We start from the raw sequence: 55,609 nt of genomic DNA on the forward strand, positions 1-55,609 counted from the left end.
GGGCCGAATGGGTGTTGGAGTTCACGGTGTTCACTCCAACCTACTTGCTACTTGCTACTTGCTGAGGCGACTGACAAGAGACGGCCGCCCCTGGTAAGGATCCGGGCATGTCTTGCCTGTCGGCCATTGCCGCCGTTCACGCCTCTCGCCTGTTCGTTCGTCAAATAGATTTCGACAGCGCCGCTGGCCTCGCTTATCGTGGCGGGCATTACAAAAACCGGTGCAAGTCCATGTCAAGCAGACCCAGAAGCCCCCGCAGTCAAAGGCCCCGAGATCATCTCTTCATGGGCCTGTGCCTGATCGTGATCGGCACGGTCGCCCTGCTGGAGCAGCGGGGCTTTCGCGTCATCGACTGGCTCTGGACCCATTGGCCCCTGGCACTCAGTGCGGTGGGCCTGGTGCGTTTGGTGACGGCGCGCGATTTGAATCAGGTGGGCAGCGGCGTTTTCATCCTCTTGCTCTCGGCCTGGCTTTATGCCTGTGAGATGGCCTATCTGGGCATGAGCTACTACAACAGCTGGCCCGTCCTGCTGGTGGGCTTGGGCCTTTGGAAGCTGGTCTTGGGGGCCTTGAGTCTGCGCCAGGACGCCGCCGAGGTGGACGAGGTGATCGAGTTGCCGGAGAACAAGCAGCCATGAAGCGACAACAAGATTCCAAACAGCAGTTGTTGTTCGGCCTGGTGCTGACCCTCTTGGGGGTGGTGTTCCTGCTGGATAACTTCCACGTCTTTGACGCGCGCCGCATCCTGCCTTTCTGGCCCCTGATCCTGATCGCCCTGGGCGCCCTAAAGCTCAGCCAGGACGCCGACGCGCGTGGCCGCGGCATCGGCTTTGCCCTGATCGCCGTGGGCAGTTTGTTGACGCTGCGCCATCTGGGCATCTTCGACTTCCGCTGGCGCGACTTTTGGCCGCTGATCCTGATCGGCGCCGGCGTCTTGGTGATGTTCCGCGGCCGCCTGGCCTTGGAAAGGAATGGCGGCGCTGCGACGGTGGACCTGCTGGATGAAGACCGGGTGCAGATCAGCACCGTCTTGAGCGGCAATCAGTCCAAGCTCAGCAGCCCGCGCTTCACCGGCGGCGAGATCAAGGTGGTGATGGGCGAGACCCAGCTGGATCTGCGCCAGGCCTCCATCGAGGCCCCGGCTCAGCTGAAGATTCTGGTGGTGATGGGCTCGGTCAAGCTGCAGCTGCCGCCGGACTGGAGCGTCAGCGTCAAGGGCAAGCCCCTGCTATCCGAGATTGACGACAAGACCACGCCGCCGCTGATGAGCAGCAAGCAGTTGGTGATTCATGCTGAGCTGGTGTTGGGCGGGCTGGAGCTGCGGAACTGAACTTCAGGCCTTGGCCGCCTCGCCAGGGCCTCCTATCAACCGTCGCAGCGTCGGGATCAAGAGCACCAGCAGCACGCCCACCGCCACGCTGCCCAGGCCCAGTTGCATGAACAAGGTGGCGTAGATCGGGTTGCTGCTCAGTGCCGTGCTGCCCTCGGGCTGGGCCACCATGCCGGAGAAGTCGGCGGCGAAGAGCGAGGCCAGGCCGGTCACCAACATCCAGCTGCCCATCATCACGCCCTGATACTGGCGCGGCGCCAGACGGCCGATCATGGCGTAGCCCACCGGCGAGATCAGCAGCTCGCCCAAGCTCTGCAAGACATAGCTGCTGAACAGCCAAACGAAGGCGACCTTGCCTTCGCCATCGGCCAGGGCAATGCCCATGGGCAGGGCCAGAAAGCCCAGCCCCATCAGCACCAGAGAGGCCGCGAACTGCTGGGGCACATCCACCGGCCAGCCGCTCCCGCGCAGACGAGCGAACCAGGCCGCCAGCAACGGGCCGCCCAGCACGATGACCAGGGTGTTGATGTTCTGAATCCACTGTGGCGCGATGGTGATGCCGGCTAACTGCAGGTTCACATTGCCCACGGCAAACAGCTGCAATCCGCTGGGCGCCATCTGGTAGAGCGACCAGAACATCAGCGAGCCCAGGGTCAAGATCAGATAAGCCCACATGCGCTTCTTCTCGGGCACATTGGAGTGGCGCACCGTCAGCACGATCAGGGCCAGGGCCACGCCGGCCGAGATCACCTTGACCAAGGATTCCGTGCCATCCGGGTGCTGCAGCAGGAACCAGAGCAGGGGCACCAGGCCCAGCAGAATGGCCAGGCCGGCCGCGAAGCGCAGGCGCCAAGCTTGGCGGTCGAGCTTGAGCAAGGGCGTATCAATATCGGCCAGCACCCGCCAGAAGGCCAGGGCCAGCACGATGGCCGCCACATTGCCGAGGGTGGCGAAGAGAAAGAGGTCGGTGTAGTTCTTGCTCAGCTGGTAATGGCCGGCCACCGTGAAGCCGATGAAGAAGCCGACATTCATGCCGGCGTAGTTCCACAGAAAGGCACCTTCGCGTCGGCTGTCCTCGGGCGCGAAGCGCTGGGTCAGCATCATGTTCAGGCAGGTGACGTTGAGGCCGCTGCCGGTCAGGAAGAGGGCCAGGCCCCAGTAGAGTAAATCAGCCGTGCCGCCGGCAATCGAGGCGCAGCCCAGCACTTGCAGCACCATGCCGCCGACGAAGAGATTGCGGTTGCTCAAGAAGCGCCCGCCCAGATAGCCGCCGAACAGATGCAGACCGTAATTGAAGGCACCGAACACGCCCATGATCAGCGCGGCCTTTTCTCCTGAAAACTTCAGGTGCTCGGTGGCGTAGAGCACCAGGCTGGAATACAGCACAGCGAAGCCCAGGGTGGAGAACATCTGGACGAAGAACAGCACGCCCGCGCCGGGCGGGATGGCGGAAAACCGGGCGCTCAGGCGCGAGGAAAGGGGCAGATTCATGAGAAGGCGTTGGCAGCGAAGCTGCTTTGAAGAGGCCGCGGGATCTTACGACCGGGTAGGGTGTAGAACGCCAAGGCGTGCTCGGTGTTAACCCCTTGAACTGGCCGGCGCTTGCGGCACGCTGGCGCAGTTGGCCACGCCCTGGCGGTCAATCAGCAGCCGGAACTTCAGGCCTTGGGGCAGGGCGCGCCACTGCGTCAAGGGCTGGCGGCAGGTCCAGACCTGGCCGTTGGCGGCGACCAGTTCCAGCTCATAAAACTCGTGGTGTTTTCCCAAGCGCTGTGGGCTCAGTTCTTCTTTGCCTTGGGTCAGCTCAGGTCTGGGCCAGCGCGGCGGCTCTGGATCCACCCCGGTCTGCTGCGCCTGCCAAAGCGTGCGCCAGGTGGGCAGGGTGTAGCGGCAATGCTCGCTGGGCTCGGGCCGAACGCCGGCCGGATCGGCCATCAGCCGGCGGCTTTGCAGCTGCGCGCCGGCGGGCAACTCATCGCACCAGGCCGAGCCCAGCTCAGCGATTTGGCGCTCGACTTCAATCTCCAGGCGCCAGGTCTTGCGCTGCAACTCCACCTCGACCCCCGGTGGGCCGAACAGGCGCCAGCCCATGGGCAGCAGGACGGCCAAGAAAACCAGGCCTAGCAGCAGGCGGGGCCAATGAGCGATGAGGCGCTGGAACATGGCCGCCATTGTCGGCGGAGCGGCCGCTGTTTGTGCATTCACCGGTTCTTGTCAGCACCCGTATTTGATAGAGACCGCCAAAGACGCTTTGCTGACTCAGGGTCTGAGCCAGGGCTGGCGTCTCAGGTGGCAGGAACTCATCCAGCTCGTGATGCCATAGATCGATCGCAAAAGGCTCCAGCTTCTCGAAGATCAGGCGCATCAGTGGGCGCAGCGGATGACAGGCCACGGGGCGGTGGTAGTCCACGATCACCAGCTTGCCGCCGGGCTTGAGCACACGCAGCGCTTCGGCCAGGGTGGCGCGGCGCACGGACTCGGGCTGCTCGTGCAGCAAGAAGAACATCAGCACCTGCTCATAACTCGCGTCTTCGGCGGCAATAGCCGAGGAGTTCCCCTGCAGCAGATGCACCCGCGGGTCCGCCTTGGGCAGCTTCTTGGCCAGATTGCTGAGCTGCACCGGCAGGATGTCCAGCACATCGAGGCGGGCCTCGGGTGCTAAGCGCTGCAGCAGGCGCGGGGTCAGATTGCCGTAGACGCAGGCCACTTGCAGCGTGCGGCCGCTGACGGGTTCGCCCAGTTCGGCCAAGGCCAGATCGCGCAGGCGAGCGTAGTTGCCGAACAAGATGGTATTGACCAGCCACTCGCGCTCAAAGGTCTCCACCGCGCGTGGGTGGACGTAGGCCCACCAATAGACTTGTTCTAGATAGCGAGGGATGGCGAGCCGGCGCGTGGCATGGTGGCCAGGCAGTGCGGGCAGGCTGAGATCGGTCGTGCTGGGCTTGTCTGCGGCGTCGTCCATCGTGCTCCTCGCTCCGTGGGGGGTAAAGCGACTATGCCCCGCGTGAGAGCGCGGCTCTTGACCTGGCTCAGTGGGCCGCCGATTCAGCGGGCGATCGCTGGGAGGCGTTCAGGTCCCTTGCACATAGGGATTGCTGCGCCGTTCGCGGCCAAAGGTGCTTTCAGGGCCGTGGCCGGGGATGAACACCGTTTCATCTCCCATGGGCCAGAGCCGCTCGGTGATGGACTTGATCAAGGTGGCATGGTCGCCACCGGGAAAGTCGGTGCGGCCAATGCTGCCCGCGAACAGTACATCACCCACAAAAGCCCGCTGGACCGCGGCGGAGTGAAACACCACATGGCCCGGTGTGTGGCCGGGGCAGTGGCGCACGACCAAAGTCTGATTGCCAATCTGCACGGTGTCGCCATCCGCCAGCCAACGGGTGGGTGTGAAGCTCTCCGCCGGTGGGAAGCCAAACATCTGGCTCTGCTTGGCCAGGCCATCGATCCAGAACTGGTCGCCCGGATGCGGGCCGATGATGGGCAGATTCAGCTCCCGCGCCAACTGCCCCGTGCCGCCCGCATGGTCGATATGGGCATGGGTCAGCCACAGCGCCTTGAGGGTCAGGTCTTGCGCCTTCACGGCGGCCAGCAGCTTGGGCAGATCACCGCCCGGGTCGATCAGCGCCGCATCGCGCGTCTCATCGCACCAGACCAAGGAGCAGTTTTGTTGAAAGGGCGTGACGGGGAGGGTGAGGTAGCGCAGGGGCATGGGGGGATGGGCAACTCGGGATTGGCTTGTTTTGGAAACATCGGAGCGAAGGTCGCTTGGGATCAAAGCCGAGCACTTTGTCTCTCGGCTGCGCAGGCAAGTGCGCTCAGTTCGACACCTTGGCTTCAGCCATTGCCTCTTTGATGGCTGCCATCATTTTTGGCAAGAACGATTGCATCAGCGATTGCGACAGCGCGACCGACTTTTGCATCACGACGGGCATCTTGTTCACAAAAGCTTGTCCAGTAGGGCTCGCGTAGAACGCAAGCAATCCGTCGATCTCTTCTTGGTCAAAGGTTTCTTGGTAAAGCTGTACATAAAGCGGTTTCATTTTTTGCCAATTCATGTCCTCTCGCACGATTGCTACAAACTTGGGAGGCACTGCATCGAGAACGCGTTGTTGTTCCGAGCTGAGTTGCTTGCCAATGACGGCCTGTCTCATTGTCTGGCGCATCGACTGTTCAATGCCGCCGTACATGGAGTCCAACAAGGACTCGGACTTCGTTGCCACCAGGAGTTTCTCAATGGACTCTTGACTGGCTGGCGCGGCATTTGCGTTCAGCGCTGCAAAGAGAATGGCAAGGGCAAAGAGAATTCGCATAAGGTTTCTTCCTGATCCGGGAGAGGTGAAAGGCAGTGCAAACGGTCACGGGGCTGATTGTTAAACATCTCTAGCCGCCTCTAGGGCATGCACATAGGTGCTTCACGCTCTTGGCCTCCCTTTTGTAGCCTGCTCAAGCTTCAATCGTCGACACAGCCAACTTGATCCCCAGCGCGCCCATGATGGCCCCGGCCGATCGGTCCACCCATGCCTTGTAGCGCAGATAGCGGCCTCTTGGGCCCTGGGCCGACAAAGCGGTCGCCACCACGGCGTACCAGCCAGCCTCGATGAAAAACACCAGGGTGATGAGCGCGAGGTTGTATTGAATGCTGGGTGAACTTGGCAAGAAGGCCGCGAAAACGCTGGCATACACGATGGCGGTTTTGGGATTGCTGATTTGTGTTGCAAGGCCAAGCAGCAGGTAGCGACGGCTGGGTATGGCGCTTTCCGATGGCCCATCGGCGCCGACCTCAAGCGCTTGCCGCGCTCCTTGCCAAATGCGAAAGCCCAGGTAGGCGAGATACAGGCCGCCTACGACTTTCAGCGCGAGATAGAGCAGCGGAACGGCCAAGAAGACAAGGTTCAAACCGAGCAGAGAGGCGATCGCAAACAGCATGGCGCCGAGGCCCATGCCGAGCGCCGCATTCAAACCCTTGGCGCGCCCCGCCGAGGCCGCCGTTCTTGCGACCATGATGAAACTCGGCCCTGGGCTTGCCGCACCGATGCATAGTGCGGCTGCGATACCCAGGAATGAGGTGACTTCGTTCATGCTTGCTTGCTCCGTCGTTTGTGTTGGGCGCTACTTCTTGTGCTGGCTAGGGGGCCGGCCAGCCAGGTGCTCCAAGTTGTAGAGGACGAGCTTTCGGATGAGCGCAAGCGGTGGGTCTTGGCTCAGCGGGACTTGAATGGTGCCCTTGGAGGTCTTGTAGCCCTCGAGCTCTGCGGCGAAGGCTTCCATGGCCGCGGCTCCGGGGTAGAGGCCGATATGTGTCTTGAAGGCGGCGTAGTGAAAGATGTTTTTGCGCATTGAAAAAGTGGGAATGCCATAACTGATCTTCTCCACGGCCTGCGGGGCAAGAGCCCTCACTTCGCGCCTGATGATCGTGAGCTTGGTCTGTACATCTGCGGAAAACGCCGCGATGTATTCGTCAACGGCCGAGGCGGAGGATTGGGCTGTGCTCATGAAAAAACGAAGTCGCTGGGAAGTATGGGTGGGCGCTTGGCGAATCCTGTCCAAATGATTGAGCGAATGGCTCAGGCTCAGCGGGCCGCTGCCGCTGGATCCATCCACAAGGCCGCCCACATATGCCCATCGGGATCGGCCAGATCGCGGGTGTACATAAAGCCGTGGTCTTCCATGGGGTTCACATCGGCTTGCCCGCCATGGGCGGCAGCGGCCTCGTTCATCGCGTCGACGGCGGCGCGGCTCTCCAGAGCCAGAGAGAGCATCAGCGCGCAGGAACCTGCGGGCGGGAAGGGGCGTTGGGTGAAGCTGCGCCATTTGGCATGGGTGACCAGCATGACTTGAACCGCTTCATTCCAGATCAGGGCGGCGCCCTCTTCACCGCTGAGCTGCGGGTTCAGGCTGAAGCCCAGGGCTTGGTAGAAGGCGCTTGAGACGCTGAGATTGGCGACTGGGAGGCTGATGAAGAGAACTTTGGTGCTCATGGCTTGCTCCTGAAGCGCAGTGCGTCTGGCGTACTGCAATTTGCAGGATAGCGCTTCCGTGTGGAATCGCACCAGTCGGGGTCAGGTCTTGCCCTAGCTCAACAACTGGCGCTGTTTGAGCAATTGAGATTTTTCACTATTGCCTTTTCCAGACAAATCGACTGTGCGGGCAGACTATGATCCGCCGCTTTCACAAAAAAGATAACGATGAATTTAAACGGAGTGCTGGGCGGCCTCTTGCGTTCTTTCGTGCCGCGGTGTTTTGTCTTTGTGTCATTGGTGGGGGTCGCGTCAGCGACCTCAGCGCAGAGCAAGGAGGTTGCGCTTTCAGGGTTTGCCTACTCGGGGGATGCCACCTCGGTTGCGCAGAGGTTTCCGTACACCAAGAAGTACGAAGCGCAGTTGAAGGCCATCGGTGAATCGCCGGCCAAGCGCATCCATCAAGCGGTCAAGTTGGCACCTGCGCAATACTTGCAAGTTGTGCCTCAAATCGCCGAGCTGAAGGGGGCCGATCAAGCGCTTGCCGTGGCCTTGGTCGTGAATGCTGAGACAGTTTCTGTCGAGCAATTTGGCGACTTGCGCAAGTTGCTGGTGCTGGTCAAGGGACAGGTCTTGTTCTTTGACTTCAAGGCCATGAACGTCGCGCGTGCCTACCCCATCAGCTTCGCTTCCATCGATACCTTTCCCTATGACCCCAGCGAAGAAGAAGTTCTTGCGCGCTTGACGCAGGTCTATGAAGGGGCGGGAGGCAAGCCGGGCTTGTTCGCACGCTTTGCCAATGCTTTGGCCAAGGCGACGGTGCCTGATACCGCTGCACAGCAGTTGCAGGTGACCAAGGTCAGCATCAAGCCCGAGGCCCTGGAGTTCATCCCGGCGGCGGTCAAGAGTGCGCCCGGCAGTGTGGAGACTTGGGCCGCTGACATGCTGGCCGAGGCGCTGTCTACCCGCGCCGGCGTGCCCATCATTCCTTTCTCCAAGGGCTATGCCATTGGCAATGTGATGTCGATGAGTGTTGCAGATGGGGATGTTTTCAATCTGAAGCTCCCCAAGCCAGATCACGAGATCAGTCTGGAGTTGAACGGCTTCAAGAAGATCAAGTTCGGTGAGGCGGCGGCAGGTGTGAGCTACATCTACGGCGCCTACGCCAAGCTCACCATCGAAGAGCCCTTGATGAGCCGCAAGCCCTTCGACACCGCGCTCAAGAACGGCGAGGTCAAGTTGGTGCCGGCCACCCAGGTCTATGTGGACGACTTCCCCGCTTTTTACGACTCTCTCAATCTGATGTTCGTGAAGCTTGCTCAGGCGCTGGACGGGCAGGGCAATGCCTGGATCAAGTCGGCCGCTGCTGCGCCGGACATTGAACGTCAGATCGAACAAACCAAGGAATTGATCAAGAAATGCAAGTAATCCGAAAGCTCTTTATCGCCTTGATGGCGATCAGTTTCAGCGTCGCCGCCATCGCGCAGGTGCAGGCAGCTCGTGGCAAGGCCAGCGTGGCCTACAAAGGCAAGGCCGCGCCCGCTGACGTGAAGGCGCAAGCCTTGTCCAAGGCTCAGCTCAAGGCCGTTGAGATGTATTACGCCGAAGCCGGTGAGGCCGAGGCCGCCAATTACGACGCGGTGCGCGACAAGATCGTGGCCGACCCGGATCGCTTCATCCTCGAAACCACGGTGCTGGGCGAGGAAGACAATGTGGCCAATCAGCAGTACACCGTCGCGGTCAAGGTGTCCTTGAACATCGCGAATCTGCGCAATGCCGTCAAGGCCAACTCGGCGGTCGCCAAGGCGGGTCGTAGCGAGCGTTCGCCCATGGCCTTCCTGGTGATTTCGCGCCAGGTGGATTCGGTCAAGTCCTTTGATGACCGGGTCTATAAAAAGGTGGAAGCCAAGCGCAGCTTTGAAGGTTCGGACAAGGTGTCTGAGAGCAGCACCGAAGGCGAGAAGATCAAGAAGGGGCAGGTCAGCACCAATGCCTCCGCCTCGTCTGAACAAAAGTCCAGCGCTACGGCCACCCGTTCGATTGAGACGGGCGGCAGCACGACCAAGAAGTCGGCCGAGTCAACCTGGCGCCTGATCCCCAGCGCCAACCTCAACCAGATCTTCACCGCCAGCTTCACCAAGGCCGGCTACAAGGTCAGCGAGGCGGCCATGATTGAGCCTTACACCAACGGTCAGTTCAAACTGGCCACGGTGGAAGACGACTATCGTTCCGGCAACGACCTGAAGCCCGCCACGCTGGCCTCCATCGTTCAGGGCATGCGCACGGCGCAGATTCCCTACGTGACCCTGGGCACGTTGGACGTCAATATGGCCGACGAAGATCCCAACACGGGCCTGCGCCGCGTTGCCGTGACGGTCAATGCCAAGGTGCTGGACATCAGCGCAGCAATTCCCGACACCATCGCATCGGTGGGTCCCGTGCAGTACGCAGGCGTAGGCGCTTCGGATGATGAAGCCCGTACCAACGCCCTGAAGCTGGCCGCGAACAATGCCGCCCGCGAACTGGGCAGCCAGCTCACCAATCTGGGCGTTCGCTGATCGGCTCCGCTCACTGAACCCGAGCCCTGGATGCCAGCGCATCGGTGCATGCGCTGGCATTTTCTTTCCTCCCCTGGCTTTTTGCTTTTATTGCCCTCGTTTTAAAGGATAGACCCCATGAAGAAGACTCTCCTGGCTGGCCTGGCTGTGGCCGCTTTGACCCTGCCCAGCGTCGGAACCGCCCAGTTCGGTTCCCTGCCCAGCTTGGGCGGCAACAAGGCTGCCGCCGGCTCCACCAACCTGGTGGGCTCGCAAGAGCAGCTGGTGCGCTCTTACGTCGCCGCCAACAAGGACGTGCTGGCCGCCAATGCGCAAATGGCTGAAGCCCTGGGCTTGAAGGATGCCGCCGCCACCGCTCGCGCGACCGCAGGTGCGCTGACCGAAGGTTCGACCCAAGGCAATCTGGCCGACGCAGACAAGGTGGTCAGCGACTCCACCAATGCGGTGGCTGCCGAACTGGCCAAGTCTCCCAAGCTCGATGCCGAAGCCAAGAAGAAGTTCTCCAATGGTTTGGGCGAGTTGGGCAAGGGCATGCTGAAGTACGTGGGCATGCGCACGCCGGTGCAGAACTTCTCCAGCAGCCTGTCCTCGGCTTCGCCCATGGACCTGCCCAAGCTGCAGGCCGGCACCTATCTGGTGAAGAACTTCCCCTCGGGTGTGAAGGCCCTGTCGGGCGCGCTGAGCAGCGCGGTGAGCTTTGCCAAGAGCAATGACATTCCCGTGCCTGCCGATGCGAACTCGGCCACCGCTGCGCTGTAACTTTTTTGTTCTCTCTCTTGTTCTGAAAGGGTGCCTCTGATGTGGCGTCATTCTGTTTTGACTCTCTGCGCATGTGCTGCTTTGGTGGCCTGCGGCAAGAAGGATGAGGCCGCATCGACGGCAGCCGCTGGCGCTTCGGCGCCGGCCAATGTCAGTGCGCCCATGCTGGACGTGGGTAAGCTTCAAACCGTCAAGGTGACGGCTGCGGGCTTTGGCGCTTCCGCCTCAGAGGCGGTGGCCGAGGCGATGAAGTTGGCCATTCTGCAGGTCAATGGTGCGTCCATCGATATGTCCAGCCTCAGCGCCAAGTACGGGCTGGATGTGACGCTGGGCAAGGACTCGGCCTCTTTGCGTGCGCAAGAGTTCGCCGAGGTCGTTCGGCAGAAGTCCGGCGGTGTGATCCAAGGCTTCAAGGTCTTGGAACTGGTGGAGCCCGGCCTGCTGGACAAGCGCTACAAGGCCAATATCGAGGCCAGTATCGCGAGCTTTAGCGCGCCAGAGTCCTTGAAGAAGATCAAGCTGGTGGTCGCGCCCTTGAAGTTCCCCAGTGCCACCCTCACGATCGGCGGCACGAGCGTGCCTTCGGCCGAGGTTGCCGCCAATGTGCGTCAACGCGTGGTGGACGCCCTGGTGAACAGCGGCCGCTTTGCCGTGTTGGACCGCGAGTTCAATGCGGAGCTGGAGCAGGAGCTGGACATGATTGCCGGCGGCCAAGCGCCGGCGGCGGAACAGGCCAAGCTCGCGCAGGCCGCGAGCGCCGATGTCATCTGGACGGGTAAGGTCAGCTCCATGGCCTACAACCGTCATGCGCAGCAACTGCGCGCCAGCAACCGTGAGTTGGTGAGTTACTCGGGTGGTTGGGCCTTGAGCCAGAAGCTGGTCAATGTGGCGACTCGCCAAGTGATGGTGGCCGACTCCCTGCAAGGCAAGGCGCCGTCGATCGAGGCCACCACCATGGACCAGGGCGTCGACGGCCGCAAGGTGTTGGAGGACATGACTAACGATCTGGTCAAGCAGGTCGTGGCCTCCATCATGCGGCGCAGTTTCCCCATCACCGTGGTGCAGCGCGAAGGCGACAAGGTGGTGCTCAGCCAGGGTGGCAGCGCAGTGCGGCAAGGGGCCCGCTATGCCATGGTGCAAATCGGCGGCGAGCTGAAGGATCCACAGACCGGCCAGTCCTTGGGGCGCACCGAACTGCCTTGTTGCGAGCTGGTGGTGGAGCGCGTGACACCGAATCTGAGCTACGGCCGTCTGGAAGGTGTCACCGGCTCGCTGGATGCCTTGCCTTTGGGCGCGTTGCAGCTGCGCGAAGAATTGGCGGGATCGGCGCTCAAGCCCGCGGCCTCGGTCGCAGCTGAGGCCGCTGCCGTGCCCGCTGCCAAGGCCCAGAAGGTCAACAAGCCTGCGGCCACCGAAGCCAAGCCCGAGGCCACCGCCGCCCCCAAGACCGACGACAAATGGTGAGCCGTCTCAAGTCCTGGCTTTTGGCTGGCCTGGCCGTGTTCTTGCTGGCCGCCTGTGCGGGTAGCCAGCCCAATGAGCCCTTGCGCGTCTCCGTGGCGCAGTTCCAGCCCTTGTCGCAAACCGGGGCGGAAAACCGCTATCGCCTCGATCTGCGGGTCCATAACCCCAGCCGTTGGGTGCTCCATCTGATCGGCGCCGACGTCAAGCTGCTTTTGCAAGGCAAGCCGATTGGCAGCGGGGTGGCGGCGCTAGACCTGAACGTAGCCGCCTTCGGCGAGGGGACGGTCAGCATCGAAGTCGGCGTTCACGAGCTGCAGACGCTGCGCCAAGCCATCGGGCTCTACGGGGCCGCCGACCGGCCGCTTTCTATCGTGCTGACGGGGAATCTGACTCGCCCGGGATTGCTGGCCTTGCCTTATCGCAGCGAGGCGGACTTGCGTTTCTCGGCGGCAAACGGCCGCTGAGCCGGGTCCCCTCGCTTTAGGGAAGCTCTGCACAAATCAGGCCGGTCCGGAATAGCGCGGCCTCGGGCGGTCTGCGGCCTTGCAGCTCTCGCCAATAGCTAGGGCTATTGGCTTCAAACTGCGCCTTGCATCCCATCCCGATCCGCACTTTCCGGCCTCGCCCTGATTTATGCAGAGCTTCCTTAGGTTTAGACTGCCCGCCAAAGATTTGCCTTGTCGGCTTTGGGGCTGCTGGGGCGAACAACAATCATCATCCCGAGGAGGCAGGCCAGCCCCATGCTGACCGATGAATCGATTTGTGCCTTGGCGCCCGACCCGGCCTCGGTCAAGGCGGCGCGTGGCTTGATGGCGCCGGCCAAATGGCCGCTGCTGGGCGAGGATTCGCAAGCGGTCTGGGGCGAGTGCCAGGGCAGTGGGGCCAAGCCCTATCAAACCCAGGTGGATCTGAGCGGGCCGGCTTTCCGTTGCAGCTGCCCCAGCCGCAAATTCCCCTGCAAACATGGCCTGGCCCTGCTGCTGATGCGTGCGCAGGATGCCTCGCGTTTCAGCGCGAATGGCCAAGCACCGGCCTGGGTCAGCGAATGGCTGGCCACGCGCAGCGAGAAGGCGCAGAAGAAGGAAGAGCAAAAAAAGCTGGCGGAGAAGTCCGCCACGCCGCTGGACCCGCAGGCCGCGGCCAAGCGCGAAGCCCAGCGCTGGCAGCGCATCAGCGCCGCCGCGGCCGAGTTGCAGCGCTGGCTGGCCGATCAGATCGGCCAGGGCCTGGGCAGCTTGAACGCGGAAGTCATCAAGACCTGGCACACCATGGCCGCCCGCATGGTGGATGCCCAAGCCCCCGGCCTGGGCCAGCGCGTGCGCGAGGCCGCCCTGGGCCTGCACGCGGGCGAGGACTGGCCGGAGCGCAGCCTGCATCGCCTGGGGCTGCTGCATTTGGCTTGTGAAGCCCTGGCCCGGCGCGAGCAACTTGAGCCTGCGTTGCAGGCCGATCTGCGAACCCTGGTGGGCTGGCCGCAGGACAAGGCCGAGGTGCAGGAGACGGGTGAGAACTTGGCCGATCAATGGACGGTGCTGGGCCAGATCACCGAGGAGCGCGATGACAAGCTCAGCGAGCGGCGTGTCTGGCTGCAAGGCGCGGCCAGTGGCCGACGCGCCTGGCTGCTGGATCACGCCTTTGGCGGCAAGGGTTTCGAGCAGGCCTGGGTCACGGGTTCGATGGTGCAGGCCACGCTGGCCTTCTTCCCCGGGGCAACCGGCCTGCGTGCGCTGGCCTTGGATGCTCAAGCGCTCGCCAGCCCGCCTATTTGGCCGGTTAGCGATTTGGCGTGTGAATGGCTGCAGCTGGCCCAGCGCAGCGCTCGCAGCCCCTGGCTGAGCTTGCATCCCCTGCTGCTGTGCGATGCTGTTGTGTTGCACCGTGGCGCGGCTACTCTGGCCGTGGCGGCGGGGCAATGCCTGGCGCTGAATTTGAGCGAAGCCGATCGTTGGCGCTTGCTGGCCGCGACCGGTGGCATGCCCGTCAATTTGATGGGGGAGTGGGACGGCCAGCAGCTGCGCCCCTTAAGCGCTTGGCTGGCGCAGGCCCAGGCACCGGTCTGGCAAAGGAGCGTGGCATGAGCGCCGCCAGCAATGTTTGGGCGCCCCTGCTGCCCGTGGCCATGGTGGGCAGCGAGCGCCATGCTGCCGCCTTGCCCACGTGGCCTGGCGAGGTGGGCGCCGTGCTGGTTCAGGCCATTTCCGCCGCCCCTGAGCCCGCCACGGCCGTGCTGCGCGCTTGCGCTGTGCTGGCCGCCTGCGCCCAGGCCGGGGCCAGGGGCGCGGATTGGGATGCGGAGCTGCCCCCAGCGTGCCCGCCCGAGCCCTTGCCCGAGCCACAGAACGCGAGCCTTTGCGCCCAGATGGCCTGGGCCTGGCAAGAAGGGCCGGCGCGTTTGCAGCATGAGCTGTGTGCGCTGCTGGCTAGCCAAGGCCAGCGCCTGCCGGTCCAGCACTTGCCCGATGCGCTGGAGCAGGGCCGCCGCTCAATTGCCCTGCGCGGCCCCTTGCTGCCGGTATTGGGCACGCGCGGTCTGTGGCTGGCGGCCCTGCGTGAAGACTGGCGCTATGCCGCCGGTGTGCAGGCCGAGGCCGCCGACGCCGAAGCCCGCTGGACCGAGGGCACGGCCGAGCAGCGCCTGGCCTTCCTCGCGCGCGAGCGGGCGCAAGACCCGGCCGCCGCCCGTGAACGCCTGCGCCTGGCCCTGCCCGAGTTGGGCGCCAAGGAGCGAGCCGAGCTGTTGGGCGTCTTGGCCCTCAAGATCAGCGAGGCCGATGCCAACATGCTCGACCGCATGCGCACCGACCGCAGCCGCGAGGTGCGCCAAGTCGCCCTGAGCCTGCTGCTGCGTCTGCCCGGCGCCGCCCACCCCAGCCGGGCGGCCGAGCGCATGGCCTTGCTCGTTCGCCATGAGCGCGCGCTGCTGCTCAAGCGCTGGGTCCAGCATGCGCCCGAGGCGGTGGCCGAAGACTGGAAGGCCGACAATATCGAGGCCGCGCGGCCCCAGCATGAATCGCTGGGCGAGCGGGCTTGGTGGCTGTATCAGCTGGTGCGCCAGCTGCGCTTGAGTTGGTGGCAGCAGCACACCGGCATGAAGCCCCAGGACTTGCTGCAATGGGCCGCAGGCACAGACTGGGCCGAGGCCTTGTTGCGCGGCTGGCGCGATGTCTTGTTCGCCGCGCCCGATAGCCCCGAGGCCTTGGACTGGTGCCGCGCCTTGCTTAATGCCTGGCCCGAGAAACACTTGCGCGACGAGCGCAGCGCCGTGCTGGCCCTGCTGCCCCTGGCCGAGCGAGAGCAGCATTGGCAGCGTCAGCTGGCCAGCACGAATCTGGGCCTGTCCACGCTGTTAAGCCATGTGCTGGCCGCCTTGCCTGCAGGCGCCCAGCTCTCGCCCGAGTTTTCTCAAGCCCTGGCCAGCAAGCTGCTGCAGCGCCCACAGCAAACACCGGACGCGGCCTTACGCGACGACTATCTGCTGCGCAGCCTTTTGCCCGATCTGTGCTGCGTCCTGCATCCAAGCGCCTTGGACGCGCTGGCGCAGCGTCTGCAGCTGGCCGGCGCAGGGGCCGAAACGGCCAGCCTTGCCAACACCTTGCACAGCGCCATGCAGGTCATCAACACCCGGCGCGCCCTGCATAAGCATTTATCTCAAGAGACTCACGCATGAACACCAGCCCCGCTACCCCCGTGATGCGCCAGCATGCCGAAGTGCAGTACGCCGAGGAACTGGCCGAGCTGCGCCGCCTCGACAGCCGCCAGCGGCCCGAGAACTGGCAGCTCTCACCCTGGGCCGTGGTGCGCTATCTGATGGGCGGTACGCTAGACAACGGCTATGAAGTCAGCCCTAAATACATTGGCAGCCCGCGCCTGATGGAGATCGCCGTCGCCACCCTGGCCACCGACCGGGCGCTGCTGCTCTACGGCGTGCCGGGCACGGCCAAGTCCTGGGTGTCCGAGCATCTGGCGGCGGCCATCAGCGGCAACTCCACCTTGCTGATTCAAGGCACGGCCGGCACCAGCGAGGAGCAGCTGCGCTATGGCTGGAACTACGCCCAGTTATTGGCCCATGGCCCTTCAGAGAACGCCCTGGTGCCCAGCCCCTTGATGCAGGCCATGCGCAGCGGCCGCATCGCCCGGGTCGAAGAGCTGACCCGCATCCCCGCCGATGTGCAGGACAGCCTGATCACCGTGCTCTCGGAAAAGACCCTGCCCATCCCCGAGCTGGGCAGCGAGGTGCAGGCGCTGCGCGGCTTCAGCGTGATTGCCACGGCCAATAACCGCGACAAGGGCGTGAACGAGCTGTCGGCCGCGCTCAAGCGCCGCTTCAACACCGTGGTGCTGCCGGTGCCCGCCAGCGAGGCCGACGAGGTGGCCATCGTCGTCAAGCGGGTGGCCGAAATGGGCCAGGCCCTGCAGCTGCCCGCCGAGCCGCCGGCGCTCAAGGAGGTGCGGCGCATCGTGCAGATCTTCCGCGAGCTGCGCAATGGCAAAACCGAGGACGGCAAGACCCAGCTCAAATCGCCGACCTCCACCCTCTCCACCGCCGAGGCCATCTCGGTGATCAATAGCGGCATGGCCCTGGCGGGTCATTTCGGCGATGGCGTGCTGCGCCCTCAGGACATGGCCGCCGGCCTGATCGGCGCGGTGGTCAAGGACCCGGTGCAAGATCAGCTGGTCTGGAGCGAGTACCTGGAGACCGTGGTGAAGGAACGCGCCGAATGGAAGGATCTGTACCGCGCGTTTCGTGAGCTGGACTGAGTGCCAATAGCATGACGGTTCGTTACTACGGCATCCGCCACCACGGCCCAGGTTGCGCGCGCAGCCTGCTGCGGGCCCTGCAAGACTTTGCGCCCGAGCTGCTGCTGGTGGAAGGGCCGCCCGAGGGCGAGGCCCTGCTGCCTTATGTGCTGGCGCCGGAGATGCGGCCGCCGGTGGCCTTGCTCAGCCACTGCCCGGACGAGACGCGCCTGGCCGTCTACCACCCCTTCGCCAGCTTTTCGCCCGAATGGCAGGCGCTCAGCTGGGCGGCGAAACAAGCCGTGCCGCTGCGCTTTATCGACCTGCCCCTGGTGCATTCGCTGGCGCTGGAGAAGGCGAGGCGGGAGGCTGAAGCGGAGACTGACGCTGAATCAGAACCGGAAGCAGAAGTCGCGGAGGCAGACAGCGGCGAAGCCTCGCCCAGCCAGGACCCGCTGGACTGGCTGGCCCACGCCGCCGGTTATGCCGATGGCGAGGCCTGGTGGAACCATATGGTGGAGGAGCGCGGCGATGGTGAGGACCTGTTCGCTGCCATCAACGAGGCCATGACGACGCTGCGTGCCGAAGCGCCTGCGCGTCAGCGCAGCGAGTTCGAGGAGGGCCGCGAAGCCCTGCGCGAGGCCTATATGCGCCAATGCGTGCGTGCCGCTGAAAAAGAGGGTCATGCCCGTATCGCCGTGATCTGTGGCGCCTGGCATCTGGGCGGCTTGCAAGGCAAATCCACCGCCAAGGCCGATGCCGCCCTGCTCAAAGGCCTGCCCAAGCTCAAGGTGCAAAGCACCTGGGTGCCCTGGACCTATCGCCACCTGGCCGCCGCCAGCGGCTATGGCGCGGGCGTGCAATCGCCCGGCTGGTATGAACACCTGTGGCAATGCAGCGAGAGCGGCGCGCCGCGCGCGGTGGGCTGGCTGAGTCGCGTGGCACGGTTGATGCGGGAGCGCGAGCTCGATTGCTCCAGCGCCCATCTGATCGAGGCCGCGCGCCTGGCCGACACCTTGGCCGCCCTGCGTGAGCGCCCGGCTCCCGGCCTGGAGGAATTGCACGAGGCTTGCCGCACGGTGCTGACCCTGGGCGATGAGACCGTGCTGCGCTTCATCGATGCCGAGTTGGTGGTGGGCGATCGGCTCGGTGGCGTGCCGCCCGATGTGCCCACCGTGCCCTTGCAGCGCGATCTGGAGCAGGCCCAGAAGAGCCTGCGCCTCAAGCCCGAGGCCACCCAAAAAACCCTGGACCTGGACCTGCGCAAGGCCAATGATCTGGCCCGCAGCCAGCTGCTGCATCGCCTGAATCTGCTGGGCGTGGACTGGGGCACGCTGGCCAAGCTGGGCCGCAGCAGCCGGGGCACCTTCCATGAGTTGTGGACCCTGCAGTGGCAGCCCGAGTACGCGCTGGCGCTGATCGAGGCCAGCCAATGGGGCCAGACCGTGGCCCAGGCCGCTAGCGCCCGGGTGCTGGACCGCTGCGCCCGGGTCGAGCGTTTGGAGGAACTCTCGGCCCTGGTCGATCAGGTCTTGCTGGCCCAGCTGCCCGAAGCCACCGCCGCCGCTGCGGCCGCGCTGGAAGCCCGCGCCGCCTTGACCGGCGACACCCAGCAGCTGCTGGCCGCCCTGGCGCCCCTGGCCAATGTCTACCGCTACGGCAATGTGCGCCAGACCGACGCGGCCCTGGTCAGCCATGTGCTGGACGGCCTGATTCTGCGCGCCGCCCTCAGCCTGCCCCTGGCCTGCAGCGCCGTGGACGATGCGGCCGCTGAAGGTTTGCGCAACAAGCTGCTGGGCGCCCATGCCGCCGTGGGCCTGCGCGACGGCGAGGCCCAGACCCGCAGCTGGCAGCAGGCCCTGGCCCAGCTGGCCCGCAGCGCGGGCGCCCATCATCTGCTGCAAGGTGTGGCCACGCGCTTGCTGCTGGACGCCGCTGTGTGGAGCGGCGAGGAGGCGGCGCAGGCCATCTCTTTGCATCTCTCCAGCGGCGCCGAACCGGCCCAGGCCGCCGCCTGGTTGGATGGCTTCTTGAATCGCAATGCGGTGGTGCTGCTGCACGATGCCAGTGTCTGGCGGCTGGTGGACGACTGGCTGGCCGGCCTGAGTGAGGAACATTTTGTGCGCGTGCTGCCTTTGGTGCGGCGCAGCTTTGCGGCCTTTGAGCCCGGCGAGCGCCGCGACCTGGCCCAGCGTGCCGCCCAGGGCGCGGCCCAGCCGCAAGCCGTGGCTGCTGGCGCGCCTGCCTGGGACGCGGCCCGCGCCGAGCTGGCCCTGCCGCTGCTGCGCCAATTGCTGGGAGTGAGTGCATGAGCGATGCGATGAATGAAGCCGAGCGCCTGCGCCGCTGGCGCTTGGTCTTAGGCAGTGAGGCCGAACCGGCCTGCGGCGCACTGACTGGTGCCAACGCCGAGATGGACCAGGCCCTGACCGCGCTCTACGAGGCGGATGGCCCGGGCGGGCTTAATTCCAGCAAACGCGGCGGGCGCGGGGGCTCGGCGCCCAGCGTGGCGCGCTGGCTGGGCGATATCCGCAAATACTTCCCCAGCTCGGTGGTGCAGGTGATGCAGCACGACGCGCTGCAGCGCCTGAATATGCGCGACATGTTGCTGCAGCCCGAGATGCTGAACGCGGTGCAGCCCGATGTGCATCTGGTGGCCAATCTGATGGCTTTGTCGCACGTGATCCCGGCCGGCACCAAGGCCACCGCTCGCCTGGTGGTGCGCAAGGTGGTGGACGAGCTGATGAAGCGCCTGGACGAGCCCCTGCGCTCGGCCATCAGCGGCGCCCTGGACCGCAGCCAGCGCAATCGTCGCCCCCGCCATGCCGAGATCGACTGGCACCGCACCATCCGCGCCAATCTGCGTCACTGGCAGCCCGAGTACCGCACGGTGGTGCCGCAGACCTTGCTGGGTTATGGCCGCAAGGCCCGCCGGCCGCAGCGCGAGGTGGTGTTGTGCATAGACCAGAGCGGCTCCATGGCCAACTCGGTGGTTTATGCCAGCATCTTCGGCGCGGTGATGGCCAGCCTGCCGGCGGTGGCCACCAAGCTGGTGGTGTTTGACACCGCGGTGGTGGACATGACGGAGCAGCTGGACGACCCGGTGGAGCTGCTCTTCGGCGTGCAGCTGGGTGGCGGCACCGATATCAATGGTGCCGTGGGCTATTGCCAAAGCATCATCCGCGAGCCCCGCAACACCATCTTTGTGCTGATCTCCGATCTGTACGAGGGTGGCGTTGAGGAAAACCTGCTGCGCCGCGCCGCCGAGCTGGTGGAGGCCGGCGTGCAGTTCATCACCTTGCTGGCGCTCAGCGACGAGGGCGCCCCGGCCTATGACCACGCCCTGGCCAGCAAGCTGGCCGCCCTGGGCGTGCCCTCATTCGCCTGCACGCCCAATGCCTTCCCCGGCCTGATGGCGGCCGCCATCCGCCGCGACGATGTGTCGGCCTGGGCGGCTTCGCAGTCACTGGTGACTAGCCGCTGAAGGCTTGTGTCTACTAAATTGGAGTTAGGGCTATGACGATCGACTTCTCTGCGCCGCATCAGCGGCTGCGCTTTAACACACCGCTGTCTGAAGCCAGAGCACAGCAGCTCTTGGCCTTTGTGGCGCAGCGAGCGACGGGCACGGTGGTCGATGTGGGCTGCGGCTGGGCAGGCTTGTTGCTTCGCTTGATCGAACTGAAGCCGACGCTGCGAGGGCTGGGCATCGATCTTTCGGCCGAGGCCATCGCTCACGCCAAGACCCTCGTCGCGGCTTCTTCGGCAGGGGCTCAAATTGATTTGCTGTGTGGTGATGTGAAGGCTAATTTGCCCGCCGAGGTGCAGGGCGCCATTTGCATAGGCGCGAGTCAAATCTGGGGCTCGCCGGTGGAAGAGCGCCAGCCCTTGGCCTATGCGGCAGCGCTCGCTGCCTTACGAGAACGGGTCAAGCCTGGCGCGCCGGTGCTGTACGGTGAAGCGATTTGGAGCCGGCCGCCCACCGCAGCGGCGGTGGCGCCACTTTCGGGGCGCTTGGACGAGTTTGTGTCTTTGCCGGACCTGGTCGACCTGGCCTGGCAGCAAGGCTTTGCCCTCGTGCAAGCCCATGAGGCCAATCAGGATGAGTGGGACGAGTTCGAGTCCGGCCATCAGGCCAAGTACGCCGACTGGTTGGCCGAGCATGGCGTCGATCACCCGGATGCAGCGCAGGTGCTGAGCCGGGCGCAAGGCCAGCGCGCTGCGTATTTTCGGGGTTATCGGGGAATTCTGGGCATGGCTTATCTCTGCCTGGTGGCGGTCTAAGGAAGCTGTGCCAAGCTAGTGAGTCGCAAGGCAATGGCTTAGCAATTCATGGACCCTGGGTGCGTCAGCGACAGGCGTGCCGGCCGCCCCGAGAGCCCTATGGCGAGCAAGCCCGCGCAAGCGCCACAATTGAACCGTGTTGGACTCAACGGTACTGCCGCAGATAGTTCCACTCGAAGCCGCGCTTGGCCCAATGGAGGAGGCGCGTGGACGGAAACAGCCAGTTGCGCTCGGGCGTGCGCCAGATCAGCGTGCCTTGGGCTAGGGCGTCGACGATGCAGATCAGCTCGACCTTGAAGGTCTCCTTGCTCGCCCGGCCTTGCAGGTCACCGAGCAGGTTGGCGGCCGCGGCTGCGGCCTGCAGGTCGGCCATATGGGCTTGCTTGGGCATCCAGTCGGGGCCAGGGAAGCTGCCCGAGTCGCCCGCCACATAGACCCGCTGCAGCCCCGGCACGCGGCATTGCGCGTCGGCTTGCAGCAGGCCACCGGGCGAGCGTGGCAATGTGGTGGCGTCGAACCAGGCGTTGCCGGTCATGCCGGGCATGAACAGGATCAGGTCGGCGGCGAATTCGCCACCTTCGGTCACGACCTTGTTGGCCTCGAAGCGGCTGAGCTTGTGACCCAGGTGGGTACGAATGCCCCGTCGTGCCATCTCGTCGAGCAGGTGCTTTACCGCTTTGGGCCCCAAACGGTTGCCGGGCTCGGTGGAGGGATTGAAGAACACGATCTCGAAACGCTCGCGTCGGCCCTCGCGCCGGAGCTGCTCGTCGATGCCGAACAGAAACTCGAACATCGGGCCGCCGCGCACGGCCGTGGGCTCCTTGGGATTGCCCGCGAAGCCGACGGCGAGGGTCCCGCCGCTCATCTCGCTCAGCCGGTCGCGGATGCGCTCGGCCGCTGTAATGCCTTCGCAAGGCGTGATGGCGTGTTCGATGCCTGGCAGCTTCTTGATGAAGCGTCCGCCTGTGGCGATGACGAGTGCGTCGTTGACGATGTCGCCACCGGCGGTGTGTACGACGCGGCCGTCATCGCTCAAGCCTGTGACCTCCGAAGCCACGAAGTGCACCCGCTGGCGCCGCAGAAAATTGTCCAAGGGGATGACCAGGTCCTCGCGCTTTCTGAGGCCGCTGGGGATCCAGATGATGCCGGGCAGGTAATGCAGTTCGGCGCGCGGAGCGACCAGCGTGATCTCGACGCTTGGGTCGCGACGGCGCAGTTCACGGACCGTCGACAGCCCGGCGAACCCTGCGCCGAGCACGGTGACGCGCGGTGCGCTCGTCATCGCTGACTCTTGGTGAGCAAAGAGACCTCCAGGGCAGCAGCCAGGGGCTGCGCTAGTTCTTGGGTGAACAAGTGGCGGTACACAAAGTCTCCTCAATGTTGAAGCTTCAATACTAGGGCCAAAGAGAGCGCTGCCGCACAGGACCAAGCCGAGAACAGCCAACGCCAGCCTCCTGCGCGCGGCACAAAGCCCACGCCTCGAACAAAGCCTGCGCTCATGGCCCAGAACAAACTCGTCGCCAAAGCGTGATCGGCGCGGCCGGCGGCGTCGGCCATCAGCGGCGGGTACACCGTGCCGCCCACCATGATCATCAGGGCAAGTGCGAGGCAGGGCAGATGGACACGCGAGGGCGCTGAAGGCATCGGGGCTGTCATTGCCTGGCCCCGTCGTCGCCATCCCTGGCAGCTTGGATGCGGGCATCCTCGTTCTCGCCCCACATCGCGTTCATGATGGCCAGCAATACGGCAAGGCCGACTCCTAACATCCAGGCGAAATACCACATGGTCTGGCTCCTTCAGCTTGCGGCGTCTTCGCCGATGAGGAGGCGCGCGTCGCCTGCATAGCGATGCGGCGGGATCTCGAGGTTGGTCGGCGCCGGTTTGTTCTTGAACACGCGGCCCGCGCCGTCGAAGGTCGAGCCGTGGCAGGGGCAGAAAAAGCCCCCCGGCCAATCCGCCGGCAGGCTCGGGTTGTTGCCGTCCTTGGGTGCCTTGCTTGGCGAGCAGCCGAGGTGGGTGCAGATGCCGATGGCGACGAACACCTCCGGCTTGATGGCGCGCGCCGGGTTCTTCGCGTAGGCGGGCTGCTGGTCTTTCAGCGACTGCGGGTCGACGAGTTGATCGTCGTGGCCTTGCAGCGAAGCCAGCATCTCCGCTGTGCGGCGCAGCACCCAGACGGGCTTGCCACGCCACTCGACCGTCTTCATGCCGCCGGGCGGGAGGTCGGAAATGTCCACCTCGACCGGGCCGCCGGCCGCCTTGGCGCGCTCGCTAGGCGCGAAGGTCGATACGAAGGGGATGGCTGTGGCGACGGCGGCCACGCCGCTGGCAGCGGCCGTCGTCATCAGCCAAAAGCGGCGCTCGGGATCGCCTGGCTGGGCCGGGCAGTTGGGGTTCGGGAGGGTGTGGTCCATGGTCGGCTCCTTGCAGTTGTAGGTCGATGCGGGTCAATAGGCCGTGTGTTCGTTGGCGCGGATGTGCGCCAGAGTGACCTTGCCGCGCATCACCCGATACGCCCAGGCGGTGTAGAAAATGATCAGCGGCATGAAGATCACGGTCGCCCAGAACATCAGGCCCAGCGTCAGGTGGCTGGAGGCGCTGTCCCACACCGTCAGGCTGGCGTTCAACATCGTTGACGACGGCATCACAAAGGGGAACATCGCCGCCCCCGCCGTGCCGATGACGCCGACGATCGCCAGCGACGAGGCCACAAATGCCGTGAGGGTTCGGCGAACGATCGCTAAGCCAGCGGCCAGCAGCGCGCCTGCAACGCCCAGCACAGGCAGCAGCCACAGCAGGGGTTGCTTGGCGTAGTTCATCCACCAGGCCTCGGCGCTGCGCGCCACGCTCTTGCTCAGCGGGTCGGGCAGCGCGGCGGGGTCGATCGATGAGGTGATCACATAGCCCTCGATGCCGCCCAGCCGCAGCCAGACCCCCGCGCCAAGGAAGGCAAGCACCATCAGCAAGGCCGCACTCACCGCGCCACGCACCGCGCGCTGCTGGATCGCGCCCTCGGTCCGGTGGGCCAGGTACATGCCGCCTTGCATCGTGATCATTGCGCTGCTCACCACGCCGACCAGCAGCGCGAAGGGGTTGAGCAACTGCCAGAAGGTGCCGGTGTAGGTGGACACCATATAGTCATCGAAGCCGAAGGGCACTCCTTGAAACAGATTGCCAAAGGCCACACCAAAGATCAGCGGCGGCAGCGCGCCACCGATGAACAGACCCCAGTCCCAGATGCTGCGCCAAGTGGCGTTGTGGATCTTGCTGCGATAGTCGAAGCCCACCGGTCGAAAGAACAAGGCCCAAAGCACCGCGAGCATGGCCCAGTAGAAGCCGCTGAAGGCGGTGGCATAGACCAGCGGCCAGGCCGCGAAGATGGCGCCGCCGCCGGTGATGAACCAGACCTGGTTGCCGTCCCAATGCGGGCCGACGGTGTTGATGACCACGCGGCGCTCCTCATCGCCCTTGCCAACGAAGGGCAATAGCGTGCCCACGCCCATGTCATGGCCGTCCATGATGGCGAAGCCCACGAGCAGCACGCCCACGAGTAGCCACCAGATCACTTTGAGGCTTGGGTAATCGATCATGGCGAATTCCTTAGGCGTGGGCCGGTGTGGCGGGGTGGGCAGCTTCTTGCTGGTAGCGCCCGGTGCCCAGGCTGCCAGGTCCTTGCTTGGCGAACTTCTGCATCAGGTAGATCTCCACGATCAGCAGAACGGTGTAGAAGCCGATGAAGCCTGCCAGCGAGCCGTACAGGCTGCTCACCGTGAGCGTCGAGACGCTCAGGTGAGTGGGAAGAACGCCGTAGATGGTCCAGGGCTGGCGGCCGTATTCGGCGACCACCCAGCCCAACTCGCAGGCAATCCAGGGTGCTGGCAGCATCCACAAGGCCCACTTCAAAAGCCAGGGCTTGGGTGTGCAGCCTCTCTTGAGCGTGCCCCAGAACGCCAGGGCGAACAGCAGCAGCATCGCGAAGCCGAGGCCAACCATGATGCGGAAGCTCCAGAACATGGGCGTCACGCGGGGCACGGTGTCGTTCACCGCTTTGCTGATGATCGCGGGCGTGGCCTGGCGCACATCGACCACGTATTTCTTGAGCAGCAGGCCGAAGCCGAGGTCGGCCTTGTAGCGCTCAAAAGCCTCTTTGGCCACGGGGTCATCGCGGTGCTTGCGCAGTACCTCCAGCGCTGTCACAGCGAGGATGCCGCGTGCTATGCGTTGCCGGTTCTTGGCCTTGATCTCGCGGATGCCGGGGATTTCCTTGCTGACCGAGCGCGTGCCGATCAAACCCATCAGCCAGGGCAGCTCGATTTCCCAGTCGTTCTTGGCTTCGGCTTCGTTGATACCGGCGATCAGCTTCAAGCCCGCAGGCGCAGGTTCGGTCTCCCACATCGCCTCCAGGGCGGCCATCTTGGTCTGCTGGGCTTCGCCCACCATATAGCCAGACTCGTCGCCGAGCACGATCACGCTCAGCGTCGACGCGAGGCCAAATGCCGCCGCCACGCGAAAGCTGCGTTTGGCGAACTCCACGTCCCGACCCTTGAGCAAGTACCAACTCGAGATCGACAACACAAACATCGCACCGGTCACGTAGCCGGCAGAGACGGTATGCACGAACTTGGCTTGTGCGTCGGGGTTGAAGACCACGGCCCAGAAGTCGGTCATCTCCATGCGCATGGTTTGGTAGCTGAACTCGGCCCCGACCGGGTTTTGCATCCAGCCATTGGCGATGAGGATCCACAAGGCACTGAGATTGGTGCCGATGGCCATCAGCAGGGTCACCATCAGGTGCTGGGTCTTGCTCAGCCGATCCCAGCCGAAGAAGAACAGGCCGATGAAGGTGGATTCGAGGAAGAAGGCCATCAGCCCTTCGATGGCCAATGGTGCGCCGAAGATGTCGCCTACGTAATGAGAGTAGTAGGCCCAGTTGGTGCCGAACTGAAACTCGAGCGTGATGCCGGTCGTGACACCCAACGCGAAGTTGATGCCGAACAATTTGCCCCAGAAACGCGTCATGTCCTTCCAGACCACCTTGCCGGTCATGACGTAGACGCTTTCCATGATCACCAGCAGCCAGACCATGCCGAGGGTCAGTGGCACGAACAGGAAGTGGTACATCGCGGTGGCGGCGAACTGCAGTCGCGAGAGGTCGACAAGCTGTTCCGAAATCACTGCGGGTCTCCTTGGTGGGACATTTCGACGCCGATGTGTTCGGCCGTCTGTTCGGCATTGGTGCTCACGCGGGCATCGCGTACAAAAAACCACCACAGCGCACACAACACTGCGAGCTTCAGAGCAATAGCAATGGCGAGGTGGCGCACGAGGCGGCGATCATCTGACTTCATGGGTTGATAGCTATCAAGATCCGTGCCATGCCTTGTCTCCTCTGAAAGTCTTTTGTGAACAATGACTTAGAGTGTTGGGCGTGGCATTGCTGCGCTTGAAGTTTCTTGAAACTGCCATTTGTGGCAGTCGGCTGCCTTCGTTGGCATGCGGTCCGCCATGCCCTGCCGCGTTGTTCTGCGCGGCTGTCGAGAGATTCTGGACATGGCATGTTTGTGCTTGCTGGTCGACGGGACGGCCATCGAATGCATCAGTCCAGACTCAGGGGAACTTTCATATACCTCTGCCCATCACTCAGCGGCTCCGGCAGCCGACCGGCGAAGAGATTGAGTTGCAGGGCGGCCTGCATTTGCCGGGGCGGGGCCAAGGTGGCGTCGCGTTGCTGGCGCAGGGCCACATAGGCGTCTTCGCTGATGCCGTCGCGCACCTGCAGATTGCATTGCCTTTGCTCTTCCACCGTCGTCATCCAGGCGGCATCTCGCTCCTGCGGCGGGTAGTCGTGGCAGAAGTAGAGGGGCGTTTGCGGCGGCAGGCTGAGCAGGCGGTTGATGCTGCGGTAGAGCTGGCGCGCATCGCCGCCAGGGAAGTCGCAGCGACCGGTGCCGAGGTCGGGGGCGAGCAAGGTGTCGCCCACAAAGGCGGCGCTGTGTCTGCCCTCCTGCAGCACGAGCCAGCTGAGGCAGGCCGGCGTGTGGCCGGGGGTGTGCCAGGCTTGGACTTGCAGCTCACCGAAGTTCAGCTGTTCACCGTCGGCCATCAGAAGGTCAAAGGGCTGCATGCTGAGGGGCGGCAGTTTGTAGAGCCTGCGCAAACTTTTTTGCACCGCCGGGACGGCGGCTGACACGGCGATGCGGGCGCCGGTCAGGCTTCGGAGGTAGTCGGCCGCGCTGATGTGGTCCGCATGCAAATGCGTTTCCAGAATGGCGCTGAGCCGCAGCTCGCGGGCCTGCAGGCGCTGCAGGATGCGATCGGCCTGCTGGGTGTCGATGCGACCGGTGCTGGCTTCGAGCGCCAGTACCGGGTCGATGAGCATGGCTTGGCGGCTGGGTGAGTCAATCAATAAATGGCTGAAGGTGGCGCTCGCGGGGTCGAAGTAGCTCTCGACTTCGAGTCCACCCACATGGCTGAGAAAGGGGGCGGGCATGGCAGTTCTCCGTGCTGGATGCCACCCCGTACTCAAGTTCAGTGCCACGCTCTGACCCTGGGTCGCCTGCATCAGCCGGCCTTGTTCAAGCGCTGCCAGCGCTGACAGATATGGCAGTTCAGGCAGACAATGTCTGCCAAAGTCTACGCCGTCCGCCATGAACTCTTCTCAAGCCCTGTCTGTCGAAGCTCTTGTGTCCTTCCTGGAGCATGAGCCTCATCCCACCATCGTGCTGGACCCTCTGTACACCATCCTGGCGGCCAACACGGCCTATCGGCGTCAGTTTGGCGCGGTGGACAAGCCCTACCTCGGACGCAAATGCTTCCAGATCTCGCATGGCTACGAGGTCCCCTGCGATCAGGCGGGCGAACATTGCCCAATGAAGAAGGCCGGCGAGGCCAAGAGCCCGAACCGGGTGCTGCACATCCATCACACGCCGCGTGGGCCCGAGCATGTGGATGTGGAGCTGCGGCCCATCCTCGACACCAGGCATCAGGTGATCGCCTTCGTGGAGCGAATCGCCACCGTGCGCAGCGCTTCGGCCCGGCCCAGCGCCGAGGGTCTGGTGGGCCAGGGTCCGGCCTTCACTGCGGCTTTGGCAGCCTTGCAACGAGTGTCGCCTTCGATGCTGCCGGTGCTGCTGTTGGGGGAGTCGGGCACGGGCAAGGAGTTGTTTGCCCGCGCTTTGCATGAGTCCAGCCCGCGCAGCCGTGGGCCTTTTGTGGTGGTGGACTGCTCGGGTCTGCCCGAGACCTTGTTTGAGAGCGAGCTCTTTGGTCACGAGAAGGGCGCTTTCACCGGCGCCACCCATCGCAAGCCGGGCCTGGTCGAGACGGCGCGGGGCGGCACCTTGTTTCTGGACGAGATTGGCGATGTGCCGCTGTCCATGCAGGTGAAGCTGCTGCGCTTGATCGAGTCGGCCACCTTCCGCCGTGTCGGCGGTGTGGAGACCTTGCAGGCCGACTTCCGCCTGGTCGCCGCCACTCACAAGCCCCTGGCCACGCTGGTGGAGCGGGAGCAGTTTCGGGCCGATCTGTACTATCGCATCAATGCCTTCCCGATCGAGTTGCCGGCCCTGCGAGAGCGCCAGGAGGACATCCCGCTCTTGGTCGAGAGCATTCTGCAGCGCAGCTCATTTGGCAGCGACCATCGCTGGCAGATTCAGGACCAGGCCCTGGCCTTGCTGCAAGCCCATGCCTGGCCGGGCAATATCCGCGAGCTGCGCAATGTGCTGGAGCGAGCCAAACTGTTCTCGGACGATGGCCTGATCCGCCCTGCCGCCTTGCCACCGGCCTTGCTGCAGCCAGGCGGTTTGAAAGCGATCGGGACGCTACAACCGACGCTGGCGGATGAAGCGCCAGACTGGCGTTGGCCGGACGAGCGCTTCCTCGCCTGGGCCCAGGCCTTCACGGGGTCACGGGCGGAGATGGCGCGGCTGCTGCAGGTCAGCGAGCGCAGCCTGTACCGCAGGCTCAAGGCCCTGCAGCCCCAATCCTGAGCCCATGAACTCTTGAGCCTGTTTGGCAGTCGCTGACTGCCAGCGTACTGCCAATTTGGCGGTATTGACCGCCAAGCTGGGTTTGGAAGCTGCTGAAACCGCGCGGGCAGGGCCTCGGGGCCCTGGCACGAAACTTGATTCAGTCGAGTCATCAGTAGGCCTTCAGGCCTGCGCCAAACCAATCGCTTTGCCAAAGACCCTCATGGAAAACTCAGCCACCGCGCCCCAGGCCCCAAAGCCTTCTGACGACTCCGCCGAGTACAAAAAGATCTGGCTCTACCAAGCGCAGTCCAAGCTCTACCCGCGCTCGGTCAGCGGCCTGTTCAGCCGCTGGCGCTGGGGCATGGTGGCCCTGACCCAGCTGCTGTTCTACGGCCTGCCCTGGCTGGACTGGGGCAGCCGCCAGGCGGTGCTGTTTGAGCTGAGTTCGCGGCGTTTTTACATCTTTGGCCTGGTGCTCTACCCGCAGGACTTCATCTACCTGACGGCGATGCTGATGCTGTCAGCCTATGCGCTCTTTTTGTTCACCGCTGTGGCCGGGCGGCTGTGGTGCGGCTATACCTGCCCGCAGACGGTGTATTCCGAAATCTTTATGTGGATAGAGCGCAAGTTCGAGGGCGACCGCGCCGCCCGCATGAAGCGGGACCAGGGCCCCTGGACGCTGGAGAAGCTCGGGCGCAAGGCCGGCAAGCAAGCCGCCTGGATCGCCGTGGGCTTGTGGACCGGCTTTAGCTTTGTGGGCTACTTCACGCCCATACGCCAGCTGGCCGGCTCGGTGCTGAGCCTGGGCACCGGCCCCTGGGAAACATTCTGGGTGCTGTTCTACGGCTTCGCCACCTACGGCAATGCGGGCTATATGCGGGAGCAGGTCTGCAAATACATGTGCCCCTATGCGCGCTTCCAGAGCGCCATGTTTGACAAAGACACCTTGATCATCAGCTACGACACCGAGCGCGGTGAGCCGCGTGGCGCGCGCGGCAAGAAGGTCGATGCCAAGGCCGCTGGCTTGGGCTCTTGCATCGACTGCGGGCTGTGCGTGCAGGTCTGCCCCACGGGCATCGACATCCGCAAAGGCTTGCAGTACGAGTGCATAGGTTGTGCCGCTTGCGTGGATGTCTGCGACGGGGTGATGGACAAGATGGGCTATGCCAAGGGTCTGGTGCGTTATGACACGCAGCACGGTCTACAAAACCACTGGAGCCGCAGCCAGGTCTTGCGCCGCATGTTCAGGCCCCGGGTGTTGGTCTACACCGCCATCCTGTTCATCATCAGCGGCGCCTTGCTGGGCAGCTTGTTGACCCGCACGCCCTTCCGGGTCGATGTGGTGCGAGACCGCGCCTCGCTGGCGCGCCAGGTGGAAGACGGCTTTATCGAGAACGTCTACCGCCTGCAAGTCATGAACGGAACCGAGCAGCCGCAGAGTTATGTGCTCAGCGCCGAAGGCCTGGACGGCCTGCGCTGGACCGGCCCGGACCGCATGACTTTGGGCCCGGCCGAGGCGCGCTGGATGACGGTGTCCCTGCGCATCCCGCCCGAGTCCGCCCTGGCGGCCGGTACCGGCGCCAAGCCCATCTTGATCAAGGCCCAGATGGAGAAGTCGGACAAGCAGCGGGTGGAGAAGTCGACCTTTGTGGTGATCAAGCCTTGACCGGGCTGTGGTTTGCAGGGTCGAGGGCGGGCTGAATCACCCTACACTGCGGCTCGCGAGAAGGCATCAGCCTTTTCAATCTATGCCCCAGACAACATGACCGTAGATTTCAATCCCGCAAGCTTCGCCCAACGCCAGCTCGATGCCTACAACGCCCGCGATATCGAGGCCTTTGTGCGTGAGTACACCGATGATGTCGTGGCCTATCGCCTGCCCGGCACCGAGCCGGTCTTGCAAGGCAAGCCAGCCTTTGCCGCGCATTACGTCAGCAAGCGTTTCAATCTGCCGGGTCTGCATGCGGAGCTGGTGAACCGCATGGTGATTGGCAACAAGGTCATCGACCATGAACGCGTCACCGGCGTGGAAGGCGAGCCGATGGAAGTGGCCGCGATCTATGAGGTGACGCCGGCGGGCGTCTCCAAGGTCTGGTTTCTGAGCGGCAAGTAGTTCAGCAGAGAGCTTCCTTGATCCGGGCGCTCAGCTCAGGCGTAATTTGGAGGGACGAAGAGAGTGCAAACGATCAAACATCGCATCGCGGCAGGCGTCATCGTCGAGCATGAGGGCCGGATCCTTTTGGTGCGGCATCAAAAGCCGGGCGCCTACGATTTTTGGGTGGCGCCGGGTGGCGGGGCCGAAGACGGTGAGGACCTGCTGGCGACCGTGAGGCGCGAAGCCTTGGAGGAGACCGGGCTGCAGATTGAGCCCACTCAGCTGGTCTATGTGGAGGAGTTCTGCCAGCCCCAGCAGCGCGAATGCAAGATGTGGTTTCTGGGTCGCTATGTGGGCGGTCAGATTTCTACCCAGCAGGTCGAGGCGACGCGGGAACACATCGTCGAGGCCGCCTGGCTGCATCGCGATGAGTTGGCCGGTAAGACGGTCTTCCCACCCGTCCTGCATACGCAGTACTGGGAAGACAAGAAGCGAGGCTTTGATTCCTCGCCCCGCTATCTAGGCCTGCGAGTGATGGAATTTTTCTGAGTGGACGGAGCGTCAGGGCTTGCTTGCAAGCCCTGGGCTCAACACTCACAAACCATGCGTCACCAACTTGAAATCCCGGTCTTCCTCAAATGGCTTGACGGTGAAGCCCAGGCTGCCCATCAGCTTGAGCATGCTGGGGTTGTTGGCCAAGACCAGGCCTTGGATTTCGGCCAGGCCTTTCTCGCGCGCCACATCCATGATGCTTTCCATCAACCTTGAGCCCAGGCCGCGGCCCTTGAAGTCATCGGCCACCAGCAGTGAGAACTCGCAGCTGGATTGATCCGGGTTGGTGATGTAGCGGGAGACGCCGACGATGCGCTCGGTCTCGCTGATCTCGCCGTCCGCCCCGGCCACGCGCTCCTTGGTCACGGCCACCAGGGCCATCTCGCGGTCGTAGTCGATCAGGGTGAAGCGGGCCAGCATCGAGGGCGGCAACTCCACCATGCTGGAAACAAAGCGGAAGTAGCGGCTCTCGGGGCTGAGGTGCTGCACCAGGTCCTGCAACATCTGCGCGTCATCGGGGTGGATGGGGCGCACGATGTACTCACCCCCCCCGCGCAGCGGCCACACCTGTTCGTAGCGCGCCGGGTAGGGCAGGATGGCCAGGTGGTTGTAGTGGTTGGAGCGGCCGCTGAGGGCTTGCGGCGCGTTGTCGATCAGGATGCGGGCATCCACCGCCACCGCGCCGTTCTCGTCGATGATGATGGGGTTGATGTCCATCTCGCGCAGCTGGGGCAGCTCGCAAACCATCTCCGAGACGCGCAGCAGCAGCTGCTCCAGCGCGTCCATGTCAACGGCGCTGGCCCCGCGCCACTCGCCCAGGGTCTCGGCCACGCGTGAGCGTTCGATCAGGCGGCGGGCCAGGAACTGGTTCAGTGGGGGCAACTCCATGGCGCGGTCATTGATCAGCTCGATCATGGTGCCACCAGCGCCGAACACGATCACCGGGCCAAAGGGCTCGTCGGTCACCAAGCCGATATAGATCTCGCGCCCACGCTTGGCGCCGGCCATCTTCTGCACGGTGATGCCGTTGATGCGGGCTTGCGGTTGCAGGCGGGCCACCCGCTCCATCATGTCGTTATAGGCATCACGCACCGAGGCGCCATTGGGCAGATTCAGCACCACGCCCTGCACATCGGACTTGTGGCTGATGTCGGGCGAGGCAATCTTGAGCGCCACCGGGAAGCCCAGCTGGGTGGCGATCATCATGGCCTCGTTGGCGCTGCGTGCCAGGATGGTGTTGGTGACCGGGATGTGGAAGGCCGAGAGCAGGGTCTTGGACTCCATCTCGGTCAGCACCTTGCGGCGCTCGGCCAAGACGCTTTCTATCACCAGGCGGGCGCCTTCGATATCGGGCTTGGCCAGGGTGGAGAGCGGCGGCGGCGTCTGCTGCAGCAGCAACTGGTTTTGATAGAAGGAGGCGATATTGCCGAAGGCGCCCACCGCCGCCTCAGGCGTGCGGAAGCTGGGGATGGAGGCCTCGTTGAGCAGGCCACGCGCGGCCTGCACCGAGGTGTCACCCATCCAGCAACACAGCAGGGGCTTGCCGATGCTGCGCTTGATATCGGCCAGGGCGCGGGCCACGGCCGAGGCGTCGCCGCCCACCTTGGGCGAGTAGATGGCCAGCACCCCGTCGATGGCCGCGTCGCGGCAGGCGGCCTCGATGGCGGCCTTGTAATGCTCGGCCCCGGCCTCTTCCGACAAATCGATCAGGTCATGCAGCGAGGCCTGCGGGGGCAGCAGGGGCTGCAGGGCCTTGATGGACTCGGCCGAGAGCTTGCCCAGGCGCAGCGAGATCTCGTTGATCCAGTCGGCCGCCAGCACGCCGGGCCCGCCGCCATTGGTGACGATGGCCAGGCGTTTGCCCACCGGGCGATAGCGCGAGGCCAGGCATTTGGCGGCGGAGAATAATTCGACGAATGAGCGCACCCGCACCGCACCGGCGCGGCGCAGGGCGGAGTCAAACACATCATCGCTGCCCACGATGGTGCCGCAGTGCGTCTGTGCCGCCTCGTTGCCCGCCGGCTTGCGCCCGGCCTTGAGCACCACCACCGGCTTGGCATTGGCCGCCATGCGCAGGGCGCTCATGAAGCGGCGGGCGTTGGGGATGCCTTCGACGTAGACGATGATGCTGTGCGTCTGCGCGTCATTGGCCAGGAAGTCCAGCACCTGAGCGATGTCGACCGAGGTATTGGGGCCTAGCGAGACGACGGAGGAGAAACCCACCGCGTTATTGCTGGCCCAGTCCAGCATGGAGGTGGTCAAGGCACCAGACTGCGAGACCAGGGCCAGCGGGCCATCGGCCGCCAGCGGGCCGGCCGCGCTGGCATTGAGTTGCAGACGCGGGCGCTGCAGGCCCAGGCAGTTAGGGCCGAGCAAGAACATGCCCTCACGGCGGGCAATGCGTTTGAACTCGGCGGCCTGCTCCGCGCCAATGCCGCTGGAGATCACCAGGGCGGCGCGGCAGGTCATGCGGCCGGCAATCTCCAGCGCGGCGGCCACATCTTGCGGCGGCAGGGCGATGATGGCCAGATCGGCCTGGGCTTGCGCCAGCTCGGCCAGGGTGCCGGTGGTGTGAATGTCCAGGAACTGCAGGCTGCCGGTGTAGCGCTGGGCGCGCAGCGCGGCATGCAGGGCCTGGGCATGGGGGGTGAGCTTGGCCGTATCGGCATCTGCATCGGCTGAGCCGGCAAACACGACGACGGATTCGGGTTGGAACAGCTGGGTCAGATAGTGTTTGTCCATGGATTCCATTGTGACCCGCTGGGCTTTTTGAGCCTGCAGTCAAAGATTGGAACTTATCCGCAAATAGCCGGGGTCGGCTGGCGGACGCTTTGAACGCAGGACTGCGTTACAAATCCTCGCGATACCTCAGGGTATCGCTGTGGTTTGTGCCTTGCCCTGCATCCAAATCGTCTCGTCATCCTCAGCCCTACTATTTACGGACAAGTTCTTAGTCGGCGCCTATCAGCACCTTGACATGGGCCGCCACGCTGCGTGCCAATGGGCTCAAAACATAACCGCCTTCGAGGCAGGAGATCACGCGGCCTTGGGCATGGCGATTCGCCACCTCCATCAACTGCCTCGTGACCCACTCGAAATCGGCCTCGACCAGGCCAAGATTGCCTCCGTCATCTTCGCGGTGTGCATCGAAGCCGGCCGAGATATAGATCAATTGCGGCTTGAATTTTTCCAGCGCCGGCAGCCAGTGCTCGGTCACCGCCTCGCGGAACTGCTGGCTGCCCGAGCGGGTGGGCAGGGCCACATTGATCATGTTCTTGGCCTGCGTGTCTTCGCCCGAGAAGGGGTAGAGGCCGCGCTCGAAGATGGAGCACATCAGCACCCGTGGGTCATTGCGCAAGATGTCTTCGCTGCCATTGCCATGGTGCACATCGAAGTCGATCAGGGCCACCCTTTCGACGCCATGCACATCCAGGGCATGGCGCAGCCCCACGACCACATTGTTGAAAAAGCAAAAGCCCATGGCCGCCGCGTGCTCGGCATGGTGGCCGGGCGGGCGCACGCAGCAAAAGGCGGTCGGCGCTTCGCCCGAGACCACCAGGTCGGTGGCCAGCACGGCCGCACCGGCCGCCCGCATGGCGGCGGTGAGGGTGTGGGGGTTCATACTGGTGTCGGGGTCGACCTGGTGGTGGCCCTCGCGGGGCGAGGCATCCATCAGCTCGCGCACATAAAGCGAGGAGTGGGCATGGCCCAGCTGGTCCAGGGTGACCAGGGGCGCCTCGTGGGGCTGCATATAGTCCAGCAGACCCTTGATCAGCAGATGGTCCTTGATGGCGCCCAGGCGCTCCGGGCATTCGGGGTGCTGGGCGCCCATTTCGTGGCGGGCGCAGTCGGCATGGCTGATGTAGGCGGCAAGCAAGGCGGTCTCCGGTTCACCCTGGGTGACGGCTCACCACTTTTGGCCCCGTCCGGGTGTTGGGATCAGTCTGAACGCCGGCCCTGACCGCAGCTTGACAAGGGCCAGGTCTTGCCTCTTACCGGGCGGGCAAGCAACAGCTGGCGCTGCCTGGCTTGAGGCAGATCAAGACGGGTGCTGCGGCAGGCCGTCGGCGATCTCGTAGTAGTCGCCTTTTTCCGCCGTGAAGATGTGCATCTCCAAGTGCGTCTCGGTGGGCGAGTCGAAGGCACCCATGGCGATGCCTATCCAGTCGCGTGCCGGTGGGTCAAAAAAGAGGGAGGAGCCGCAGTGCTTGCAAAAGCCGCGTCGCACCTTGGCGGAGGAGTGGTACCAGCTGAGCTGGTCTTCGCCCTCAATCCGCAGCGCACGCTTGGGCACATCGGTGGAAGCGAAAAAATGCCCCGAGTGTTTGCGGCACTGCCGGCAGTGGCAGGCGTCGGGGGCTTTGAGTGGGGCATCGACCTGGAAGCGCACCGCGCCGCACAAGCAGGAGCCGGTTTTGAGTTCAAGCATGGGAAGCACTCCAAAAAGCGCGGTTCCCAGGCTTTATAGCCGAGGCTGCGTCTCAGGCGTAGTCGAGCAGATGGCGCAGCTGGTCGTCCCAATGCTCCAGGTCTTCGGCGCTGATATGCAGCCATTCCATGGCCTCCGCGTGATGGGCGGCCCAGTCGGCGTCTTCGGGCAGGCCTTCGTGGACCCGCATCAGGTGCTCGGCGATCAGGCCGGCGGCGACCAGGGTGTGGACTTCGGGCTCGATGTCCGAGTTGCCCAGCGAGGCAAAGTCGTGATGCAGGCGGATGGCGGCCATCAGCTCGGGCGCCATATTCCAGGCTCGGGCCAGCAGGGCGCCGGCCACGGCGTGGTCGGTGCGGTGGTTGGCGTTTTCGGTGGCGATGAAGGAGCGGTCGATGCGGGCCGCGGCTTCCACCAGGGTGGAGCCATAGCCACGCACGCTTTGCAGCAGCACCGGCATGCCCACATGCGAGAACAGGCCGTAGCTATGGGCGAGATCGGGTGAAAGCCCCGGCAACTGCTTGGCCACAAAAGCCATGGCCTGGGCGCGCTTGGCCGAGCGCTCCCAGAAGCGGGCCAGATGGTGGTTGCTGATGGGGATGGCGTTCTTGAGCAGAAAGCCCGTCATCACCGCCGTGGTTTCGTTCAGGCCGATGCGGGTCATGGCCTGGCCCACGGTGGAGCAAGGCATGCCGTCCGACAGGTGGATGGGGCTGTTAGCCAGGCGGATCAAGGTGGCGGACATGGCCACATCGCTGGCGGCGATGCGGGCCACCTCGTTCAGATCGGGTTGGCTGCTGGCCATGGCCTGCTGCAGGCGAGCCAGCAGATCGGGGCAGGGCGGAATAATGATTTGCTTGAGCGGCCCGGACTGGCGTGCTTGGTCAATTTCTTGGCGGATTGCTTGGGTGCTCATGGGATTCGGGGAAGAATGTGCGCTTTACCGGGCACTGCCAGCGGCTGCCTGGGGATTACAGCCTGTAAAGTGCGTTGAATTATGGCCTTTAGATCGCGGTCAAGAAGCCTGCTACCCGGAATTAATGGACGCTTTCCTCCATGCTTTTTAGCCGTTCCCGCTCCGTGATGCCCGACCCGGCCGGGCCAGAGCTGGGCGCCCAGATGAGCGCATTGAATCAGCGCCTGGCTGCTTTTTTTCATGGACTGACCCTGTTGCTGCTCTTGGCTCTGGGTGGCCTGGGCCTGACATTGTTCAGCCCAAGTCTGGCCTTGGACAATGCCAAGTTCCTGGAGGCCGCGGCCAAATTCAGCCCCCACGCCGTCGCGGAGGCGCAGCTGACCTTGGCCTTGATCGAGAAGGTGACGCCGCAGGACGAGGCGTCCCGCTTGTCGCAGGTCAATAGCTTTTTCAACAAGCACATCGAGTATCACGAAGACACCCAGGTTTGGGGCAAGATCGATTACTGGGCCAGCCCGCTGGAGTCCCTCGACAAGGGCCAGGGTGATTGCGAGGACTATGCGATTGCCAAGTACTTCACCTTGGTTTCGGCGGGTGTGCCGGTGGCCAAGCTGCGCATGGTTTATGTGCGCGCGACGCAGGCCGGTCGCTCGGTCGCCCATATGGTGCTGGCCTACTATGCGCAGCCGGGCGCGGAGCCCTTGATTCTGGACAATCTGATTGCCGACGTGCGGCCGGCCTCACAGCGGCCGGACTTGCGACCGGTGTTCAGTTTCAATAGCGAGGGTTTGTGGCAGGGTGTGGGGGCGACGTCGGCGGGTGATCCGCTGCAGCGCCTGTCTTTGTGGCGTGATTTACTGGCCAAGGTGCAGGCGGAGGGATTTTGATGATGCGCTCTTTGATTCGAGTGAATGCGAGTATTTTTGGGGTAATGCCATGTCCTTGATGCGTCAGGTCTGGTTGCTGGTCTTGGGGGTGGTGCTGCTCTCGCTCACCGCCAGCGTGGCCGTTTCCACCGCTTCGGTGCGGCTCTTGCTACAAACCCAGTTGCAGATCAAGAACAACGACACCGCGCAAGCGCTGGCCATGGTCTTGTCTCAGCAGCAAGGCGATCTGGTGGTGATGGAGCTGCAGATATCGGCCTTGTTCGATACCGGCTATTACCAGAGCATGGTGCTGCGGGGTGCCGACGGCAAGGTCGTGATGGAGCGGCGGGCCACGCCTCGCGCCAGCTTGGCCCCGGCCTGGTTTGTGGCCCTGGCGCCGATTGAGGCTCGCGCAGGCCTTGCCCAGGTCTCCAACGGCTGGAACGCCATCGGCTCGGTCGAGGTCTTGAGCCAATCGGCCTATGCCCATGACGAGCTGTGGCGCAATCTCACGCGGGTGGCTTTGCTGCTGGCCTGCATCGGGGGCCTGGCCTGTCTGGCCGCTTTGTCGGTCTTGCGCCGCATTCGCCAGCCCCTGGACGCGGTGGCCGCGCAGGCCCGGGCGGTGGTGGACGGCAGCTTCAATCTGGTGCCCGAATCCAAGGTGCCGGAGTTGCAAGGCCTGACCCAGGCCATGAACACCATGGTCTTGCGGGTCAAGAGCATGTTCGAAGCCCAGGCCGAGCAGTTGCAAGCCCTGCGCCTGCAAGCGCATTGCGATCCGCTGACGGGCATGAGCAGCCGCAAGCATTTCATGGCCGAGCTGGACTCGACCCTCAAGCGCGACGAAGGCCCGACCCACGCCGGCCTGGTGCTGCTGCGTCTGCGTGATCTGGGCGGGCTCAACCAGCGCCTGGGCCATCCGACGGTGGATCAGATCCTGCTTGCCGTGGCCCATGCGGTGAAGGCCTATCCCGATCGTGTGAACGGTTGTCTGGGCGGGCGCCTGAACGGCTCCGACTTCGCGCTCTGGCTGCCCGCTCCCGATGTGGCGGCCGAGACGGCGCGCGCCCTGGCCGAGGCCTTGCGGGTCAGCCTGCCGGCCTTCGGCAGCGGTATCCAGGTGGCGCTGAGCGCCGTCGATCTGCCGCGTGAGAAAACGCTCTCGCATTGGTTTGGCGAGGCCGACGCGGCCCTGGCCCGAGCCGAGAGCCAGGGCGGCTTCGCGGTGGAGGCTGTGGCGCCCCTGGCCCAGGCCAGCAGCGAGGCCACTTTGTTGGCCCTGGGCGAGCGGGTCTGGCGCAATCAAATCATCGAGGCGATCAAGGACAAGCGCGGCCGCCTGGGCGCCTATCCGGTGCTGGACCGGGCCGGCCAATTGCTGCATCTGGAGTGCCCGCTGCAATTGCAGCTGGAGCCAGGCGGCGCTTACGAGTCCGCCACCCGCTGGCTGCCCCTGGCCTTGCGCAGCCGCTTGACCGCCGAGGTCGATCTGCTGGCGGTCAGCCTGGCGCTGGAAGCGATTGCCCGCGATGGGCAGCTGCGCTGCGTCAATATCGCGCCCGCCAGCTTGCTGGATGGCAGCTTTGTGGCACGTCTGCGTGAGACGGTCTTCCATGAACCCCAGGCCGCCCGCAAGCTGGGCTTGGAGTTGGCGGAATCAGCGGCGGTGGCACATTTCGATCTGCTGATCGAACTGGGCCGTCAGCTGCGGCCGCTGGGCGTCAAGCTGGGTCTGGAGCATGCCGGCGCTGGCCTGGCCCAGGTGGACCGCCTCTACCAAGCCGGCCTGGACTATGTGAAGCTGGATGTGGCGGTGGTCAGCGGCGTCTCGGGCGACGCGGCCCGCGCCGCCTTTGTGCGCGGCATGCTGGTGATGCTGCGCAGCCTGGCGCTCAAGGTCTATGCCGAGGGCCTGGTGGACGCCATGGATGTGCAAGCCCTGTGGGACTGTGATCTGGACGGTGTGACCGGCCCTTGGGCTAGCTCACAAAAATTGTGAACTAGCTGATATCGGCGCTGTGCAGCGCATAGGGCCGGCCCAGACGGCGGTCCTCAAAAAAGCGCAGCAGGGTTTCACGCACGGTGCGGAAGGCCAGTTCGTCCCAGGGCACTTCATGCTCGTGGAAGAGCTTGGCCTCCAGCGTCTCTGGGCCGGGATTGAACTCGGTCGAGAGCAGGCGGGCGCGGTAGTAGAGGTGGATCTGGCCCACAGGCACCACATTCATCAGGCAGTACAGCGGCAGCAGCTCGATCTGGGCGCCGGCTTCTTCATCGGTCTCGCGCTGGGCGCCCTGGGCGCTGGTTTCACCCAGCTCCAGAAAACCGGCCGGCAAGGTCCAGAAGCCGTGGCGGGGCTCGATGGCGCGGCGACAAAGCAGCACCTGCACCTGATCGCCTTGTTCTAAAAAGGGCAGGGTGCCCACCACATTGATGGGGTTCTCGTAGTGAATGGCTTCGCAGGCGCTGCAGATGGCGCGCTCGCGGTTGTCATCCGCGGGGATGCGGTAGTCCACGGCGGCGCCGCAGCTGGGGCAGAACTTGAAACGTCGGGTGAGCCACATGATTTCAGTGTAGCTGGCCGGGACAAAACAGCTGCTGTCTAGAGGTCAGCGTGGCATCATCTGAGCCCATGGAACTCTTTAACTACTTTCGCTCCTCGGCCTCTTACCGCGTGCGCATCGCGCTGGCGCTCAAAGGCCTGGACTATGACTACCGCGCCGTCCATCTGGTCAAGAATGAGCAGCAGGATCCCGCCTATGCCTCGGCCTCGGTCTCGCGCCTCGTGCCGCTTTTGCGCGATGAGGATGCCTTGATCAGCCAGTCCATGGCCATCATCGAGTACCTGGACGAAACCCACCCCCAGCCGCCCCTGCTGCCGCCCGATGCTCTGGGTCGCGCCCAGGTGCGCGCACTGGCGCAAGACATCGCTTGCGAGATCCACCCGCTGAACAATCTGCGCGTGCTGCGCTACCTCAGCAAGGAAATGGGCGTGGACGAGGACGCTAAGAACCGTTGGTACCGCCACTGGGTGGAAAGCGGCTTGGCCGTGGTGGAGCAGCGTCTGACCCAGCCCAGCGCCAAGGCAGGGGCTTTCAGCTGGGGCGACACACCCGGCCTGGCCGACTGTGTGCTGGTGCCGCAGATCTTCAACGCCCAGCGCTTTGACTGCCGCCTGGACCATGTGCCCACCGTGATGAAGGTGTTCGCCAACTGCATGGCCTTGGACGCTTTTGCCAAGACCCAGCCCAGCGCCTGCCCGGATGCCGAATGAGCGGGTCGACTGTTGAACCCGATCTGAATCGCCCCCACCCCGATTGGCTGATCCCAGAGTTCGGCCCCGAGCTGGCGGTTGAGGGCTTTATGACCACGCGTGCCGGTGGCGTTAGCTTGGCGCCGCATGCCAGCATGAATATCGGTAGCGGTGTGGGCGATGAGCCTGAGGCCGTGGCCGAGAACCGCCGCCGCGTTGCACAGGCCAGCGGGGGCACGCCCGTCTACGTCTGGCAGGTGCATGGGGCCAAGGTCTCCCATCTGCAGCCCGAGCATGCACTGCCCGGCGCACGCCCGGTGCAGGCCGATGCCAGCATCAGCACCTCGCCCGGGCTGGCCGTGGCCATCCAGGCCGCCGACTGCCTGCCGGTGCTGTTCGCCGCCCCCGGTGGCGTGGGCGGCGCCCATGCAGGTTGGCGCGGGCTGGCGGCCGGCGTGCTGGAAAACACGGTACAAGCCCTGTGCGAGGCCGCCTCTTGCAAGCCTCAGCAGGTGCAAGCCTGGCTGGGGGCCTGCATAGGCCCGCAGGTCTTTGAGGTGGGCGCCGATGTGCTGGCCGCCTTTGGCCAGGGCGATGCGCCCATAGACTCCGAGTTCTTTCGCTACCAGCCCAACCCCCAGGGCGAGCCGCGCTGGCGGGCCGATCTTTTGGGCCTGGCGCGCCAGCGTTTAAGCGCTGCCGGTCTTATTCACATCCGCGGTGGGCACTGGTGCACCTATAGCGAAAGTTCAAGGTTTTTCTCCTTCCGCCGGGAGGCGCAAGGGGGGCGTATGGTGGCCGTGATCCGCCTGCGCTGAGGTCTCGGGGGCGGCCTCAAGGGTTTGCCCCTGCCCCTGATTCGCGTCTCGCCAGGCCGCCAGATCGGCCTGCTCCTGGCGCTTTCTCGCCGCGCGTCTGGCGGGAGATCGCATCACATAGAGCAGGATGGAAATAGGTAGCACTCCGTACAGCAAAAAGGTGATCACCGCGCCAAGAATGGTCCCCTGGGTGCTGGTGGCTTCGGCCAAGGCCATCATCAGGGCCACATAGCCCCAGGCAATCACAATCAGATTCATCTTGTGTCATGAGTAGGTAAGTCTCTGAGGGTACAACAGCTGTTTGTGACAGGGCGCTGACAGCGCTGTTGGTAACCCGTTCGCAACTTTTTTGCCCTGGGCTTGCTCAGGGTTTGTACCGGTGAATTTCTGAGAGACTGGCGGCCTGCCATGCTCGGGTTTGCCAGTGCAGCTGCTGTGACTGCGGTGCGCTTTTTTTTTGCACCAGTGGATCCAGTTCGGTGTTCCTTGAACGTTAGTCTTTGTCGGGTATTTCATGGCACGCAAAACAAAAGCTTCGTCCGCATCCACACAAAACGCTTCGTCCGCCTCCTCTGCTTCAGCAGCCTCGGCTGCTCAAGACGCCGTCACAGCCGGTCTGGGCGAGATGTGGAACTCCATGCTGAGCCTGCAGATCCCGCCCACCGCTTTGAGCGAGCTGCAGAGCAATTACATCAAGCAGGCGACCGAGCTGTGGAACAGCGCCCTGCATCTGGGGACGCAGCCCGCGCCCGCGGCCAAGCCTCTGGGTGACCGACGCTTCGCCGATGAGGCCTGGAACGCCAACCCGGCGGCCTCCTTCATGGCCCAGCTTTACCTCTTGAACTCGCGCACCCTGCAGCAGATGGCCGAGCAGGTGCAGGGCGAGGAAAAGACCCGCCAGCGCATTCGCTTCGCCGTGCAGCAGTTTGTCGATGCGGCCGCGCCCAGCAACTTCCTGGCCCTCAATCCCGAGGCGCAAAAGCTGGCCTTGCAGACCCAGGGGGAGAGCATCGCCAAAGGCATGCAGCAGCTCTGGGCCGATGTGCAGCGCGGCCATGTCTCGCAGACGGACGAGAGCGCCTTCGAGGTCGGCCGCAATGTGGCGACCACGGCCGGCGATGTGGTGTTCGAGAACGACTTCTTCCAGCTGATCGAATACAAGCCGCTGACGGCCAAGGTGCATGAGCGGCCCTTCCTTTTGATCCCGCCCTGCATCAACAAGTTCTACATCCTCGATCTGCAGCCCGACAACTCCCTGATCCGCTATGCGGTGGAGCAGGGCCACCGCGTCTTCGTGGTGAGCTGGCGCAACCCCGATGCCTCTTGCGCCGCTTGGACTTGGGACGACTACATCGAGCACGCGGCCATCAAGGCCATCGAGGTCACGCAGGAAATCAGCGGTGCCGAGACCATCAACACTCTGGGTTTCTGCGTCGGCGGCACCATCTTGGCCACGGCCCTGGCCGTCTTGGCCGCGCGCGGCCAGCAGCCCGCCGCCAGCGTTACTTTGCTGACCTCGCTGATCGATTTCTCCAGCAACGGCATCCTCGACATCTTTGTCGATGAAGCCTCGGTGCAGCTGCGTGAGAAGAGCATTGGCCCCGACGCGCCCAAGGGCCCCGGCCTGCTCAAGGGTCAGGAGCTGGCCACCACCTTCAGCTTCCTGCGGCCCAACGATTTGGTCTGGAACTATGTGGTGGGCAATTACCTCAAGGGCGAGGCGCCTCCGGCCTTTGACCTGCTGTACTGGAACGGCGACTCCACCAATATGCCCGGCCCCATGTACTGCTGGTATCTGCGCCACACCTATCTGCAGAACGAGCTGAAGATCCCCGGCCGCCTGGAGGTCTGCGGCGAGAAGATCGACCTCGGTCTGATCGAAGCGCCGGTCTATATCTACGGCTCGCGCGAGGACCATATCGTGCCCTGGGACGCGGCCTACCGCAGCACCCAGGTCTTCAAGGGCAAGAAGCGTTTTGTCTTGGGCGCCTCGGGCCATATCGCTGGTGTGATTAACCCACCGGCCAAGAAAAAACGCAGCCACTGGATTGCCAAGACGGCGGCCTTGCCCGCCACCTCCGAGCAGTGGCTGGACGGGGCCGAGGAGCATGCCGGCAGCTGGTGGACCGATTGGTCGCAATGGCTGGCCAGCCATGCGGGCCCGCTCAAGCCCGCGCCCAAGGCGGCAGGCAGCCGCAAGTACAAGATCCTGGAGGCGGCCCCGGGCCGCTATGTCAAGCAAAAAGCCTGATCAGGCCTATCACTTCAGCATTCAACGGAGACGAGAGACATGACGACAGATATCGTGATCGTGGCTGCCGCGCGCACCGCCATTGGCAAGTTCGGCGGCACGCTGGCCAAGACTTCGGCGGTGGAGCTGGGTGCCACCGTGGTCAAGGACCTGCTGCGCCGCAGCGGCCTCGAAGGTGGGCAGATCGGTGAAGTGATTTTGGGTCAGGTGCTGACGGCCGGTGCCGGCCAAAACCCGGCCCGCCAAACGGTGATCAAGTCTGGCCTGCCGCAAGCTGTGCCTGGCTTCACCATCAACAAGGTCTGTGGCTCCGGCCTGAAGGCGGTGATGCTGGCGGCCCAGGCCATCCGCGACGGCGACAGCGAAATCGTCATCGCCGGTGGCCAGGAAAGCATGAGCCTCTCGCCCCACGTGCTGCCCGCCTCGCGCGACGGCCAGCGCATGGGTGACTGGAAGCTGGTGGACACCATGATCACCGACGGCCTCTGGGACGTTTACAACCAGTACCACATGGGCATCACGGCCGAGAACGTGGCCAAGCAGTACGGCATCAGCCGTGAGCAACAAGACGCCCTTGCTCTGGCTTCGCAGCAAAAAGCCGCCGCAGCGCAAGACGCCGGCCGCTTCAAGGACGAGATCGCCGCTGTCAGCATCGCCCAGAAGAAGGGCGACCCCATCATTTTTGATGCCGACGAGTTCATCAACCGCAAGAGCAATGCCGAGGCCTTGGCCGGCCTGCGCCCGGCTTTTGACAAGGCCGGCAGCGTGACGGCCGGCAATGCCTCGGGCCTGAACGACGGCGCCGCCGGTTTGCTGCTGATGTCTGCGACCAAGGCCGCTGCCCTGGGCTTGACGCCGCTGGCGCGCATCGCCTCTTACGCCTCGGCCGGTCTGGACCCCGCCATCATGGGCATGGGCCCGGTGCCTGCCGCCCGCAAGGCCCTGGAGCGCGCCGGCTGGAAGCCGCAAGACCTGGACCTGCTGGAAATCAACGAAGCCTTCGCCGCCCAAGCCTGTGCCGTGCACCAAGAAATGGGTTGGGACCTGAGCAAGGTCAACGTCAACGGCGGCGCCATCGCCCTGGGCCACCCCATCGGTGCTTCGGGTGCTCGCATCCTGGTGACCTTGCTGCATGAGATGCAGCGCCGTGGCGCCAAGAAGGGCATTGCCTCGCTGTGCATCGGCGGCGGCATGGGAGTTGCGCTGACCGTGGAACGTTGATCAAACGCCAGATTCCAGCGCACCCTCAAAAACCCGCATAGGGCCAACCCGCTTGACCCCACCAGGGGCTTGCGGGACTCTAGATTGCCTGTTTGACGGGTTTTTCTGAATCGCCTTTTCCGCGTCTTTCCATCACCAAGAGACAAGTCGCAAGCAGCAGTTTTTGACGCGGCGCTGCGAGCGACCCGACAAACATCCAGCCGTGGAGGCGAAGGAGAACTTTATGAGCCAGAAGATTGCATATGTGACCGGCGGTATGGGTGGCATCGGAACCGCCATGTGCCAACGCCTGCACAAAGAAGGTTTCAAGGTCATCGCCGGTTGCGGCCCCAGCCGCGACTACGACAAGTGGTTGAGTGAGCAGGCCGCCCTGGGCTACACCTTCTACGTGTCGGTGGGCAATGTGGCGGACTGGGACTCCACCGTCGCCGCCTTCGCCAAGGTGCGCGCCGAGCATGGCCCCATCGACGTGCTGGTGAACAACGCCGGCATCACCCGCGACGGCATGTTCCGCAAGATGAGCCGTGCCGATTGGGACGCGGTGATCGACACCAACCTCAACTCCATGTTCAACGTCACCAAGCAGGTGATCGAAGACATGCTGGAGCGGGGCTGGGGCCGCATCATCAATATCTCCTCGGTCAACGGTGAGAAGGGCCAGTTTGGCCAAACCAATTACTCGGCCGCCAAGGCCGGCATGCATGGCTTCACCATGGCCCTGGCCCAGGAAGTGGCCTCCAAGGGCGTGACGGTCAACACCGTCAGCCCTGGCTATATCGGCACCGATATGGTCAAGGCCATCCGCCCCGAGGTGCTGGAGAAGATCGTCGCCACTATCCCCATCAAGCGCCTGGGCACGCCCGAAGAAATCGCCGCCATCGTGGCTTGGCTGGCCGGCAATGATTCCGGTTTCACCACCGGCGCCGACTTCAGCTGCAATGGTGGTTTGCACATGGGTTGATCAGCCAAGGCTGTTCAGCTGGATCGTGAAGGGTGGCGGCGTGAGCCTGCCGCCCTTTTCCTTTTTGCGCTTAGCCCTTGATCTGCACCAGTCTTGAGATCTGCCGCGCCGCTTCCAGCAGCTTGGGCAAGCAGGTTTCCAACAGAGTCTCGGGCGGGCTGCGGTTGACTTGCGCGCCGATGTTCAAGGCCGCCAGCGTGCGGCCGCTGCGGTCGACAATCGGCGCCGCCAGCGAAACCAAGCCTTCTTCTAACTCCTGATTGACCAGGCACCAGCCCTGCTCGCGCACCTGGGCGATGCGCTGGGCCAATTCGGCCGTGTTGGCCACGGTGCGGCTGGTGTGGCGGGGCAGGTGTTGGGCGTCTAACTGTGTCAGGTGGGCCGAGAGTGCCTCGGCCGGTAGATCGGCCAGCAGCACCCGGCCCATGGAAGTACACCAGGCCGGCAGCCGGCTGCCCACGCCCAGGTTCACGCTCATGATCTTGCGATTGGGCACGCGCAGCACGTAGACGATGTCGCTTCCTTCCAGCACGGCGGCCGAGACGCTTTCACCCAGCTCGCTGGCCAGGCTTTGCATCACCGGCTCGGCAAACTGCCACAGGGGCTGGGCCGAGAGGTAGGCAAAGCCCAGATCCAGGATCTTGGGCGTGAGGCTGAACTGGCGTCCGTCGCAAGACACATAGCCGAGTGTTTCCAGCGTTAGCAAAATGCGGCGCGCGCCGGCGCGGGTCAGCTCACAACGCTTGGCCACCTCGCTGAGGGTCTGGCGCGGCGCCTCCGCGCTGAAGGCGCGAATCACCGACAAACCCCTTGCAAAAGACTGCACATAGCTATCACCCGGTTTGAGTACTTCGGTGGGCGGCTGATGAAGATGCGGTTCCGTCATGCGGCTCAGTATAGGCAGGAGAGGATTGCACTAATATGCGGCCGCATTGGTTTTGCTTCTTAGGAGAATTTCATGGCCATGGATGTTGTTGATTTCGAGATCAAGGGCGCCGAGATGCAGTTCGTCGAGGTCGAGCTGGACCCCGGCGAGGCCGCCATCGGCGAGGCCGGCAGCATGATGTTCATGGACGCCTCGATTGCGATGGACACGGTGTTTGGTGATGGTGCGGCCAGCAGCTCGGGCGGCGGCCTGTTCGGCAAGCTGCTGAGCGCGGGCAAGCGTCTGGTGACGGGCGAGTCCTTGTTCACCACGGTCTACACCAACCAAGGTTCATCCAAGGCCCGCGTGGCCTTTGCCGCGCCTTACCCCGGCAAGATCCTGCCCATGGATTTGCGTCAGCTGGGCGGCACCTTGATCTGCCAAAAGGACGCTTTCTTGTGCGCCGCGCGCGGCGTCTCCCTGGGCATCGCCTTGCAGCAAAAGCTGGGTGTGGGCTTTTTCGGCGGCGAGGGCTTCATCATGCAAAAGCTGGACGGCGACGGCCTAGCCTTTGTGCATGCCGGTGGCACCGTGGTGCGCCGCACGCTGCGCCCCGGCGAGACCGTGCTGGTGGACACCGGCTGCGTGGTGGCCTACACGCCCAGCGTGGACTTTGAGATTCAGTACGTGGGCAAGATCAAGACGGCTTTGTTTGGTGGCGAGGGCCTGTTCCTCGCCAAGCTGACGGGCCCTGGCGAGATCTGGCTGCAAAGCCTGCCCTTCTCGCGCCTGGCTTCGCGCATTTTTGCGGCGGCACCGCAGCGCGGTGGCTCGCGTGAGGAGGGCTCGGTGCTCGGTGGCCTGGCGGCCGGCGGCTTGCTGGGCGGGCTCTTGGGCGGGGACGATGACTGATTGGCGGGCCATCGTTTTGGCCTGGTCCCGCTCTCGCACTTGATGCTTCGCAAGCAGTGGGGCTGAGGCGGGCCACTACACTGGAGGGCGGCAAGGGCGCACAGGCCCAGCCGCCCTTTGTTTTTGTTTGATTTGACTCAGCCTGAGGTTGCTCTGATGTTGTTTAAGTTCCGGTCGCGCGTTCTCACGGTGTGTGCCCTCAGTCTTTGCGCGCTCGCTCTGCCTTCCTCGGTGCTGGCGGCTCAAGCTCAGCCGGCGGCTGCCCCCGCCGCCAAGGCCAACTCGCCCATCTTCGTGCTGAACTCGCTGGACGCCGACATCAGCGTGATCGATCCCGCGAGCTTCACCCAGATCAAGCGCATTCCCACCGGCAAGGAGCCGCATCACCTCTATCTGACGCCGGATGAAAAATCCCTGCTGGTGGCCAATGCTCTGGGCGACTCCCTGACCTTCATCAACCCGCAGACGGCGGAAGTGCAGCGCGTGCTGAACGGCATTCCCGACCCCTACCATCTGCGCTTCTCGCCGGATATGAAGTGGTTCGTCACGGCGGCCAACCGCTTGGATCATGTGAGCCTGTACCGCTGGGTGCCCAGCGATGCGGCCAATCCCATGCAGTTGGTCAAGCGCATCCCGGCGCCCAAGACGCCCAGCCATTTGTTCATCGACAGCAAAAGCACCGTGCTCTTTGTGAGCTTGCAAGACAGCAATGAGCTGCTGGCCGTGGACCTGGCCACTCAGACCCCGCGCTGGAAGATCAAGGTCGGCCAGATGCCGGCCGACATCTTTTTGACCCCCGACGACAAGCACATTCTGGTCGCGCTGACGGGTGCCAAGGAGGTGGAGGTGTATGACGTGAGCGGCGCCGCGCCCAAGCTGGTCAAGCATCTGCCCACCGGCAATGGCGCTCACTCCTTCCGCGCCTGGGGCGATAAGCGCCATGTGCTGGTCAGCAACCGTGCGGCCAACACCATCAGCAAGATCGATCTGCAAAGCTTCACCGTGGTGGACGAGTTCCCTGGCCCCAGCGGCCCGGACGATATGGAGGTGCTGGGTGACGGCAAAACCTTGCTGGTGACTTCGCGCTGGGCCGGCAAGCTCACCAAGATCGACACCCAGACCAAGAAGGTGATCCAGCAGGTCAAGGTCGGCAAGTCGCCGCACGGTGTCTGGACCCTGGATCACATGCCGCGTCAGTGATGTTGCGCTCCCGTTTTCTGCGCCCCTTGCTGTGGGCGAGCCTGGCCTTGACGGCACCTGCCGCGCTGGCGACTTGCGACAAGCCGGTTTATCTCAGCTTTGACACCGGTCATATGGGCGTGGCGCCCCTGGTTGCGCAGACGCTGAAGAAGTTCGACGCCAAGGCCAGCTTCTTTCTGGCCAATGAGCCCACGCAAAGCGGCGGTCAGACCCTGGACGCCGAGTGGGCGCCCTGGTGGAAGATGCTGGCGGAGCAGGGCCATGACTTCGGCCCGCACACCTGGGATCACGACACCTGGCTGGAAGACCTGCCCGACGGTCGCTTCAAGGTGCGCACCGCCGCCGGTGTGCAGACCCCGCGCGTCCGTGAGCTGAGCGCCCAGCAGTATTGCGAGAGCTTGAACAAGGTGGCCCAGCGCTTCACCGAGATGACGGGTCGCAAGATGGGCCCCTTGTTCCGTGCCCCGGCCGGTAAAACCTCGCCGGCCTTGCTGGCGGCCGCCAAGACTTGTGGCTACACCCATGTGGGCTGGAGCGCGGCCGGCTTTTTGGGTGATGAGCTGCCCAGCAATCGTTACCCGAACGCGCAGCTGCTGGAGCGCGCCCTGCGCGATATCAAGCCCGGCGATATCCTGATGGCGCATCTGGGCATCTGGTCGCGCCAGGACCCTTGGGCACCGGCCGTTTTGCAGCCCTTGATGCAGGGCCTGAAGGACAAGGGCTTTTGCTTTGCGCCGCTGCGAGAGCATCCTCGCTACGCGCCCTTGTTCGCCCCAGCGCCCGCACTCGCGGCGAGCACCCAGCCTGCTGATCGAATCGCCCCTGCACGGAAACCTTGATGGAATTCTTGAGCGAGCTCTTTGGCCAAGCCCAGCTCTGGCTGTTTGAGACCCTGGTCCAGCCCCTGGTCTTCAATCTGGGCGGGGGCAATCTGCTGGAAGACGCTTTTGCGGCGACCGGCTGGCTGCTGGTCGGCCTGCTGCAGGTGGCGGTGATGTTGACGGCGATTCGTGGCCTGGAAGCCTGGCGGCCGGTGGAGGATCAGGGCGATGCCCAAAGCCGAGCGGAGGTGCGTGTGGACGTGATCTACACCCTGAGCCATCGCCTGGGTCTGTTCCGTTTGGCCATGTTCTTCAGCATCGACCCTGCCTGGGACTGGTTGGCCGGTCAGATGCGCCTGGCCGGCGTGCCGACCTTCCAGCTCGATGCCTTGTGGCCCGGCGTTAGCGATGTGCCCCTGGTGAGCTTTTGCCTGTACCTGCTGGTGTTTGACTTCGTCAACTACTGGTTGCACCGCGGCCAGCATCAGTGGGATTGGTGGTGGGCCCTGCATTCCCTGCACCACAGCCAGCGCCGCATGAGCATGTGGAGCGATAACCGCAACCACCTGCTGGACGATGTGATTCGCGACGCGGTCTTTGTGCTGCTGGCGCGCTTCATCGGCGTGGAGCCGGGCCAGTTCATCGCCCTGGTGGCGCTCTCGCAGCTGATGGAAAACCTGCAGCACGCCAATGTGCGCCTCTGGTTCGGCCCGGTGCTGGAACGCCTGGTCGTCAGCCCGCGCTTTCATCGCCGCCATCACTCGATCGGCATCGGCCACGAGTCGGCAGGCAAGGGCACCTTGGGTGGCCACAACTTCGGTGTGCTCTTCCCTTTTTGGGACCAGCTCTTCGGCACCGCCGACTTCAAGCTGCAATGGGATGCGACCGGTGTGCGCGACCAGTTGCCGGAGGAGGGCGGGCGCGACTATGGTCAGGGCTTCTGGGCCCAGCAGCGTCTGGGCCTGATGCGTTTGATTGGCAAGGCCTGAGCAAGCCCTAGGCAAGCCCATCAGTAAGATGTCGCCCATCGAGATGAAGTGCGCTTGAGCAAGCGCGTGAGGAGGACCTCCATGGTCAGTTCAATGAGTCGGGTGGCCGATGCCTTTTGGCGTGCGGCGGCCTATTGTTTCCGGCCGCGGGTGATCGCGCTGTCCATCCTGCCCCTGTTGGTGTCGGCTGCGCTGGCCTTCGGCCTGGGTTATTTTTTCTGGGAGGACGCGGTCGCCGGCATGCGCGCCACGCTGGACTCCTGGCGCTTGATCGACACCTTGCTGGGCTGGCTGGACCATGTGGGCGCGGCAGGTTTCCGCAGCGTGATGGCGCCGCTGCTGGTGCTGGCCTTCGCCCTGCCGGTGATCGTGGTGCTGAGCCTGTTGCTGGTGGCCTTGATGATGACACCGACCCTGGTGCATCTGGTGGCGGAGCGGCGCTTCCCCGCGATGGAGAAAAAGCATGGCGGCCCCTGGTGGAAGGCCCTGAGCTGGTCGCTCTGGCATGGTGTGCTCGCCATTTTTGCGCTCCTGATCAGCATGCCTTTTTGGCTGATCCCGCCCCTGGTGCTGATCCTGCCGCCGCTGATCTGGGGCTGGCTGGGCTACAAGGTCTTTGCCTTTGATGCGCTGGCCGAACATGCCTCGGTGCAGGAGCGCCGCCAGCTGATGCGCCAGCACAAGCTGCCCTTGCTATTGTTGGGCCTGGTGACGGGCTATCTGGGCGCCGCGCCCGCCGCCATCTGGGCTTTTGGTGTGATGGCCGTGGCCTTGGCGCCCATCTTGGTGCTGGTGTCCATCTGGCTCTACACCCTGGTGTTTGCCTTCTCCACCCTGTGGTTTACCCATTACGCTTTGGCCGCGTTGCAGGAGATGCGCGATGCGCGAGCTGAGGTTGCCAAGCCGGCCAGCGTGCCCCCGCTGGTGGAGGTGCTGGACCCTCCCGCGCCAGCGCCCCTGCAGCCGCCCCAACCCGAACAAGGACCCACGTGAAAAAAGTCGGTTTGATCATCATTGGTGACGAGATCTTGTCGGGCAAGCGCCAGGACAAGCACCTCAGCAAATTCATCGAGCTGCTGTCCGCCCGCGGCATGCAGCTGGCCTGGGCCCAGTATTTGGGTGACGACCGCGAACACATCACCGCCCAGCTGCGCCAGGCTTTTGCCAGCGGCGATGTGGTGATCAGCTGCGGCGGCATCGGTGCCACCCCGGACGACCACACCCGTCAGGCCGCCGCCGCGGCTTTGGGCCGTGAGCTTGCCCTGCACCCCGAAGCCAAGACCCTGATCTGGGAGCGCATCAGCCAGATGGCGGCCGAGCAGGGGGCAACACTTGACCCCCAGCACCCCGACACCTTGCGTCGCCTGGAGATGGGCGTGTTCCCGCAGGGCGCCGAGATCATTCCCAACCCCTTCAACAAAATCCCCGGCTTCTCGGTCGGCACGGTCTACTTTGTGCCCGGCTTCCCGGTGATGGCTCACCCCATGATGGAGTGGGTGCTGGACCAGCGCCACGCCGATCTGCATCGCGCCGCCAGCCTGCAAGAAAAATCCTTGATCGTGCAAGGCGCCATGGAGGCCAGCCTGACCCCGCTGATGGAGGCGGTGGAAGCGGCCTTCGGCGGCATCAAGGTCTTCAGCCTGCCCAGCGTGGATCACCCGCAGTGGGGCCGTCATATCGAGTTGGGCGTGAAAGGTGAGGCCAGCCAGATGGACGCCGCCTACGCCATGCTCAAAGCGGGTGTGATCGACTTTGGTGCCAGCATCAGCACTGAGTTGGTGCGCTGATCTGAGTAGCGTTGCATTGTTTTGGTGCACTTGAGTGGGTCAAGCTTGTGCATCTTTGGTGCAAAGCAAGCCGCAAGCCCCTGGCTTCCCCGCATAATTCCAGCGCGCCCCAGCCAATCCCCTCTTGCACGGTGCTGGCACACAAACTGCTTTGTCTAAAGCACGGTGCATGATTGTTGTTAGAGCGCGTGCCGAACAAATTCGTTTCAGTCCCACCCCCAAGATCTACCCGCTAGGAGTTATTGATGGCCAAGACCGTCGCCGACGTGATGAAGATGGTGAAAGAAAACGAAGTCAAGTTTGTTGACTTCCGCTTCACCGATACCCGTGGCAAGGAGCAGCACGTGTCTGTGCCTGTCTCGCATTTCGACGAAGACAAGTTTGTCTCCGGCCATGCGTTTGATGGCTCCTCGATCGCGGGCTGGAAGGGCATTGAAGCCTCGGACATGCTGCTCATGCCCGATCCCAACACCGCCAATATCGACCCCTTCTTCGAAGAGCCCACGCTGTTCATGAGCTGCGACGTGGTCGAGCCCAGCGATGGCAAGGCTTATGAGCGCGACCCGCGCTCGCTGGCCAAGCGCGCCGAAGCCTATCTGAAGTCCTCCGGCCTGGGCGACACCGCCTTCTTCGGCCCGGAGCCTGAATTCTTCATCTTCGACTCGATCCGCTGGAATGTGGACATGTCGGGTTGCTTCGTGAAGATCGACTCCGAAGAAGCCGCCTGGAACACCGGCAAGGACTACGAGAACGGCAACCACGGCTATCGTCCTTCGGTCAAGGGCGGCTACTTCCCCGTGCCTCCGGTCGACTCGGGCCAGGACATGCGCTCGGAAATGAGCTTGATTCTGGAACAGCTGGGCATCCCGGTTGAAGTGCATCACCACGAAGTGGCGAATGCGGGCCAGATGGAAATCGGCACCCGCTTCAGCTCCCTGGTGGAACGCGCCGACTGGACCCAGCTGCAAAAGTACGTGATCCAGAACGTGGCCCATGCCTACGGCAAGACCGCCACCTTCATGCCCAAGCCCATCGTGGGCGACAACGGCTCCGGCATGCACGTGCACCAGTCGGTCTGGAAGGACGGCAAGAACCTGTTCGCCGGCGACGGCTACGGTGGTCTGAGCGAATTCGCCCTGTTCTACATCGGCGGCATCATCAAGCACGCCCGCGCCCTGAACGCCATCACCAACCCCGGCACCAACTCCTACAAGCGTCTGGTCCCTGGCTACGAAGCCCCGGTGAAGCTGGCTTACTCGGCCCGCAACCGCTCGGCCTCGATCCGCATCCCCTTTGTGGCTAACCCCAAGGGTCGTCGTATCGAAGCGCGCTTCCCCGATCCGCTGATGAACCCCTATCTGGGCTTCTCGGCCCTGCTGATGGCAGGTCTGGACGGCGTCGAAAACAAGATCCATCCGGGCGAAGCCGCCACCAAGGATCTCTACCATCTGCCGCCGGAAGAAGACGCGCTGGTGCCTACCGTCTGCCACAGCCTGGAACAGGCGCTGGAGTATCTGGACAAGGACCGCGCCTTCCTGACCAAGGGCGGTGTGTTCACCGACTCCTATATCGACGCTTACATCGAGCTGAAGATGCAGGAAGTGACCCGTATGCGCATGACCACCCATCCGGTGGAATTCGATATGTACTACACCCTGTGATGCGGATGCGGCGCTCAGTTGCCCTGGGTGCCGCTGCTGCCAGCACAGGCTGCCGTGCAGCCAAGGGGACGACTTCGGTCGTCCCTTTTTTTGCCTGGCGCCGCGGCCGTGCACGGGCTCGCAACCGATCCTCTTCCGCTTGGGCCACAATCCGGCCATGTTGATCCGAACCGTCTCGCACAAACGCCTTTCTGCTGCGGCTCTGGGCATTGCCTTGCTGGCCGCCGGTGCCAGCTCCGCGCAAGCGCAGGCGCCGGTCTATCGCTGCCCGGGCCCGCCGGTGCTTTACACCGACGCACTCAGCCCCAAGGAAGCCCAGGACAAGGGCTGCCGCACCATCGAAGGCACGCCCATCACGGTGCTGCAATCACCCAAGCCGCGCGCAAGCTCGGGCGGGGCAGCGGCCACGCCATCGTCGGCGAGTTCTGAGTCCGCCAAGGTGGACCCGGCTCAGCAGCGCAATCGCGACAGCGAACGCCGCCGGGTGCTGGAGACCGAGTTGCGTGAGGCCGAGGAGCGTTTGGCCACCGCCCAGCGCGAATTGCTGGCCGGCGCTGAACGCAAGGGCGAAGAGCGCAACTACCAGAAGTATCTGGATCGCATGACCGAGCTCAAGGCCAATGTCAGTCGCCAGGAGAACGATATCCAGGCGCTTAAACGCGAGATCAGCAAGCTGCCCTAAGCGCTGCTCTTGGCGGCAATGCGCTTCGCTTTGGCCAAGGCTATGCGCCGGGGGCGGCTCCCACACCATGAGCGATAGCAGCCAACACAGCAGCCCCAATTTCGATGCCTTCGACACCCTGGCCACCATGGTGGCCGTGGTGCAAGCCGATGGCGAATGCCTGTTCGCCAACGCGGCCTTTGAGAACGCCATGCGTTTGTCGCGCCGCGCGGTGCAGCGCAGCCATCTCTACGACTGGTTTGTGGACAGCCAACGCCTGCGCGACACCGTG

General features: G+C 64.0%; 56 protein-coding genes (1 of these 56 running past the window's edge). 33 read left to right on the top strand and 23 right to left on the bottom strand.

Annotated features, from left to right (window positions below; genetic code table 11):
• The first annotated feature begins 284 nt into the window (after positions 1-284).
• Together DBR47_RS15590 and DBR47_RS15595 are read left to right on the top strand one after the other, a co-directional pair.
• Positions 285-638, top strand: a complete 354-nt coding sequence (locus DBR47_RS15590) for a hypothetical protein (RefSeq protein ID WP_124451663.1) — start codon at positions 285-287, stop codon at positions 636-638.
• The gene (locus DBR47_RS15595; protein WP_124451665.1) at positions 635-1,330 is read left to right on the top strand and encodes a LiaI-LiaF-like domain-containing protein; all 696 of its coding nucleotides are present in this window, start codon (positions 635-637) and stop codon (positions 1,328-1,330) included. The genes DBR47_RS15590 and DBR47_RS15595 overlap by 4 nt, the downstream gene beginning before the upstream one ends.
• Positions 1,331-1,333: 3 nt before the next feature.
• Here the strand turns inward: DBR47_RS15595 and DBR47_RS15600 are convergent, their stop codons facing one another.
• From DBR47_RS15600 to DBR47_RS15630, 8 genes are all read right to left on the bottom strand, one after another.
• On the bottom strand, positions 1,334-2,821 hold the full coding sequence (locus tag DBR47_RS15600; protein WP_124451667.1) for a peptide MFS transporter: 1,488 nt from the start codon (positions 2,819-2,821) through the stop codon (positions 1,334-1,336).
• Between the two features lie 87 nt (positions 2,822-2,908).
• Positions 2,909-3,421, bottom strand: a complete 513-nt coding sequence (locus DBR47_RS24720) for a hypothetical protein (protein WP_197047098.1) — start codon at positions 3,419-3,421, stop codon at positions 2,909-2,911.
• Positions 3,348-4,292 (bottom strand): rhodoquinone biosynthesis methyltransferase RquA, encoded by a 945-nt coding sequence (gene rquA, locus DBR47_RS15605; RefSeq protein WP_124451669.1) that lies wholly within the window; start codon positions 4,290-4,292, stop codon positions 3,348-3,350. Before rquA ends, DBR47_RS24720 begins: the two co-directional genes overlap by 74 nt.
• Before the next feature lie 108 nt (positions 4,293-4,400).
• Complete coding sequence (locus tag DBR47_RS15610; protein ID WP_124451671.1) at positions 4,401-5,042, bottom strand: MBL fold metallo-hydrolase; 642 nt, start codon at positions 5,040-5,042, stop codon at positions 4,401-4,403.
• Between the two features lie 106 nt (positions 5,043-5,148).
• Entirely contained in the window at positions 5,149-5,643 is a 495-nt protein-coding gene (locus DBR47_RS15615) for a DUF2059 domain-containing protein (protein WP_124451673.1), read from the bottom strand.
• Positions 5,644-5,776: 133 nt separating this feature from the next.
• On the bottom strand, positions 5,777-6,412 hold the full coding sequence (locus tag DBR47_RS15620; RefSeq protein ID WP_124451675.1) for a LysE family translocator: 636 nt from the start codon (positions 6,410-6,412) through the stop codon (positions 5,777-5,779).
• 30 nt (positions 6,413-6,442) lie between these two features.
• Positions 6,443-6,826, bottom strand: a complete 384-nt coding sequence (locus DBR47_RS15625; RefSeq protein ID WP_124451677.1) for an iron chaperone — start codon at positions 6,824-6,826, stop codon at positions 6,443-6,445.
• A gap of 77 nt (positions 6,827-6,903) precedes the next feature.
• The gene (locus DBR47_RS15630; RefSeq protein ID WP_124451679.1) at positions 6,904-7,311 is read right to left on the bottom strand and encodes a VOC family protein; all 408 of its coding nucleotides are present in this window, start codon (positions 7,309-7,311) and stop codon (positions 6,904-6,906) included.
• A 480-nt stretch (positions 7,312-7,791) separates the two neighbouring features.
• On the opposite strand from DBR47_RS15630, the gene DBR47_RS15635 reads away from it, so the two are divergent.
• The 11 genes from DBR47_RS15635 to DBR47_RS15685 all read left to right on the top strand — a co-directional run bounded on the left by DBR47_RS15635 (position 7,792) and on the right by DBR47_RS15685 (position 21,089).
• The gene (locus DBR47_RS15635; RefSeq protein ID WP_231512332.1) at positions 7,792-8,718 is read left to right on the top strand and encodes a hypothetical protein; all 927 of its coding nucleotides are present in this window, start codon (positions 7,792-7,794) and stop codon (positions 8,716-8,718) included.
• The gene (locus DBR47_RS15640; protein WP_124451683.1) at positions 8,709-9,848 is read left to right on the top strand and encodes a hypothetical protein; all 1,140 of its coding nucleotides are present in this window, start codon (positions 8,709-8,711) and stop codon (positions 9,846-9,848) included. The genes DBR47_RS15635 and DBR47_RS15640 overlap by 10 nt, the downstream gene beginning before the upstream one ends.
• A gap of 117 nt (positions 9,849-9,965) precedes the next feature.
• The gene (locus DBR47_RS15645) at positions 9,966-10,607 is read left to right on the top strand and encodes a hypothetical protein (protein WP_124451685.1); all 642 of its coding nucleotides are present in this window, start codon (positions 9,966-9,968) and stop codon (positions 10,605-10,607) included.
• A 39-nt stretch (positions 10,608-10,646) separates the two neighbouring features.
• Entirely contained in the window at positions 10,647-12,071 is a 1,425-nt protein-coding gene (locus DBR47_RS15650; RefSeq protein ID WP_124451687.1) for a CsgG/HfaB family protein, read from the top strand.
• Positions 12,068-12,535, top strand: a complete 468-nt coding sequence (locus DBR47_RS15655; protein ID WP_197047099.1) for an LEA type 2 family protein — start codon at positions 12,068-12,070, stop codon at positions 12,533-12,535. Before DBR47_RS15650 ends, DBR47_RS15655 begins: the two co-directional genes overlap by 4 nt.
• A 276-nt stretch (positions 12,536-12,811) precedes the next feature.
• Positions 12,812-14,149, top strand: a complete 1,338-nt coding sequence (locus tag DBR47_RS15660; protein WP_124451691.1) for an SWIM zinc finger domain-containing protein — start codon at positions 12,812-12,814, stop codon at positions 14,147-14,149.
• A complete protein-coding gene (locus tag DBR47_RS15665; protein WP_124451693.1) occupies positions 14,146-15,738 on the top strand; it encodes a DUF5691 domain-containing protein in 1,593 nt (530 codons plus the stop codon). The genes DBR47_RS15660 and DBR47_RS15665 overlap by 4 nt, the downstream gene beginning before the upstream one ends.
• Complete coding sequence (locus DBR47_RS15670) at positions 15,735-16,829, top strand: AAA family ATPase (protein ID WP_124451695.1); 1,095 nt, start codon at positions 15,735-15,737, stop codon at positions 16,827-16,829. Before DBR47_RS15665 ends, DBR47_RS15670 begins: the two co-directional genes overlap by 4 nt.
• Before the next feature lie 11 nt (positions 16,830-16,840).
• Positions 16,841-19,120: a DUF5682 family protein gene (locus DBR47_RS15675; RefSeq protein ID WP_124451697.1), complete on the top strand. Its 2,280-nt coding sequence runs from the start codon at positions 16,841-16,843 to the stop codon at positions 19,118-19,120.
• Entirely contained in the window at positions 19,117-20,292 is a 1,176-nt protein-coding gene (locus DBR47_RS15680) for a VWA domain-containing protein (protein ID WP_124451699.1), read from the top strand. The genes DBR47_RS15675 and DBR47_RS15680 overlap by 4 nt, the downstream gene beginning before the upstream one ends.
• Positions 20,293-20,324: 32 nt before the next feature.
• On the top strand, positions 20,325-21,089 hold the full coding sequence (locus DBR47_RS15685; RefSeq protein WP_124451701.1) for a cyclopropane-fatty-acyl-phospholipid synthase family protein: 765 nt from the start codon (positions 20,325-20,327) through the stop codon (positions 21,087-21,089).
• A gap of 145 nt (positions 21,090-21,234) precedes the next feature.
• On the opposite strand, the gene DBR47_RS15690 is transcribed toward DBR47_RS15685, so the two are convergent.
• The 8 genes from DBR47_RS15690 to DBR47_RS15720 form a co-directional block, all read right to left on the bottom strand.
• Entirely contained in the window at positions 21,235-22,371 is a 1,137-nt protein-coding gene (locus tag DBR47_RS15690; RefSeq protein ID WP_124451703.1) for an NAD(P)/FAD-dependent oxidoreductase, read from the bottom strand.
• A 92-nt stretch (positions 22,372-22,463) separates the two neighbouring features.
• Positions 22,464-22,733, bottom strand: coding sequence for a cyd operon YbgE family protein (locus DBR47_RS15695; RefSeq protein WP_124451705.1), 270 nt, complete (start codon positions 22,731-22,733; stop codon positions 22,464-22,466).
• 8 nt (positions 22,734-22,741) lie between these two features.
• Positions 22,742-22,873 (bottom strand): cytochrome bd-I oxidase subunit CydX, encoded by a 132-nt coding sequence (cydX, locus tag DBR47_RS15700; RefSeq protein ID WP_124451707.1) that lies wholly within the window; start codon positions 22,871-22,873, stop codon positions 22,742-22,744.
• Positions 22,874-22,885: 12 nt separating this feature from the next.
• Positions 22,886-23,503, bottom strand: coding sequence for a ubiquinol-cytochrome c reductase iron-sulfur subunit (petA, locus tag DBR47_RS15705; RefSeq protein WP_124451709.1), 618 nt, complete (start codon positions 23,501-23,503; stop codon positions 22,886-22,888).
• 33 nt (positions 23,504-23,536) lie between these two features.
• On the bottom strand, positions 23,537-24,679 hold the full coding sequence (gene cydB / locus DBR47_RS15710; protein ID WP_124451711.1) for a cytochrome d ubiquinol oxidase subunit II: 1,143 nt from the start codon (positions 24,677-24,679) through the stop codon (positions 23,537-23,539).
• 10 nt (positions 24,680-24,689) lie between these two features.
• Positions 24,690-26,264: a cytochrome ubiquinol oxidase subunit I gene (locus DBR47_RS15715; protein ID WP_124451713.1), complete on the bottom strand. Its 1,575-nt coding sequence runs from the start codon at positions 26,262-26,264 to the stop codon at positions 24,690-24,692.
• Positions 26,261-26,437, bottom strand: coding sequence for a cytochrome oxidase putative small subunit CydP (cydP, locus tag DBR47_RS24725; protein WP_197047100.1), 177 nt, complete (start codon positions 26,435-26,437; stop codon positions 26,261-26,263). The genes DBR47_RS15715 and cydP overlap by 4 nt, the downstream gene beginning before the upstream one ends.
• Positions 26,438-26,685: 248 nt before the next feature.
• The gene (locus tag DBR47_RS15720; RefSeq protein ID WP_124451715.1) at positions 26,686-27,579 is read right to left on the bottom strand and encodes an MBL fold metallo-hydrolase; all 894 of its coding nucleotides are present in this window, start codon (positions 27,577-27,579) and stop codon (positions 26,686-26,688) included.
• Positions 27,580-27,736: 157 nt separating this feature from the next.
• On the opposite strand from DBR47_RS15720, the gene DBR47_RS15725 reads away from it, so the two are divergent.
• The 4 genes from DBR47_RS15725 (at position 27,737) to DBR47_RS15740 (ending at position 31,703) form a co-directional block, all read left to right on the top strand.
• The gene (locus DBR47_RS15725; RefSeq protein ID WP_124451717.1) at positions 27,737-29,077 is read left to right on the top strand and encodes a sigma-54-dependent Fis family transcriptional regulator; all 1,341 of its coding nucleotides are present in this window, start codon (positions 27,737-27,739) and stop codon (positions 29,075-29,077) included.
• Between the two features lie 202 nt (positions 29,078-29,279).
• The gene (gene ccoG / locus DBR47_RS15730; RefSeq protein ID WP_124451719.1) at positions 29,280-30,725 is read left to right on the top strand and encodes a cytochrome c oxidase accessory protein CcoG; all 1,446 of its coding nucleotides are present in this window, start codon (positions 29,280-29,282) and stop codon (positions 30,723-30,725) included.
• A 96-nt stretch (positions 30,726-30,821) separates the two neighbouring features.
• The gene (locus DBR47_RS15735; RefSeq protein WP_124451721.1) at positions 30,822-31,172 is read left to right on the top strand and encodes a nuclear transport factor 2 family protein; all 351 of its coding nucleotides are present in this window, start codon (positions 30,822-30,824) and stop codon (positions 31,170-31,172) included.
• 63 nt (positions 31,173-31,235) lie between these two features.
• Positions 31,236-31,703, top strand: a complete 468-nt coding sequence (locus DBR47_RS15740) for an NUDIX domain-containing protein (RefSeq protein ID WP_124451723.1) — start codon at positions 31,236-31,238, stop codon at positions 31,701-31,703.
• A gap of 45 nt (positions 31,704-31,748) precedes the next feature.
• Here DBR47_RS15740 and DBR47_RS15745 read toward each other — a convergent pair whose 3' ends face one another.
• From DBR47_RS15745 to DBR47_RS15760, 4 genes are all read right to left on the bottom strand, one after another.
• Positions 31,749-34,448 (bottom strand): bifunctional acetate--CoA ligase family protein/GNAT family N-acetyltransferase, encoded by a 2,700-nt coding sequence (locus DBR47_RS15745; protein ID WP_124451725.1) that lies wholly within the window; start codon positions 34,446-34,448, stop codon positions 31,749-31,751.
• A 208-nt stretch (positions 34,449-34,656) separates the two neighbouring features.
• Positions 34,657-35,583 (bottom strand): histone deacetylase family protein, encoded by a 927-nt coding sequence (locus DBR47_RS15750; RefSeq protein WP_124451727.1) that lies wholly within the window; start codon positions 35,581-35,583, stop codon positions 34,657-34,659.
• 162 nt (positions 35,584-35,745) lie between these two features.
• Complete coding sequence (locus tag DBR47_RS15755; RefSeq protein ID WP_124451728.1) at positions 35,746-36,135, bottom strand: GFA family protein; 390 nt, start codon at positions 36,133-36,135, stop codon at positions 35,746-35,748.
• Between the two features lie 52 nt (positions 36,136-36,187).
• Positions 36,188-37,051 carry an HDOD domain-containing protein gene (locus DBR47_RS15760; protein WP_124451729.1) on the bottom strand — a complete coding sequence of 288 codons (864 nt, stop codon included), beginning with the start codon at positions 37,049-37,051 and terminating at the stop codon, positions 36,188-36,190.
• A gap of 140 nt (positions 37,052-37,191) precedes the next feature.
• Between DBR47_RS15760 and DBR47_RS15765 the strand changes: the two genes are divergently transcribed.
• Both DBR47_RS15765 and DBR47_RS15770 read left to right on the top strand, forming a co-directional pair.
• Positions 37,192-37,938, top strand: coding sequence for a transglutaminase-like cysteine peptidase (locus DBR47_RS15765; protein WP_231512333.1), 747 nt, complete (start codon positions 37,192-37,194; stop codon positions 37,936-37,938).
• Between the two features lie 49 nt (positions 37,939-37,987).
• Positions 37,988-39,919: an EAL domain-containing protein gene (locus tag DBR47_RS15770; RefSeq protein WP_124451730.1), complete on the top strand. Its 1,932-nt coding sequence runs from the start codon at positions 37,988-37,990 to the stop codon at positions 39,917-39,919.
• Between the two features lies 1 nt (position 39,920).
• On the opposite strand, the gene DBR47_RS15775 is transcribed toward DBR47_RS15770, so the two are convergent.
• On the bottom strand, positions 39,921-40,481 hold the full coding sequence (locus DBR47_RS15775; protein ID WP_124451732.1) for an NUDIX hydrolase: 561 nt from the start codon (positions 40,479-40,481) through the stop codon (positions 39,921-39,923).
• Positions 40,482-40,549: 68 nt separating this feature from the next.
• Here DBR47_RS15775 and maiA point away from each other — a divergent pair, with 68 nt between their 5' ends.
• Together maiA and pgeF are read left to right on the top strand one after the other, a co-directional pair.
• A complete protein-coding gene (gene maiA, locus DBR47_RS15780) occupies positions 40,550-41,191 on the top strand; it encodes a maleylacetoacetate isomerase (RefSeq protein ID WP_124451734.1) in 642 nt (213 codons plus the stop codon).
• Positions 41,188-41,988 (top strand): peptidoglycan editing factor PgeF, encoded by an 801-nt coding sequence (pgeF, locus tag DBR47_RS15785; protein ID WP_231512334.1) that lies wholly within the window; start codon positions 41,188-41,190, stop codon positions 41,986-41,988. The genes maiA and pgeF overlap by 4 nt, the downstream gene beginning before the upstream one ends.
• Here the strand turns inward: pgeF and DBR47_RS15790 are convergent.
• Complete coding sequence (locus tag DBR47_RS15790) at positions 41,920-42,246, bottom strand: hypothetical protein (protein WP_124451736.1); 327 nt, start codon at positions 42,244-42,246, stop codon at positions 41,920-41,922. The genes pgeF and DBR47_RS15790 overlap by 69 nt on opposite strands.
• Positions 42,247-42,502: 256 nt before the next feature.
• On the opposite strand from DBR47_RS15790, the gene phaC reads away from it, so the two are divergent.
• From phaC to phbB, 3 genes are all read left to right on the top strand, one after another.
• Complete coding sequence (phaC, locus tag DBR47_RS15795) at positions 42,503-44,239, top strand: class I poly(R)-hydroxyalkanoic acid synthase (RefSeq protein WP_124451738.1); 1,737 nt, start codon at positions 42,503-42,505, stop codon at positions 44,237-44,239.
• Positions 44,240-44,278: 39 nt separating this feature from the next.
• The gene (locus DBR47_RS15800; RefSeq protein WP_124451740.1) at positions 44,279-45,460 is read left to right on the top strand and encodes an acetyl-CoA C-acetyltransferase; all 1,182 of its coding nucleotides are present in this window, start codon (positions 44,279-44,281) and stop codon (positions 45,458-45,460) included.
• A 223-nt stretch (positions 45,461-45,683) separates the two neighbouring features.
• Positions 45,684-46,421: an acetoacetyl-CoA reductase gene (phbB, locus tag DBR47_RS15805; RefSeq protein WP_124451742.1), complete on the top strand. Its 738-nt coding sequence runs from the start codon at positions 45,684-45,686 to the stop codon at positions 46,419-46,421.
• 70 nt (positions 46,422-46,491) lie between these two features.
• Here phbB and DBR47_RS15810 read toward each other — a convergent pair whose 3' ends face one another.
• Positions 46,492-47,307: an IclR family transcriptional regulator C-terminal domain-containing protein gene (locus DBR47_RS15810; protein ID WP_124451744.1), complete on the bottom strand. Its 816-nt coding sequence runs from the start codon at positions 47,305-47,307 to the stop codon at positions 46,492-46,494.
• Positions 47,308-47,379: 72 nt separating this feature from the next.
• Between DBR47_RS15810 and DBR47_RS15815 the strand changes: the two genes are divergently transcribed.
• From DBR47_RS15815 to glnL, 9 genes are all read left to right on the top strand, one after another.
• Positions 47,380-48,198 (top strand): TIGR00266 family protein, encoded by an 819-nt coding sequence (locus tag DBR47_RS15815; protein ID WP_124451746.1) that lies wholly within the window; start codon positions 47,380-47,382, stop codon positions 48,196-48,198.
• A gap of 156 nt (positions 48,199-48,354) precedes the next feature.
• Positions 48,355-49,398 (top strand): YncE family protein, encoded by a 1,044-nt coding sequence (locus tag DBR47_RS15820; protein WP_124451748.1) that lies wholly within the window; start codon positions 48,355-48,357, stop codon positions 49,396-49,398.
• Complete coding sequence (locus DBR47_RS15825; protein ID WP_124451750.1) at positions 49,398-50,237, top strand: polysaccharide deacetylase family protein; 840 nt, start codon at positions 49,398-49,400, stop codon at positions 50,235-50,237. Before DBR47_RS15820 ends, DBR47_RS15825 begins: the two co-directional genes overlap by 1 nt.
• Positions 50,237-51,208: a sterol desaturase family protein gene (locus DBR47_RS15830; protein WP_124451752.1), complete on the top strand. Its 972-nt coding sequence runs from the start codon at positions 50,237-50,239 to the stop codon at positions 51,206-51,208. The genes DBR47_RS15825 and DBR47_RS15830 overlap by 1 nt, the downstream gene beginning before the upstream one ends.
• Before the next feature lie 81 nt (positions 51,209-51,289).
• Entirely contained in the window at positions 51,290-52,201 is a 912-nt protein-coding gene (locus DBR47_RS15835) for an EI24 domain-containing protein (protein ID WP_231512335.1), read from the top strand.
• Positions 52,198-52,995 (top strand): molybdopterin-binding protein, encoded by a 798-nt coding sequence (locus DBR47_RS15840; protein WP_124451754.1) that lies wholly within the window; start codon positions 52,198-52,200, stop codon positions 52,993-52,995. Before DBR47_RS15835 ends, DBR47_RS15840 begins: the two co-directional genes overlap by 4 nt.
• A gap of 245 nt (positions 52,996-53,240) precedes the next feature.
• Positions 53,241-54,656: a type I glutamate--ammonia ligase gene (glnA, locus tag DBR47_RS15845; RefSeq protein WP_124451756.1), complete on the top strand. Its 1,416-nt coding sequence runs from the start codon at positions 53,241-53,243 to the stop codon at positions 54,654-54,656.
• 157 nt (positions 54,657-54,813) lie between these two features.
• Positions 54,814-55,338: a hypothetical protein gene (locus DBR47_RS15850; protein WP_124451758.1), complete on the top strand. Its 525-nt coding sequence runs from the start codon at positions 54,814-54,816 to the stop codon at positions 55,336-55,338.
• 67 nt (positions 55,339-55,405) lie between these two features.
• Positions 55,406-55,609 carry the start of a nitrogen regulation protein NR(II) gene (glnL, locus tag DBR47_RS15855; RefSeq protein ID WP_124451760.1) on the top strand. Its footprint extends 927 nt past the window's final position, so the window shows 204 of its 1,131 coding nt (coding positions 1-204); the start codon lies at positions 55,406-55,408; the stop codon falls past the right edge of the window.

Source organism: Paucibacter sp. KBW04 (assembly GCF_003852425.1).
Lineage (GTDB): Bacteria > Pseudomonadota > Gammaproteobacteria > Burkholderiales > Burkholderiaceae_C > Paucibacter_A.

Coding starts and splice junctions, on each gene's coding strand:
- DBR47_RS15590 (WP_124451663.1), top strand. CDS start 285: ATGGGCCTGTGCCTGATCGTGATCGGCACGGTCGCCCTGCTGGAGCAG.
- DBR47_RS15595 (WP_124451665.1), top strand. CDS start 635: ATGAAGCGACAACAAGATTCCAAACAGCAGTTGTTGTTCGGCCTGGTG.
- DBR47_RS15600 (WP_124451667.1), bottom strand. CDS start 2,821: ATGAATCTGCCCCTTTCCTCGCGCCTGAGCGCCCGGTTTTCCGCCATC.
- DBR47_RS24720 (WP_197047098.1), bottom strand. CDS start 3,421: ATGGGCTGGCGCCTGTTCGGCCCACCGGGGGTCGAGGTGGAGTTGCAG.
- rquA (WP_124451669.1), bottom strand. CDS start 4,292: ATGGACGACGCCGCAGACAAGCCCAGCACGACCGATCTCAGCCTGCCC.
- DBR47_RS15610 (WP_124451671.1), bottom strand. CDS start 5,042: ATGCCCCTGCGCTACCTCACCCTCCCCGTCACGCCCTTTCAACAAAAC.
- DBR47_RS15615 (WP_124451673.1), bottom strand. CDS start 5,643: ATGCGAATTCTCTTTGCCCTTGCCATTCTCTTTGCAGCGCTGAACGCA.
- DBR47_RS15620 (WP_124451675.1), bottom strand. CDS start 6,412: ATGAACGAAGTCACCTCATTCCTGGGTATCGCAGCCGCACTATGCATC.
- DBR47_RS15625 (WP_124451677.1), bottom strand. CDS start 6,826: ATGAGCACAGCCCAATCCTCCGCCTCGGCCGTTGACGAATACATCGCG.
- DBR47_RS15630 (WP_124451679.1), bottom strand. CDS start 7,311: ATGAGCACCAAAGTTCTCTTCATCAGCCTCCCAGTCGCCAATCTCAGC.
- DBR47_RS15640 (WP_124451683.1), top strand. CDS start 8,709: ATGCAAGTAATCCGAAAGCTCTTTATCGCCTTGATGGCGATCAGTTTC.
- DBR47_RS15645 (WP_124451685.1), top strand. CDS start 9,966: ATGAAGAAGACTCTCCTGGCTGGCCTGGCTGTGGCCGCTTTGACCCTG.
- DBR47_RS15650 (WP_124451687.1), top strand. CDS start 10,647: ATGTGGCGTCATTCTGTTTTGACTCTCTGCGCATGTGCTGCTTTGGTG.
- DBR47_RS15660 (WP_124451691.1), top strand. CDS start 12,812: ATGCTGACCGATGAATCGATTTGTGCCTTGGCGCCCGACCCGGCCTCG.
- DBR47_RS15665 (WP_124451693.1), top strand. CDS start 14,146: ATGAGCGCCGCCAGCAATGTTTGGGCGCCCCTGCTGCCCGTGGCCATG.
- DBR47_RS15670 (WP_124451695.1), top strand. CDS start 15,735: ATGAACACCAGCCCCGCTACCCCCGTGATGCGCCAGCATGCCGAAGTG.
- DBR47_RS15675 (WP_124451697.1), top strand. CDS start 16,841: ATGACGGTTCGTTACTACGGCATCCGCCACCACGGCCCAGGTTGCGCG.
- DBR47_RS15680 (WP_124451699.1), top strand. CDS start 19,117: ATGAGCGATGCGATGAATGAAGCCGAGCGCCTGCGCCGCTGGCGCTTG.
- DBR47_RS15685 (WP_124451701.1), top strand. CDS start 20,325: ATGACGATCGACTTCTCTGCGCCGCATCAGCGGCTGCGCTTTAACACA.
- DBR47_RS15690 (WP_124451703.1), bottom strand. CDS start 22,371: ATGACGAGCGCACCGCGCGTCACCGTGCTCGGCGCAGGGTTCGCCGGG.
- DBR47_RS15695 (WP_124451705.1), bottom strand. CDS start 22,733: ATGCCTTCAGCGCCCTCGCGTGTCCATCTGCCCTGCCTCGCACTTGCC.
- cydX (WP_124451707.1), bottom strand. CDS start 22,873: ATGTGGTATTTCGCCTGGATGTTAGGAGTCGGCCTTGCCGTATTGCTG.
- petA (WP_124451709.1), bottom strand. CDS start 23,503: ATGGACCACACCCTCCCGAACCCCAACTGCCCGGCCCAGCCAGGCGAT.
- cydB (WP_124451711.1), bottom strand. CDS start 24,679: ATGATCGATTACCCAAGCCTCAAAGTGATCTGGTGGCTACTCGTGGGC.
- cydP (WP_197047100.1), bottom strand. CDS start 26,437: ATGAAGTCAGATGATCGCCGCCTCGTGCGCCACCTCGCCATTGCTATT.
- DBR47_RS15720 (WP_124451715.1), bottom strand. CDS start 27,579: ATGCCCGCCCCCTTTCTCAGCCATGTGGGTGGACTCGAAGTCGAGAGC.
- DBR47_RS15725 (WP_124451717.1), top strand. CDS start 27,737: ATGAACTCTTCTCAAGCCCTGTCTGTCGAAGCTCTTGTGTCCTTCCTG.
- ccoG (WP_124451719.1), top strand. CDS start 29,280: ATGGAAAACTCAGCCACCGCGCCCCAGGCCCCAAAGCCTTCTGACGAC.
- DBR47_RS15735 (WP_124451721.1), top strand. CDS start 30,822: ATGACCGTAGATTTCAATCCCGCAAGCTTCGCCCAACGCCAGCTCGAT.
- DBR47_RS15745 (WP_124451725.1), bottom strand. CDS start 34,448: ATGGACAAACACTATCTGACCCAGCTGTTCCAACCCGAATCCGTCGTC.
- DBR47_RS15755 (WP_124451728.1), bottom strand. CDS start 36,135: ATGCTTGAACTCAAAACCGGCTCCTGCTTGTGCGGCGCGGTGCGCTTC.
- DBR47_RS15760 (WP_124451729.1), bottom strand. CDS start 37,051: ATGAGCACCCAAGCAATCCGCCAAGAAATTGACCAAGCACGCCAGTCC.
- DBR47_RS15765 (WP_231512333.1), top strand. CDS start 37,192: ATGCTTTTTAGCCGTTCCCGCTCCGTGATGCCCGACCCGGCCGGGCCA.
- DBR47_RS15770 (WP_124451730.1), top strand. CDS start 37,988: ATGTCCTTGATGCGTCAGGTCTGGTTGCTGGTCTTGGGGGTGGTGCTG.
- DBR47_RS15775 (WP_124451732.1), bottom strand. CDS start 40,481: ATGTGGCTCACCCGACGTTTCAAGTTCTGCCCCAGCTGCGGCGCCGCC.
- maiA (WP_124451734.1), top strand. CDS start 40,550: ATGGAACTCTTTAACTACTTTCGCTCCTCGGCCTCTTACCGCGTGCGC.
- pgeF (WP_231512334.1), top strand. CDS start 41,188: ATGAGCGGGTCGACTGTTGAACCCGATCTGAATCGCCCCCACCCCGAT.
- DBR47_RS15790 (WP_124451736.1), bottom strand. CDS start 42,246: ATGAATCTGATTGTGATTGCCTGGGGCTATGTGGCCCTGATGATGGCC.
- phaC (WP_124451738.1), top strand. CDS start 42,503: ATGGCACGCAAAACAAAAGCTTCGTCCGCATCCACACAAAACGCTTCG.
- DBR47_RS15800 (WP_124451740.1), top strand. CDS start 44,279: ATGACGACAGATATCGTGATCGTGGCTGCCGCGCGCACCGCCATTGGC.
- phbB (WP_124451742.1), top strand. CDS start 45,684: ATGAGCCAGAAGATTGCATATGTGACCGGCGGTATGGGTGGCATCGGA.
- DBR47_RS15810 (WP_124451744.1), bottom strand. CDS start 47,307: ATGACGGAACCGCATCTTCATCAGCCGCCCACCGAAGTACTCAAACCG.
- DBR47_RS15815 (WP_124451746.1), top strand. CDS start 47,380: ATGGCCATGGATGTTGTTGATTTCGAGATCAAGGGCGCCGAGATGCAG.
- DBR47_RS15820 (WP_124451748.1), top strand. CDS start 48,355: ATGTTGTTTAAGTTCCGGTCGCGCGTTCTCACGGTGTGTGCCCTCAGT.
- DBR47_RS15825 (WP_124451750.1), top strand. CDS start 49,398: ATGTTGCGCTCCCGTTTTCTGCGCCCCTTGCTGTGGGCGAGCCTGGCC.
- DBR47_RS15830 (WP_124451752.1), top strand. CDS start 50,237: ATGGAATTCTTGAGCGAGCTCTTTGGCCAAGCCCAGCTCTGGCTGTTT.
- DBR47_RS15835 (WP_231512335.1), top strand. CDS start 51,290: ATGGTCAGTTCAATGAGTCGGGTGGCCGATGCCTTTTGGCGTGCGGCG.
- glnA (WP_124451756.1), top strand. CDS start 53,241: ATGGCCAAGACCGTCGCCGACGTGATGAAGATGGTGAAAGAAAACGAA.
- DBR47_RS15850 (WP_124451758.1), top strand. CDS start 54,814: ATGTTGATCCGAACCGTCTCGCACAAACGCCTTTCTGCTGCGGCTCTG.